This window comes from Pseudomethylobacillus aquaticus (assembly GCF_003730115.1).
GTDB lineage: Bacteria > Pseudomonadota > Gammaproteobacteria > Burkholderiales > Methylophilaceae > Pseudomethylobacillus > Pseudomethylobacillus aquaticus.
In genome coordinates this window covers 1-57,671 of sequence record NZ_RJVP01000006.1, presented here as the reverse complement: position 1 = coordinate 57,671, position 57,671 = coordinate 1, and the positions used below count along the sequence as shown (strand labels likewise).

The following is a 57,671-nucleotide window of genomic DNA, read 5'->3' as shown; positions in this document are numbered from 1 at the left end:
TGTGAGTATCAAACAACAATAAGAAAGCCCCGAATGGGGCTTTCCTAGTTTGTTCGCTGGTAATTTTGTTCGTTGGTAACGCCCTGGCGACAGCTGGATGTGAGGTCCTATTTCTTCACTTCTTTGACGATCTTTTCAGGTTTGGCAGCCACGGCTTTGCTGGCGCCCACGGTCAGTTCCTTTCTGACCTTTTCCATGGTGACGCTGCCGAAGCCCGGCACCTTGTCCAGATCGTCCACTGATTTGAACGCGCCATTCTTGCTGCGGTAATCCACGATGGCAGCAGCTTTGCTGGGGCCGATGCCGTTGACGCTTTCCAGCTCGCTGCTGCTGGCGCTATTGAGATCGACGGCCGCATGGGCCATCAGGCTGAACAAGAAAGTGAACAGCACAAGCACGGTACGCTGATACATGATAAACCTCCGTAATCTGGATGAATAGGTGTGCGGGTAAGGGCACAGCGCCATCATAAGCAGAGCGCTTGTGCTTAAATATCAGCCACCTGGATGGTTTTGGAGGGCCTGCATCAGTGCTGACAACTCGGCTGCATTGTTGCCATCCCCATGGTGGGGCAGTGTCATCTCATGCATGCGCGGTATGCAAACTCCATTAGAATGTGGCTATTCATACCAAGCGGCTAGCTAGAAAGAGTAGCCACTGGTATCGCAGTCAGGTAGATCGAATAACTTATGGAGGAGATGAACATGGTACCCGAGCAAACCTTGAGTCTGGCAGGCAAAGCGGCATTGATCACCGGAGGTGCAGTCGGCATAGGCCGTGCAACTGCCTTGTCCATGGGGCGTGCCGGTGCTTTCATCGGCATTCACTACTATTCCAGTCAGGCGGCTGCACAAGCGTTGCAGGCAGAATTGCAGGCGCTGGACATTCAATGCGTGCTGTTGCCGGGTGACCTGACCGATGAAGCGCAGGCGAAGCGCGTGGTGACCGACATGGTGGCAGCGGCGGGGCGCCTGGATATCCTGGTCAATAACAGCGGCGGACTGGTTAAGCGCGAGAAGATCGAGGACTGTTCGGTGGAAACCTGGCGCAAGTCGCTGGACCTCAACTCCACCAGTGCGTTTCTGGTGACCAAACATGCCATCCCGCACCTGCGCGCGACAGGCAGCGGGCGTATCGTCAATCTGCTGTCGCTGTCGGTACAGACCGGTGGCGCCAACGGTGCAGGTGCCTATGCGGCTGGCAAGGGGGCACTGATGGTGTTCACGCATACCCTGGCCAAGGAGCTGGCGCCGTTGGTACGTACCAACTCGGTGATGCCGGGCACGGTGGAAACACAGCACCACGAGATCCATTCCACGCCGGAGATGCTGGAAGCCTACCGCAAGCAAACACCGCTGGGCCGTAACACCTTTGCGGAAGAAGTGGCGAGTTCCGTGCATTTCCTGGCCAGCGACATGGCCTCGCACATCAATGGCGCGCTGATCGACATCAGCGGTGGCCGATTCCTGCGCTGATGCATTGTCCTTAAGACGTTTGCCTGCCTTTATCCCATAAAAAACGGGGTGCCAACTGGCACCCCGTTTTAGATCGCACTTCACTAATTCCAGATTGCGTTTTAGATAGAGCTTCGCTAACCAGTGACACCAGCACGTATGACCATTCAGGCCGCGCTCATTGAAGTGCACGCCTGCAGTCAGAAGCGGGTGTTAAGTTCCTCACGCAGTAGCGCCATGGTTTCGTCACTGAGCCGCTGGCCGTTTTTTCCGGTGATCAGGAAGGTGTCTTCCGCCCGATTGCCCAGCGTATTCACTTTGGCGGTCAGCAAGTGCACATCGTGTTGCAGGAACAGGTGGGCGATCTGCGACAGCAGGCCTGGCCGGTCGCCCACCACGATATCCAGCGTATGGTTGGCGCTGCTGTCATCGCCACGGATGTCGATGCTGGAGTTGATCGGCATGTGTTTGACCTGCCGGCTCAGACGTCCCTGTAGTGGGCCCTCCACCGGCGTGGTGGCCTGCAGGCGCTGTGTCAGCTCGTATTCGATGTAGTTGAGCAGGTCGCGGTAACGTACGTTCTTGTCGTTCGGGTTCAAGACCAGGAAGCTGTCCAGTGCATAGCCGTGACGCGTGGTGTGTACCTTGGCTTCCAGGATGCTGTAACCGATGCGTTCGAAGAAGCCGCAGATGCGTGCGAACAGGTCGTCGCGGTCCAGCGTGTAGATCATGGTCTGGATGCCATCACCACCCGGACTGAGCCGCGCACGCACGATAGGCTCGCTGCTCTTCAGGTGTGCCAGCAGCAAACGGCTGTGCCAGGCGATCTCAGTGCTGTCATGACGCAGAAAATAGCTTTTGCCCAGTTGTTCCCATAGTGGCTGATAGGCGACAGGCATGACCCCGTAATGACTGAGGATGGACTGCGCTTTTTGCTGACGGGCCGTGACTTCGGCGTCCAGGGACTGCTGGCTGCCACGCAGCAGACGCTGCGCTGCGACGAACAATTGTTCCAGTAACTTGGCTTTCCAGGCGTTCCAGACCTTGGGGCTGGTGCCGCGTATGTCGGCCACGGTGAGCAGGTAGAGCGCGACCAGACGGCGCTCGCTGCCCATGCGACGGGCAAAGCCTTCCACGACCGCCGGGTCGGACAAATCCGACTTCTGTGCCACGCTGGACATCACCAGATGCATGTCGACCAGCCAGGCCACCAGTTCGCTATCATCGCGCGACAGTCCGTGCAGACGGCAGAAACGGCGTGCATCGACGGCACCCAGGGTGGAGTGATCGCCACCGCGTCCCTTGGCGATGTCATGGAACAGGGCGCCCAGGTAAAGCAGATGTGGCGCATCGAACTGGCTGAACAGCTGGCTGCACAAGGGGAATTCGTGCGCGAATTCGGGCATCACGTAGCGGCGCAGGTTGCACAGCACATTGAGGATGTGTTCATCCACGGTGTAGACATGGAACAGGTCGTGCTGCATCTGACCGATGATGCGCCCGAAAGCCGGGATATAGCGCCCGAGGATGCCGTAGCGGTTCATCAATGTCAGCGCATGGGTCACACCGCTGCGTTGCTGCAGGATCTTCAGGAACAGGGCTTTATGCTCGGCCTGCTGACGGAACTCGCGGTTCACCAGGTTCTTCACGCGGTGCAGCGTGCGCAGCAGGCTGGCACTGAAGCCAGTCACGCCGGGATGTTGCAGCAATAAAAAGCATTCCAGGATGGCAGCGGGGCGGCGCTGCAACAGGCTATCCGAACGCAATTCCAGCAGGCCGTTGTGCGACTGGAACTGGTCGTTGATGACCAGCATTTCATGCTGTTTTGGATTGAGACGCTCATGCAGCAGCTGCAGCAGGATCTCGTTGATGAGGATCACGAACTTGGCACTGCGGTAGAACTGATACATCAGTTGTTCGCTGGCACGTCGCCGTTTGCTGGTGACATGACCCAGCGCGCGCGCCATGTCATTCTGGAAGTCGAACACCAATCTGTCTTCGCGGCGATGGGCCAGATAATGCAGGCGTATGCGCAGCATTTGCAGATAGCGTTCATGGCGGCGGATCAGACTGCCTTCCTGTTTGCTGATCAGGCCATGCTCTACCAGCGCGCCCCAGCTTGCGCCCAGGTGCTGGCTGCGCGCGATCCACAGGATGGTTTGCAGGTCGCGCAAACCGCCCGGACTTTCTTTGATGTTAGGCTCAAGGTTGTAAGCGGTGTCGTTGAAGCGGGCATGGCGCTGTTGCTGTTCCAGCATCTTGGCAGCGAAGAACGGTTGCGGGTCTGCTTGAGTGGCAGCACAGAATTGCCGATAGCGGCCAGCTTTGCCACATAGCAGGCGCGCCTCCAGCATATTGGTCTGCACGGTGGGGTCTTTGCGCGCTTCTTCCACGCATTCGCTAAGGCTGCGTACGCTGTGCCCCACCGCCAGGCCCACGTCCCACAACAGCCCGATGAGGTTTTCCAGCGCCAGATTGACGCGCTCATCGGCATCATCCGGTAGCAGGATCAGCAGGTCGACATCGGAATACGGGAACAGCTCGCCGCGGCCATAACCGCCCACGGCGATCAGACACAAGTCGGCTTGCATGCCGGATCGCTGCCAGATGTCGCGCAGCAGTTGATCGACCAGCTTGCAGTGCTGGCGTAGCAAACTGGTCGTGCTGCCCGATTGCTCGAACGCAGCGCGCAAGGCCGCCTGGCCAGCTTGCAGGCGCGCGCGCCAGGCCTTGGCTGTCAGCATCTGCGTATCGCGTGCTTGCTCGCACTGCGCGGACATGCGGGTGCCAGACATACGGAGACTTAGCTTGCCTGGATGATGGACGGGATGGCAGGTGAGCCAGCGGATACGGTCAACACTTCGTAGCCGTCTTCTGTGACCAGCACCGTGTGCTCCCATTGCGCAGACAGGCTGTGATCCTTGGTGACGATGGTCCAGCCGTCGTTGAGCTGTTTGATGTCACGACGTCCGGCGTTGATCATGGGCTCGATAGTGAAGATCATGCCGGCCTGTAGCTTGAGCCCGGTGCCGGGGCGGCCGTAATGCAGCACTTGCGGATCTTCATGGAATTTCTTGCCTATGCCATGACCGCAGAACTCGCGCACGACGCTGAAGCCGCTCTTCTCGGCATACACCTGGATGGCATGGCCGATGTCGCCCAGTGTGGCGCCTGGCTTGACCTTGGCGATACCCAGCCACATGCATTCATAGGTGATCTCGCACAAGCGCTTGGCCTGGATGGACGGTTCGCCGACGAAGAACATACGGCTGGTGTCGCCGTGGTAGCCATCCTTGATCACGGTGATGTCGAGATTGACGATGTCACCCTGCTTCAACACCTTTTCGCCGGGCACGCCATGGCAGATCTGATGGTTCACCGAAGCGCAGATGGACTTGGGGTAGGGCGTATGGCCTGGCGGTGCGTAATTGAGCGGTGCCGGGATGGTCTTCTGCACATTGACGATATAGTCATGGCAGAGCTGGTCAAGTTTCTCGGTGGTCACGCCCGGTTGCACATAGGGCGTGATGTAATCCAGTACTTCAGAGGCGAGTCGGCCGGCGACGCGCATTTTTTCGATATCGGTTTGATTTTTGATGGAGATTGCCATAGTGATCAGCAGCATGGCCGGACAGGAAGCGGCGCCGAAACGGGTATGCCGATGACCTGCCGCGACCGAGGTTTTCCTTGAGTCCAGACAGGCGCTTATGGTAGCATACGCCGCCGCTCAAAAAGGGCGGTAATTCGCACGCATCCCCGCTCAAGGGTGTCTGGTTCGCCAGATGTTGTTGGGGATGCGGAAGTCATAACCCGAGACTGGAGATTAATATGTCCGTAACCATGCGTCAAATGCTGGAAGCCGGTGTGCATTTCGGCCACCAAACCCGTTACTGGAACCCGAAAATGGCCCCCTACATTTTCGGCGACCGCAACAAGATTCATATCGTCAACCTGGAAAAGACCCTGCCACTGTTTGAGGATGCCCTTAAGTATGTGCGCCAGTTGGCCTCCAACAAGGGCCGTATCCTGTTCGTTGGCACCAAGCGCCAAGCCCGTGACATCGTCAAGGAAGAAGCCAGCCGTGCCGGTTGTGCTTACGTTAACCATCGTTGGCTCGGCGGCATGCTGACCAACTTCAAGACGGTCAAGCAATCCATCAAGCGTCTGAATGACTACGAAGTCATGATGCAAGACGGCACCCTGGAAAAGTTCGGCAAAAAAGAAGCCCTGGGCTACAAGCGCGAAGTTGAGAAGCTGCAGCGCTCCATCGGCGGCATCAAGGAAATGGGCGGCCTGCCTGACGCCATCTTCATCATTGACGTGGGCCACGAAAGCGGCGCAGTGAATGAAGCTGCCAAGCTGGGTATCCCGGTCATCGGCGTTGTCGATACCAATAACTCCCCGGACGGCATCACCTACGTCGTTCCTGGCAACGATGACTCCAGCCGTGCCATCCGTCTGTATGCCCGTGGTATCGCTGATGCGGTACTGGAAGGCCGTAGCAGCGTGCTGGCTGACATCATCAAATCTTCTACCGAAGAAGAGTTCGTTGAAGTCGAAGAGCTTGCAGCAGAGTAAGCATCTGCCTGAAAAAGGGGCGTGAGCCCCTTTTTTATTGCCCGTTTTATTACATGTGTTACCGGTCGCGGTGAGCAAATTGCGGTGACCGGCATTCAACAGATCAGATTAAGGAGTGAAAAATGGCTGAAATTACCGCATCCATGGTGAAAGAGTTGCGTGAGCGTACCGATGCACCCATGATGGACTGCAAGAAGGCGCTGACCGAAGCTGAAGGCGACATGACGCGTGCAGAAGAGATCCTGCGTGTGCGTTTCGGCAACAAGGCCAGCAAGGCTGCAGGCCGTGTCGCTGCTGAAGGCAGCGTAGGCATCAGCATCAGCGCAGACGGCAAGACCGGTGCCATGGTGGAAGTCAACTCTGAAACCGACTTCTGTGCCAAGAACGAAGAGTTCCTGGCATTCGCACGCGATCTGGCCACCGTGATCGCAGAAAAGCAACCTGCGGATATCGCCGCCGCCGCTGCGCTGCCACTGCGTGACAGCACCGTTGAAGACGTGCGTGCACAACTGGTAGGCAAGATCGGCGAGAATATCACGCCACGCCGTTTCGTTGCGCTGCAAGCGCAAGGCAAGCTGGCCAGCTATGTACACGGCGGCAAGATCGGTGTGCTGGTTGACTTGGTGGGTGGCGATGACGCGCTGGCCAAGGACGTCGCGATGCACATCGCGGCCGCCAAGCCCAAGTCGCTGGATGCCAGCGGTGTCGATCAGGCCCTGATCGAAGCCGAGCGCCGCGTCGCCATCGAGAAGGCCAAGGAAGCCGGCAAGCCGGAAGCGATGCTGGAAAAGATCGCCGACGGCACCGTGCAGAAGTTCCTGAAGGAAGTGACCCTGCTGAGCCAGCCTTTCGTCAAGGACGACAAGGTCACCATCGAGCAGCTGCTGAAGTCCAATGGCGCCAGCGTGGCTTCGTTCACCATGTACGTGGTGGGTGAGGGCATCGAAAAAGTGGTGACCGACTTTGCTGCCGAAGTGGCTGCTGCTGCCAAGGTGTAAGCTGGTTTCAATACCCGCCATGCAATAACAGCGGCTTTATCTTTGAAAGTAAAACGCCTGAATCGGGCTTTGTTGCCTCGATTTTCCGGCTTGGACTTTTCAGGCTGAAGCCCGCTGCAACAAAGTGATGAAAAACGTGGATTGCCGTTTATAATGGCATCCACGTTTTTTTACGACGAATCGCACAGGAATTTCATGACCGTGACTGCATCAATACCGGCCTACAAACGTATCCTGCTCAAGCTCTCCGGCGAAGCCCTGATGGGGGATGACAGTTACGGCATCAACCGTGCCACCATCACCCGTATCGTGGCTGAAATCAAGGAAGTCGTCGATCTGGGCGTGCAGGTCGGTGTAGTCATCGGCGGCGGCAATATCTTCCGCGGTGTCGCGCCCGCAGCAGAAGGCATGGACAGGGCCACGGCCGATTACATGGGCATGCTGGCCACGGTGATGAACGCGCTGGCACTGCAGGATGCCATGCGTCATATCGGGCTCAAGGCGCGAGTGCAGTCCGCACTCAATATCGAGCAGGTGGCCGAACCTTACATCCGTGGCAAGGCGATCCGCTATCTGGAAGAAGGCCGTGTGGTGATCTTCGGTGCTGGTACCGGCAACCCGTTCTTCACCACGGATACGGCGGCAGCTTTGCGTGGCATGGAGATCAACGCCGAGATCGTGCTCAAGGCCACCAAAGTGGACGGCGTGTACACCGATGACCCGAAGACCAATCCCGAGGCGATGCGCTACGCCACGTTGACTTTCGACGAAGCCATCATCAAGAACCTCAAAGTGATGGATGCCACTGCGCTCACGTTGTGCCGTGACCAGAAGCTGCCCATTTCCGTATTCAGTATTTTCAAGCAAGGTGCGCTGCGGCGTGTGGTGATGGGTGAGGATGAAGGCACCCGCGTCACCCCCTGAGTCACCTGCCAAGCAAGGAGAAATCAATGATCAATGACATCAAGAAGAACGCCGAACTGCGCATGCAGAAATCGCTGGAAGCGCTCAAGAACGATCTGGCCAAGATCCGTACCGGCCGCGCCCATGCCGGCCTGCTGGACCACGTGATGGTGGAATATTACGGGTCCATGGTGGCCGTCAACCAGGTGGCCAATGTCAATCTGGGCGATGCGCGTACCATCAATGTGCAGCCGTATGAAAAGAACATGATGGGCAAGGTCGAGAAAGCCATCCGCGATAGCGATCTGGGCCTGAACCCGGCCACCAATGGTGACATCATCCGCGTGCCCATGCCCATGCTGACCGAAGAGCGCCGCCGTGAATTGACCAAAGTGGTCAAGACCGAAGGCGAAGCCGCCAAAGTGGCCATCCGCAATCAGCGTCGTGATGCCAACGATGCCTTGAAGAAACTGGTCAAGGATAAAGAGGCCAGCGAAGACGACGAGCGCCGTGCACAGGATGACGTGCAGAAGCTGACCGATCGTTACGTGGCTGAGGTTGACAAGATGTTGCAAGTCAAAGAAACGGAACTGATGGCGGTATAAGCCGCCTTCCAGCATTCGTCTCTCCTTTTCCGGAGCCCTGATTGGCGATATTTTCCAGCTCCACCCAGACAGTCCCCACTACTGCCACCACGCCCAGACACATTGCCATCATCATGGATGGCAATGGCCGCTGGGCCAAAAAGCGTTTGCTGCCACGCATCGCCGGGCACAAGCGCGGCATGGACGCGGTGCGCGATATCGTCAAGCATGCTGCCACGCGCGGTGTTGGTTACCTGACCTTGTTCGCCTTCAGTAGCGAGAACTGGCGACGGCCTGCCGATGAGGTGAGCTTTCTGCTCGGTTTGTTCGTGGAGGCACTTAAATACGAAGTCAGCAAGCTGCATGACAATGGCATACGCCTGATCATGATCGGTGACCGTTCCCGTTTCGATGCGGCGCTGCGCGAGCAGATCATGGCGGCCGAAGCGTTGACGGCAGCCAACACCGGCCTGACGCTGACCATCGCCGTCAACTACGGTGGTCGCTGGGATGTGGTGCAGGCCATGCAGCGCTTGCTGGCCGAACAGGGCACCCAGCCCGCTGATCTGGATGAGCAGACACTGGCCTCCTATCTTTCCATGGCCTACGCGCCGGAACCGGATCTTTTCATCCGTACTGGCGGCGAACAACGCATCAGCAACTTCCTGTTGTGGCAGCTGGCTTATACTGAGCTTTATTTTACTGATACGCTCTGGCCCGATTTCAATGCCGCAGCGCTGGATCTGGCGATCACCTCCTACCAGCAGCGCGAACGCCGCTTTGGTCGAACCAGCGATCAACTTACCTCTGAGGTTCCTTCCTAGATTATGTTCAAAGCACGTGTATTAACCTCACTCCTGTTAGTGCCGGTGTTTGTTTTGACCTTGTTCATGCTGCCTTATCAATACTGGGCTGCGCTGATGCTGGGCATCGCCAGCATCGCGGCCTATGAATGGGGTGGCATGACCGGCATGGGTAAGCTGGCTCGCCATGTGTACTGGTTGCTGACGCTGGTGACTGGTCTGTTGTTGGTGTTTGCGGCTGACTGGCATCTGGTGGATGTGAACTGGCTGGTGCAGATGCAGCAGTGGATGACGTTCTGGGGGATTTTGGTGGGCAGTCTGTTCTGGTTGCTGATCGCCCCGGCCTGGCTGGCGACCCGTCACCATTTCCGTCATCCTTTGTTCATGGCCCTGATCGGCTGGCTGGTGCTGCTGCCGATGTGGCTTGCCATGTTGAGTCTGCATACGGTCAGCCCCTGGCTGGTGTTCGGTCTGCTGTTGACCGTATGGATCGCTGACAGCGCGGCCTATTTTGTGGGCAAACGTTTCGGCAAACGCAAACTGGCACCCAGGATCAGTCCGGGAAAAACCTGGGAAGGCGTGCTTGGCGCATGGCTTGCAGTGACGATCTATGCTTCCCTGCTGTGTTATCTGGTGCCGTTCGACTGGTGGCTGGTGCCCATGCTGTGGGGCGTGACCGTATTGAGTATCATCGGCGACCTGTTGGAATCCCTGATCAAACGTCAGGCGGAACTCAAGGACAGTGGTGGTTTGTTGCCCGGACATGGCGGGGTGCTGGACCGTATCGATGGCCTGACCTCCAGCCTGCCGCTGGCGGCGTTGTTCATCTATTTCCCGCTGTACATGTCCGTGCTGGATACCTATGTCTGATCATCTGTCTGGCGCTGTGTCGAAGGCTACGCCACGCGTGCAGCAGGTCACCATTTTGGGCGCGACCGGAACCATAGGCCAGCAGACACTGGACGTGATCGCACGCCACCCAGACCGGTTCAGCGTCTATGCGCTGAGTGCCCATGCGCGTGTAGATGCCTTGTTTGAACAATGTGTGCGTTTTCAGCCACGTTATGCGGTGATGCTGGATGCAGATGCCGCCGAGCGCTTGCAGCAGAAGTTGCAGGTCGCCGGACAAGCGACGCAGGTGCTGCAGGGCATGGCCGCCATGGAGCAGATCGCCTCGGACCCGCAAGTAGATGCCGTGATGGCCGCCATCGTCGGGGCCGCGGGTCTGCGCCCTGCGCTTGCTGCCGCCCGCAGCGGCAAGCGCATCCTGCTGGCCAATAAAGAAACACTGGTGATGGCAGGCCATCTGTTCATGCAGGCAGTGGAGCAGGGCGGTGCGACCTTGCTGCCTATCGACAGCGAGCACAATGCGGTGTTCCAGGTCATGCCAGCCTCACACCGTGGCGATCTTGCCGCTGCAGGCATACGCCGCATCCTGCTGACGGCTTCAGGTGGGCCGTTCCGCAAGCTGGATCGGCATGCCTTGCAAACCGTGACAACGGCGCAAGCCTTGCACCATCCCAACTGGGTGATGGGCCCCAAGATCACCATCGATTCAGCCACGCTCATGAATAAAGGTCTGGAAGTGATCGAGGCGCACTGGCTGTTCGCAGCGACCCCGGACCAGATCGACGTGGTGGTGCATCCGCAGAGCGTGATCCATTCCATGGTGGAATACATAGACGGTTCGGTGCTGGCGCAACTGGGTAATCCGGACATGCGAACGCCGATCGCCTATGCGCTGGGGTATCCGCAGCGGCTGGAGAGCGGTGTCGCGGCGCTGGACCTGTTCAAGATCGGTCATTTTGATTTTGAAGCGCCCGATTTGCAGCGCTTCCCTTGTCTGCGGCTGGCCTATGAAGCACTGCGTGCTGGCGGTAGCGCTTCGACGGTGCTGAACGCGGCCAATGAGGTGGCCGTGGCCGCCTACCTGGCCCACGACATCGGCTTCATGGATATTCCGCGTCTCATCGAGCAGGTGCTTGCGCAAACGGCACTGATACAGGCGGACACTCTGGCTGACCTGGAAGCGGTGGATGCCCAGGCGCGTCACGATGCCCATGCCTGGATGGCGCGTCAGAACTTGAAAAGGTGCGTCTCATGATCACCTTGCTGGCTTTCGTGGTGACGCTGGGCATACTCATCACCGTGCATGAGTATGGGCACTTTCAGGTGGCGCGCTGGTGTGGCGTCAAGGTGCTGCGTTTCTCCATCGGTTTTGGTAAGCCCTTGTGGCGTCGCCGATTCGGTCCGGACCAGACCGAATTCGTGTTGGCCGCGATCCCGCTGGGCGGGTATGTGAAGATGCTGGGGGAGCGCGAGACCGAGGACGATCCTGCCATGACCGCAGCAGAGGAAGCGCGTGCCTTCCACCGCCAGTCGGTGTGGAAGCGCATCGCCATCGTGTCGGCAGGCCCGGCAGCCAATCTGCTGCTGGCGGTCCTGATCTACTGGTTGCTGTTCATGCATGGCGTGACGGGTGTCAAGCCTCTGATCGAACAGCCCTTGCCGGATACGCCCGCCGCACTGGCGGGGATCAAGCAGGGGGAGCTGGTCCTGGCTGTGGATGCCGAGCCGGTACAAACCTGGCAGGACGTGCGCTGGATGCTGTTGCAGAAAGCGCTCAAGCATACGCAAGTGACCCTTGAAACCCGTGATGACAGCGGGCAGCGCTATCAGCGTCATGTGACCTTGTCCGGTATTTCCGAGCAGGATATTGAAGGCGATCTGCTGCACTCACTGGGTTTGCAGCCTTTACGGCCCATCGTGCCTGCGCGTGTGGGCATGGTGGTCGATGGTGGTGCCGCGCAGCAGGCGGATTTGCGTCCTGGTGATCTCATCACGCAAGTGAATAAGGTCAATATCTATAGCTGGCAGGAACTGGTCGAGCGCGTGCAGAGCAGTCCGGGACGTGCCCTGAGCCTGGATCTGCTGCGTGATGGCCGCAGTATGCAAGTGCAGGTCTTGCCGGAGGTAGTGCAGCAGCAGGGCCGTGCTACCGGCCGCATCGGTGCGGCGAATGCAGCCGATGGCAGCGAGCAGCAGTACCTGGTTGAAACCCGCTACGCCCCATTCCCTGCGTTGATGAGTGCGCTGGTTAAAACCTGGGAAACGGCGCTGTTCAGTTTGAAAATGCTGGGCAGCATGCTGACCGGGGATGTGTCCTGGAAGGGCATCAGCGGACCGATCACCATTGCCGATTATGCCGGTCAAAGCGCGCAGATCGGTTGGAAGTCGTTCATCGGTTTCCTGGCCCTGGTCAGTATCAGCCTGGGTGTGCTCAACCTGCTGCCCGTGCCTGTACTGGATGGTGGGCATTTGTTGTATTATACCGTTGAGATTGTGAAGGGTAGTCCTGTGTCCGAAGCAGTGATGGCGACCGGACAGCGTTTGGGCATATTGCTGCTGGGCTCGCTTATGGTGCTTGCCTTCTACAATGACATTAATAGATTGGTAACAGGCTAAACTGAATATGAATCTGGCTAAGATGCTGCGGCAACTGATGTGGGTGCTGGTAGCGGTATATGCAGGGAATGCAGTAGCGATCGAGCCTTTTGTAGTGAAAGACATCCGTGTCGAGGGGCTGCAACGTACTGAAGCGGGTACCGTATTCAGTGCGCTACCGGTGCGTGTCGGTGACAGCATGAACGAAGATAAGGCTGCTCAGGCCATCAAGTCCCTGTATGCCACTGGCTTTTTCAAGGATGTGCGTCTCGAAGTTGATCAGAACGTTCTGGTCGTTACCGTGCAAGAGCGTGCTGCCATTGCCCAGATCACCTTTTCCGGGAATAAATCCTTCCCCAGCGACAAGATGAAAGAAGGCCTCAAGCAGACGGGTCTGTCTGAAGGGCTGATCTTCGATCGCGCCTTGCTGGACAAGGCCGAGCAGGAGATCAAACGTCAATACCTGTCGCAGGGTAAATACGCCGCGACCGTGAAGACGGTCATCAGCCCACTGGAACGTAACCGTGTTGGCGTGCGCTTCGATATCGAGGAAGGTGCGGTTTCCAAGATCCGCTCCATCAACATCGTCGGTAGTCGCGCGTTCAAGAACGAAGTCTTGCTGGAACAGTTCAAGCTCACCACACCGGACTGGATGAGCTGGTGGAGCAAGAACGATCAATATTCCAAACAGAAGCTCACCGCCGATCTTGAATCGTTGCGTTCTTTCTATATGAATCAGGGGTATCTTGAGTTCAACGTGGATTCGACGCAGGTCTCGATCACACCAGATAAGCGTGATATCTATATCACGGTGAACATCACTGAAGGTGAAAAGTACAAAGTCACCGATGTGAAACTGGCTGGTGAGATGTTGTTGCCAGAAGAAGATCTGCGCAAGTTGATCTCGGTCAAGCCGGGTGAGCTGTTCAATCGCCAGAAGATCACCGAATCGAGCAAAGCGATTAGCGATCGCCTCGGCAATGAAGGTTATGCGTTCTCCAATGTGAATGCTGTGCCGGACGTGAACAAGCAAGAGCACACGGCGGCGTTCACCTTCTTTGTGGACCCAGGTCGCCGTGTCTATGTGCGTCGTATCAATCTGACGGGTAACACGCGTACCCGCGATGAGGTGTTGCGCCGTGAAGTGCGTCAATTCGAATCTGGTTGGTATGCGGCAGACAAGATCGAACGCTCCAAGCAACGCCTGGACCGCCTGCAGTTCTTCAGTGAAGTCAATGTCGAGACCCCCGCTGTGGCAGGTACCACGGATCAGGTCGATCTGAATATCAGCGTCAAGGAGAGGTCCACGGGTAGCGTGCTGTTCGGTGCTGGTCTGTCCAGCGCTGAAGGTGTGGTGCTGGGGGTGACCGTCAACCAGACCAACTTCCTGGGAACAGGTAACCGGGTGACCGCGCAGTTGAATACCGGCCGCATCAACACCGTGTATTCCTTGTCCTACACCGATCCTTACTTCACTCCGGATGGCATCAGTCGCGGCTTTGATATCTACCGCCGTGATGTGGATACTTCAACGCTTAATACCGGTAACTACAAGACCTCCTCATATGGTGGTGGCGTGCGTTTCGGTGTACCTTTGAATGAGCGCGATTCCATCACCATGGGCTTGGCGATCGATTACACGCAGGTTGAGTTGAATGCAGACAGTCTGGGGCGTTACGTTGATTTCTGCGGCGGCAATAGCGCGGCAGGGATCGGCAGTTCGGGTTGCGATAATATCTCTTTACCAGCCACCCTGACCTTGACGCGTGACACGCGCGACAACATCCTGTTCCCTAACAAGGGTACTTTGCAACGCCTGACTGGTGAAGTGACGGTGCCGGGTCTGGATCTGGAATACTACAAGCTTGAATACAAGCATTCCTGGTACAAGGATATAAGCCGGAACGTGACCCTGCTGCTTAACGGTGAAGCAGGTTATGCTGATTCGTATGGCGATGGCCCTTATCCGTTCTTCAAGAACTTCTACGTCGGCGGTGTGAATACTGTACGTGGCTATGACACCAGTGCCATTGGCCCGCGCATTACGGAAACCAGCACTAGCGGCCGACAATCCAGTTTTGCTCTGGGTGGTACCACCAAACTGGTCGGTAACGTTGAACTGTTCTTCCCGATCCCGGGTGTCAAGGATGCCAAGCAGCTGCGTATGAGTACTTTTGTGGATGCGGGTACCGTCTATGGTCAGGGTGATCCTGTCTCCTTGGGCGAGTTGCGCTATTCTGCTGGTATCGGCGTGGCCTGGTTCTCGCCTTTCGGACCGATCAAGCTGGTCGCTGCCAAGGCACTGAACGCGCGTGAAGATGACAGAACCCAGATCTTGCAATTCCAGTTTGGTACACAGTTCTGATACTGCCCATTCCATATGAACCAAACCCTATCGCAATTAGGAGAAATCAATTGAATACGTTGTTGAAATGCTTGTTGGCAGTCGCGCTGGTCGCTTCGACGGTCCCCGCAACCGCGAACGAAATCAAAGTCGGCTATGTGCAGGTCGACAAGATCTTGCAGGACGCGCCACAGACCGCAGAAAGCGGCAAGAAGCTGGAGAAGGAGTTCGCGCCACGTACCCAGGAACTGGATCGCATGCAAAAGCAGATCCGCGATTCCGAAGCTGCGCTCACCAAGGATAGTCTGACCATTTCTGATACAGATCGCCGTAACAAGGAACGCGATATTTCCAATCTCAAGATCGAGTTCCAGCGTAAACAACGCGAACTGCGTGAAGACGTCAATCTGCGCAAGAACGAAGAGCTGGGCTCTCTGCAAGACAAGATCAACAAGGCGGTGACGGCTGTTTCCGAAGCTGAGGGCTATGATCTGGTGATCTATAGTGGCGTGGCGTTTGCCAGCAAAAAAGTGGATATCACCGACAAGGTGCTCAAGTCACTGGGTAAAAAGTAAGGCTTGGGTATCCGTAACAGGCAGCAGGCCGTGCACTACACGCTGCGTGATATCGTTGATGAGCTTGGCGGCCAGTTGCTTGGTGACGAGACTATCGTTATCACACGCGTGGCCTCCTTATCACAGGCTGTCGCTGGACAGATCGGCTTTCTGACGGATCGCAAATACCTCACCCAGCTACGTGAGACCGCAGCCAGTGCGGTGATCCTGTCACCGGTGAACCAAGAATTGACTGATCTGCCACGGATTGTCACAGACAATCCGTATGCTTATTTCGCAAAACTCTCTGCGCTCCTCAATCCGGTGTTCATCCCTGCGCCTGGCGTGGCGACGACTGCTAGCGTGGATAGCAGTGCGGTTGTGCCAGACAGCTGCAGTCTCGCCCCCGGCTGTGTGATCGAAGCAGGTGTGGTGCTTGGTGAGCGCGTTTCTATCGGCCCTAACAGTGTGGTCGGGCGTAATACACGCATCGGTAACGACAGCACCTTAGCGGCGAACGTGACGGTCTATCATGACTGCACGATAGGTGAACATTGCAATCTGTTCTCTGGCGCGGTGGTCGGTGCCGATGGGTTTGGCTACGCGCCAGAGCATGGTCAATGGACCAAGATCCCGCAGGTGGGGCGTGTGCTGATCGCCGACCATGTAGATATCGGGGCGAATACCACCATCGATCGTGGTGCGCTGGATGACACCATCATCGAGCAGGGCGTCAAGATCGATAATCTGGTACAGATCGGTCACAACTGCCGCATAGGGGCTCATACGGTCATTGCCGGTTGTGTCGGGATCGCAGGCAGCGCGGTGATCGGCCAACACTGCCGTATCGGTGGTGCCGCCATGGTGCTCGGCCATTTGCAAGTGGCTGACCATGTGACCATCTCGCCTGGCACCATGATCACGCGCTCATTGCTGCAGGCGGATACCTATACGGCGTTGATGCCGTTCCAGGCACATCGCCAGTGGCTGAAAACGGCAGCGAATATCCGGCATCTGGGTGACCTGGATGCCGAAGTCAGACAATTAAAACATGAGCTTGCGGCGCTGAAACTGGCGCTCGGGCCAACAACTGATCAGCATTAAGGAACTGTCATGAGCGAGCAAGCCGTCACCAGTATGGATATCCACGAGATCCTCGATCATCTGCCGCACCGCTACCCGTTCATGCTGGTAGACCGTGTGGTGTCGCTCGAAGTCGGTAAAGAGATCGTTGCGATCAAGAATGTCAGCATGAATGAGCCATTCTTTCCTGGCCATTTCCCTTACCATCCGGTGATGCCTGGGGTGTTGATCGTGGAAGCGATGGCGCAGGCCGCTGCCATCCTGTCGTTCAAGACCATGAATACCAAGCCCAGTGATGATTCTGTCTATTATTTCGCTGGTATCGACAGTGCACGCTTCAAGAAGCCGGTTTCGCCTGGTGATCAACTGGTGCTTAAGGTCAAGATCGACCGCATCCTGCGCGGCATCTGGAAATACTCCGGCCAGGCCCTGGTCGACGATGTCGTCGTGGCCGAAGCTGAAATGATGTGTATCCTCAAGGCAATCGAATAGTCTGGTCATATGAGCAAGTTACACCCTACTGCCATCATCGATCCTCGCGCAGAGCTGGACAGCAGCGTTGAAGTCGGTCCTTACAGCATCATAGGCGCTGATGTGCAGATCGATGCAGGCACGCGTGTCGGCAGTCACGTCAATATCAGCGGCCCGACCCGTATCGGCAAGAATAACCAGATCTTCCAGTTTTCATCGCTGGGTGCTGCACCGCAGGACAAAAAATTCCGCGATGAGCCCACGCGCCTCGAGATTGGTGACAACAACACCATACGCGAGTTTTGTACCTTCAACCGCGGTACGGTGCAGGATAAAGGCGTGACCAGCATAGGCAGCGATAACTGGATCATGGCTTACGTACATATCGCGCATGATTGCCAGGTCGGCAATCACACCATCCTGGCCAATAACTCCTCGCTGGCCGGTCATGTGGATATACACGACCATGCCATCCTGGGTGGTTTCACACTGATCCATCAGTTCTGCAAGGTTGGTTCCCATGTCATCACCGCGGTTGGCTCGGTGGTGTTCAAGGACATCCCGCCCTATGTGACAGCGGCTGGCTATGATGCCAAGCCGCATGGCATCAACAGTGAAGGTCTGAAGCGTCGTGGTTTTACGCCCGACGCAATCATGGAGATCAAGCGCGCCTACAAGACCCTGTACCGCAAGGGGTTGACGCTGGATGAAGCCAGGCAGCAACTAGGCTTGCAGCAGCAAACCGTTGCCGAGATCGGGCTGCTGCTCGATTTTCTCGCCATTTCCAGCCGTGGCATTGTCCGCTAATGCCCACGATAGGGATTGTGGCCGGAGAAGCTTCCGGTGATCTGCTAGGCAGCCACCTGATCCGTGCGCTCAAGGCGCAGCGGCCAGACCTCAGATTCGTCGGTATTGCCGGCCCCAAGATGCAAAGCGAGGGCGCGCAATCGCTGTTCCCCATGGAGCGTTTGGCAGTACGCGGTCTGTTCGAAGTATTGCGGCATTTGCCTGGGCTGTTACGACTGCGCAAACAACTGCTGCGGCACTTTCTGGATAACCCACCCGATCTGTTCATCGGCATCGATGCGCCGGATTTCAATTTCACGCTGGAGCGTAAACTCAAGCGCAAAGGCATACGCACCATCCATTACGTGAGCCCTTCGATCTGGGCCTGGCGCAAAGGTCGTCTGGGCAAGATCAAGCGTGCTGTCTCACACATGCTGGCACTGTTTCCGTTCGAGCCTGCGCTGTATGAAAAGGTCGGCATCCCGGTGAGTTATGTTGGCCATCCGCTGGCCGATATCATTCCTCTCGCGTCACAGTATCAAACTTCACGTGAGCAATTGCGCATCCGTGATGGCCTCGCGGTGATCGCCATGCTGCCAGGCAGTCGCCAGAGCGAGGTGGAGCAGCTTGGTGACCTGTACGTGAAAACTGCCAAGAAGATCCTGCAGGATCAGCCCAATGTGCAATTCCTGGTGCCGCTGATCACACGCGAGACACGCGACATCTTCCAGCAGGTCATCTACGCCAACCAGGCCGAGCATCTGCCTATCAAGGTGATGTTCGGACATGCGCATCTGGCCATGGCGGCAGCAGATGCCGTGATCGTGGCGGCTGGCACTGCCACGCTGGAAGCAGCACTCCTCAAGCGGCCCATGGTGATCACCTACCGCATGCCGCGTCTGAGCTGGATCTTCCTCAAGCGCATGAACTATCTGCCTTATGTGGGCCTGCCCAATATCCTGGCAGGCAAGTTCGTGGTGCCCGAGCTGCTGCAATATGAAGCGACACCCGAGCGCATCGCCGAGACCGCGCTCAAGCTCATCAGTGACCGCGAGCTGGTCAAGGACATCGAGCAGCAATTCACCGTGTTGCATCAGCAATTGCGTCAGGATACTGCGAGCAAAGCGGCGGCTGCCGTGCTGCAATATCTATGATGCTGTGCGGTGTGGATGAGGCCGGTCGCGGCCCACTGGCTGGCGCGGTGTTCGCTGCCGCAGTCGTGCTGGACCCGGCACGTCCCATCGCCGGCCTGGCCGATTCCAAGACACTTTCCGCTAGTCAACGCGAGTTTCTTGCCAGCGAAATCAAACAGCACGCGCTGGCTTGGTCCATTGCCAGCGCCAGCGTGGAAGAAATCGACCAGCTGAATATCCTGTGGGCCAGCATGCTGGCCATGCAACGTGCCGTCGAAACACTCAAGGACAGAGCCGGATCGATGTGCATCCCCGAGTTGGTACAAGTGGATGGTAATCGTTGTCCTAAACTGAGCTTGCCATGCGAGGCTATCGTCAAGGGGGACAGCAAGGTGATGGCGATTGCGGCGGCATCCATCCTCGCCAAAACCGCGCGCGATGCCGATATGCTGAGCATGCATGCGCAATATCCGCAATACAACTTTGCCCGCCACAAGGGTTATCCCACCCCCGAGCATCTGGCTAATCTGGCTAAGCACGGGGTTTCAGCGGTGCATAGACGCAGCTACGCGCCAGTCAAACAATACCTGCTGTAAGCACTCTCGTACTCATTGCCCGCACTCATCGCCGTTCGTTAACCGCTTGTTGATCGGCCGATCTTACTGCTTATGCTCGCCACAGCTCAGTGTCATTCAAGCCAGCAATAGAAATACGGTAGGCTGTTTGTGCAGCTCAGGCAACGGGCTGTTTTTCCAAGCGCTGATGGACCGGCTGAGGATGATTTGTTCAGGCAGGGTCAGATTGCAGGCAATACAAAGTGAGGTTGACGCCTGACAATGGGCGACCAGGTCTTCGAGCAGATGCTGGTTACGGTAAGGCGTTTCGATGAAGATCTGTGTTTCGCGTTGTTGTCGGGAGGTTTTCTCGATCTCCTGAATACGCTTGATGCGTTGTGTCTTGTCGATGGGCAGATAGCCCAGGAAAGTGAAGCGCTGACCATTGAAACCTGAGCCCATCAAGGCCAGCAGAATGGAAGAGGGGCCTACCAGCGGCAGCACCTGGATCTGGCGTTGATGGGCTAATGCCACCAGTCGCGCGCCCGGGTCGGCAATACCAGGGCAGCCAGCCTCGGACATGATGGCCACATTTTTGCCAGCCAGCAGGGGTGCCAGCAAGCCTGGCAGCTCCTGATCGGTGGTGTGCTCGTTCAATAACAGCATGCTCAATTCGCGCACTGGCTTTTCCGTTTTAATGGCAGACAGAAAACGCCGTGCGGTCTTCTCGTTCTCGACCACAAACGTATCCAGTGTTTGCGCAAGGCGGATCACCTCGGCTGATAATACCGCCTCCGGTCTGTCATCACCCAGCGTGACTGGTAACAGATAAAGGCGACCAGGCGTCACCTTTGCATTTGCTGGAAAAATCGCAGGTTTGTTCAATAGCTGACCTGCACGCGGTAATTCAGTGTAGTGCTGCCTTCCGCTGGAATGTCGATCTTCCACTGCAGCAGCTGGCTGTCGATCTTTTGTGAAGCATGACTTTGCTGGAGGATCTTCCAGGTGCCAGGGATAGGCTCTTGTACCGTCACGCTGACTTTTTCCTTCTTGGCATTACGCAGTACGATCTCGTAGCTGGATTCGGAAGCGCTCACGCCTTTGGCGGGATTAGGCAGCTTTTTGTAATCGGTCTGCTTTTTGTCGGCCGTGATATCGAACGCTTCACCCAGTTTCAAACGGATCACTTCATTCTTCGCGGTATGCTCGATCTGGTCTTCACCGACAAACTGCGCGTGACCGGTGCTGTCCTTTTTGTAGACGCGCAATATGCCTTGAGGTAGCGGCATGCCCAGGCCCGCATTCTCCTTGTTGGCAAATTCCACATAAATGGCAGGTTTCAGCTTTTCACCCAACACGCCCTGGCTGGACTGGTAGTAATAGTCCGCACCACGTAACACCAGTTCCTTGCTGGCCGGGATGCCGGTGCCTGACAGCAGCGCGACCTGCTTGCTCTGGTTATTGGCGATGGTGGTGCGGCGCTCCAGTGTATACAAGTGGTAGTCCAGCAAGGATTCTTCCACCATGGGCGCTGATGCGGCCATGTCCATCATCTCCCCGCGCATGGCTTTGACCATCACCGGCCGTGTCGGCTGCACCCGATTCAGATTGCCAGCCACCAGTTGCAGTTTTGCATGCTGATACGCGGTGCCACTGGTGTTGCTCAGCGTGACCCAGCCTGACAGATCCAGCTTGTCTTCAGCGGCATTGAGTTCGGCCACATAGTCGGCTTTCCAGTCCAGGCCGCTAGTCAGATAGCTCAGCTCCAGAGGCAGTTCCCCAGCACGTTTGCTATCCAGTTGTACGGTCAGCGTAGGACGGTCGCGCAGATTGGCTGGCACGTCGTCGTAGACGATGCGGCCCGGAATGCCGGTCTCGATGCGGTTGGCGATCTTCAGTACCACGCCCTGATTCGCAGACAGTACTTCCGCGCGTTCTATGGTTTCAGCGCCAGTCGTTGGGTGCGTCTTGATGATGCCTACACTGCGACCTACGTATTTCTCCAACAGTTTTTCCGGGGTCAGCAGGTCGAAGTCGAAGTTCTGCTCCAGCACGGCCAGACTGCCAGCTGCGCTCAGGTTGCGCAGCAATGCGGTTTCCGGGCGGATCTGGGCGCTCACATCGCGCAGGTCCAGCTGGTTGCGGCCATTGGCCAGGGTGATGCGGCGCTGATCCTTGATCAGGGCCAGGTTGCCGTTGTAGATGGTGACGGCGATATCCTGCTGGTCTTGCAGTGTGCTGCGTATGGCTTGTGGCTCTGCCTGTGCAGGCCGCGTGGAGAGTGTCAGGCTGGAAATCACCAGCGCTGACAGCAGGGTGGGAACAGAGACGTGGAAAAGGGTTTTTTGCATGTAAGCTCCTGAGCCTGTGGATCGCTAAAGTCAGACAACGGCTGCTTCTAGATTACGTTGACGCCTTCATGTTGCAGCATGTCGATCAGCCGTATCAGCGGCAGACCGATCAGGGCATTGGGGTCTTCGCCCTGCATGGACGCGATCAGCGCGATGCCCAGGCCTTCCGATTTGGCACTGCCTGCACACTGGTAGGGTTGCTCCTTGAGCAGATACTGTTCGATCTGCGCGTCGCTAAGCATACGGAAGTGTACATAGTAAGGGACCACCGCAGTCTGCATCTGACCGGTTGCCGCATTGTACAAGCACATGGCGCTATGGAACACGACCTCGCGCCCGCGCATGCAGCGCAACTGCTTGACCGCATTGTCGTGCGTGTAGGGCTTGCCTAGCTGCTGATGGTCCAGCATCGCCACCTGATCGCAGCCTATGACCAGGGCGTCGTGATGGATTTCAGCGATCTTGCGTGCCTTGGCTTGCGCCAGGCGCAATGCGGTATGTTCCGGGCGCTCGTGGGGGAGCGGGGTTTCGTCGATCTCTGGCGCGATGGCCTCGAACGGAAGCTGCAGACGTTCCAGCAGTTCGCGTCTATAGATGGAGGAGGAAGCAAGGATCAAACGCATGATGGGAGTATAACCGCCATTAAAAAGCCGACAGCGTATGCTGTCGGCTATTGTGTGCCAGGCCTGGATCAGCCAGGCTGGATTTCCAGCAACGATTCGTCTGGTGTGACGGTGTCGCCTTTTTTCACATGGACTGCGACCACGATGCCGGATTTTGGCGCCTGGATCTCGTTTTCCATCTTCATGGCCTCGATCACCAGCACTGCATCGCCTGCGGTGACCTTGTCACCTGCTTTGACTTTGACTTCGACGATGGTGCCAGGCATGGCGGTGGTCACGCAGCCTTCATGGCTGGGACGGGGGCGGCCGCTGCTGGTGTTGGCACTGGACGACTTCTTCTTGTCGCCACCTTTGCCACCACCAGACACTTCGATCTCACTCAAGGTCTCGACGATGACTTCTTCGGCTACACCATCGACAGAGACATAAAATGGACGCTGTTCTTCGCCACGATGACCGCTGCCGGTCAGCTTGATGTGGAAAGTCTCACCATGCAATGTGACCTTGAATTCGTTTGGAGCATAGCGAGGTGCGCTGCTGGCGGTAGTCTTTTCCTTGGGTAGCAGCGCTTCTGGCTTCAAGCTGCCTGCATTGCGTTCCAGCAGGAAGGTCTTGGCCAGGTCCGGGAACATGGCATAAGTCAGCACATCTTCTTCCGTTTTTGCGAGCTTTTCAGACTCGGCGCGCAACTTATCCATCTCATGATCGATGAGGTCAGCCGGACGGCAGTTGATGGTTTCAGCGTTGCCGACAGCCAGGCTCTTCACGTCCGTGTTGATGGTGCCAGGTGCCTTGCCATATTGGCCCAGCAGATAGTTCTTGACTTCATTGGTGACCGACTTGTAGCGTGCGCCCGTCATCACGTTGAGTACGGCCTGGGTGCCCACGATCTGTGAAGTCGGGGTGACCAGCGGAGGGAAGCCGAGGTCTTCGCGCACACGCGGAATCTCCGCCAGCACTTCGTCCATGCGGTCCAGCGCGCCTTGCTCCTTGAGCTGGTTGGACAGGTTGGAGATCATGCCGCCCGGTACCTGGTTGACCAGCACGCGGGTGTCCACGCCAGTGAAATCACTCTCGAACTGCCAGTATTTCTTGCGCACTTCGCGGAAGTAGGCGGTGATCTCCTGCAGCGCCGACAAGCTCAGACCGGTATCGTATTCGGTGCCAGCCAGCGCAGCCACGATACTCTCGGTCGAGGCATGGCTGGCGCCTTCACCGAACGAGGAGTTACTGGTGTCGATGATGGATGCACCAGCTTCCACGCCCTTGAGCAGACACATGGCGGCCAGACCGGAAGTGGCATGACTGTGCAGATGGATAGGCAGTTTGATGGCAGCGCTCAAGGCACTCACCAGTTCACCAGTGGTGTAAGGGGTCAGCAGGCCAGCCATGTCCTTGATGGCCAGGGTGTCGCAGCCCATCGCTTCCAGTTCTTTGGCCAGGCTGACGAAATGCGGGATGTCATGTACCGGACTAGTGGTGTAGCTGATGGTGCCTTCGGCATGCTTGCCAGATTTTTTGACGGCTTCGATGGATACACGCAGATTGCGCAGATCGTTCATGGCATCAAAGATGCGAAACACATCGACGCCGTTGTCGGCGGATTTTTGTACAAAAGCGCTTACCACGTCATCTGCATAATGGCGGTAGCCCAGCAGGTTCTGGCCGCGCAGCAGCATCTGGATGCGGGTGTTGGGCAAGGCCTTGCGCAGTTTCTTCAGGCGCTCCCACGGATCTTCCTTGAGATAGCGCACGCAGGCGTCAAAGGTGGCACCGCCCCAGGCTTCCAGCGACCAGAAACCGATCGCATCGAGTTGTGCACAGATAGGCAGCATGTCCTCGGTACGCAGGCGCGTAGCAATCAGGGACTGATGTCCGTCTCTTAGAACCAATTCAGTTACATGTACTTTAGCCATATTTTTAACTTACCGCGTTGATTATAGTTAAGCTTAGATGCCTTCGTGTGCCGCGATGGCGGCCGAGATGGCAGCTGCAAAGATCTCCGGGGGGGTCTCCACAGCGTAATTGACCAATTCCGGATGGGCCTCAACGAAGCTGGTGTTGAAGTTGGCAGCCCGGAAGTCCGGATGCTTGAGGATCTCCTGATAATAGGGGATCGTGGTCTTCACACCGTAGACCACCATGTCGCTCAGGGAGCGGCGGCCACGTTCGATCACACCTTCCCAGTTAAGCGCCCAGACCGTGAGCTTGGCGCACATGGAGTCGTAGTAGGGCGGAATCACATAGCCGCTGTACATGGCGGCATCCATGCGCACACCCGGACCACCGGGCGCGTAGTAGCGGGTGATCTTGCCGAAGCTGGGCAGGAAGTCGTTCTTGGGGTCTTCCGCGTTGATGCGGAACTCCATGGCGAAGCCGCGGAAATGCACGTCCGCTTGCTTGTATTGCAACTTTTCACCGTTGGCGATGCGGATCTGCTCCTGCACGATGTCGATACCGGTGATGGTTTCTGTCACGGTATGTTCCACCTGCAGGCGAGTGTTCATTTCCATGAAGTAGAAATTGTTGTCCTTGTCGAGCAGGAACTCGACCGTGCCGGCATTCTCGTAGTTGACGGCCTTGCCGGCTTTCACGGCGAGCTTGCCTATGTATTCGCGCTGCGCCTGACTGAGTTGCGGCGAGGGCGCGATCTCGATCAGCTTCTGATTACGGCGCTGGATGGAACAGTCGCGCTCGAACAGATGGATCACGTTGCCGTGGCTGTCTGCCATGACCTGGACTTCGATATGGCGCGGGTTGACCACGCATTTTTCCAGGAACACTTCCGGCTTGCCGAATGCCTTGCTGGCTTCGGAGATCACACGGTCATAGTTGCTGAGCAGTTCTTTCTCGTCATTGCAACGCCGTATGCCGCGACCACCACCACCATTGGTGGCTTTCAGCATGACGGGGTAGCCGATCTTCTTGGCTAGCGCGCGTGCTTCCTCCAGATTGGCGAGGTTGCCATCACTGCCGGGTACGCAGGGGATGCCAGCCTTGATCATGGCGTTACGTGCCTGGATCTTGTCGCCCATCTGGCGGATCACACTGGCTTTGGGGCCGATGAACTTGATGCCGCGGCGTGCGCAGATCTCGGCCAGCTCCGGATTCTCCGAAAGAAAGCCATAGCCTGGATGCAGGGCGTCGCAGCCCGACGCAACGGCGAGGTTGACGATGTTATGCGCATTAAGATAGCCAATAACGGGATCAGAGCCTACGTTGTAAGCCTCGTCAGCTTTCTTGACATGCAAGGCATGCCGATCAGCATCGGAATAGATAGCAACTGACTTGATGCCCATCTCTGAGCAGGCGCGAACAATACGAACGGCGATTTCGCCGCGATTGGCAATAAGGATTTTTTTGATCACAAACTTACCTGAAATTTTGACACCAGTACCCCCAGATAATATCATGCGCGCCTTATGACTGCATCAGCCAATATAACTGCCACAATTAACAGCCTTGAATTTGCACGAAAAAGGCTGGAAATTCATGATACAATCGCGGTCTTTCGTTTGACGCGGTTGGGCGATCTGCTGGCCTCTCAAGAAGGCGAGCTGAGCTATACGCTGAGCGGTTTCCTTGATGAGCAAAGCAAGCCCGGTCTGCGCCTGGCAGTCTCTGGCGAGCTTGTGCTGAGTTGCCAGCGTTGCCTGGGTCCGTATGCTTGCGCGGTGGATGCTGTTTCACAGTTCGAGCTTGTGGCAAGGGAAGAAGATATCCCTCTGCCGGAAGACGAGGACGATGAGCGCGATTTCATGGTGGCTTCTGCCAATATGAGCGTGCAAGATTTGATAGAAGATGAGCTGTTGCTGGCTCTGCCACTGGCCCCCAGGCACGACGACGGGCAATGTGGCGAAGATGGCAGCGCTATCGAGAAGATTCTCAGGGAGTCGAATTCCCCCAGTCCTTTTGCGCTACTGGAACAATTAAAGCGTAGGGGCTAATGCAGCAAGCTGTATTAGCGTATTTTTAAGGAGTTAATGATGGCCGTTCAACAAAACAAGAAGTCACCTTCCAAGCGTGGCATGCACCGTTCGCACGATTTTCTGACCAACCCGCCGCTGGCTGTCGAGCCAACCACGGGCGAGACCCACTTGCGTCACCACGTCAGCCCAAGCGGCTACTACCGTGGCCGCAAAGTGATGCCAGCCAAGGGCGAATAAGTTTTTCGTATTAGCAAAGCGCCGGTCCGTCTCGGGTCGGCGCTTTCGTTTATTCTGTCGTTTATCCAGTCAACTGTGAGGCTGTTCCAGCTATGAGCATGGATATCACCGTCGCCATCGATGCCATGGGCGGCGACCACGGTCCCCACGTTACCGTGCCCGCTGCGCTGGATGCGCTCAAGCGCGATGACAATATCAACATCGTACTGGTTGGTCTCACGGAGGCGATCGAAGCCGAGTTGAAGGCTCACAAGGCCAAGGTCGGCCCGCGTCTGCGCATCCATCATGCCAGCGAAGTGGTGACCATGGATGAGTCGCCGCAGAGCGCCATGAAGAACAAAAAAGATTCTTCCATGCGCGTGGCGATCAACCTGGTCAAGAGCGGCGAAGCCAATGCCTGTGTCAGTGCCGGTAATACCGGTGCGCTGATGGCCACGGCGCGTTTTGTGCTCAAGACCTTGCCTGGCATTGACAGGCCTGCCATCGCGGCTACCTTGCCTACCCAGCATGGCGTGGTTTACATGCTGGATCTCGGTGCTAACGCAGACTGTACTCCCGAACACTTGCTGCAGTTCGCCATCATGGGCGCCATGCTGGTGTCCTGTGTCGAACACAAGGAGCGTCCTAGCGTCGGCCTGCTCAATATCGGCTCCGAAGACATCAAAGGCAATGAAGTGGTGAAGCAGGCTGGCGAGTTGCTGCGCGCCAGTCATCTCAATTTCTACGGCAATGTCGAGGGTAACGACATCTACAAAGGCACCACCGACCTCATCGTTTGTGATGGCTTTGTCGGCAACGTGGCGCTCAAAACCTCGGAAGGCCTGGCCCAGATGATGAGCCGCTTCCTGACCCAGGAATTCAAACGTAACTGGTTCACCAAGCTGATGGCGCTGTGCGCGATGCCGGTACTCAAGGCGTTCAAGCGCCGTGTAGACCCGCGCCGTTACAATGGCGCCAGCTTCCTGGGCTTGCGTGGTATCGTGGTCAAGAGCCATGGCGGCGCCGACCGTATCGCTTTTGACAATGCCATTCAGTCCGCCGTGGCCGAATCACGCAGCGGCGTATTGCGTCGTATCACCGAGCAACTCGAAATCGAACATATCAAGCCACCGTCCGCCAGCTTCGATCTGGATGGCACGACGGTGACTCAGGAAGCCCCTGCATGACCTATTCCCGTATCGCTGGCACTGGCAGTTATCTGCCAGAGAAGATCCTGACCAATGCCGATCTGGAGCGCATGGTCGATACCACCGACGAGTGGATCGTAGCGCGCACCGGCATCCGCCAGCGTCATATCATCGCCGAAGGCGAATTGACCAGTGACATGGCCTTGCAGGCTGCTCGCCGTGCTTTGCAGGCTGCGGGCATGGAGGCGCAGCAGATCGACCTGATCATCGTCGCGACCACCACCCCGGACCGCATCTTCCCAAGCACCGCCTGCAGTGTGCAAGACAAATTGGGTATCTCCAGTTGCCCCGCCTTTGACATCCAGGCGGTGTGCAGCGGCTTTGTTTATGCGGTTGCCACTGCAGACAAATTCATCAAGACCGGTGCGGCCAAATGCGCGCTGGTGATTGGTGCTGACTGCATGTCGCGCCTGACCGACTGGACCGACCGCAGTAACTGCATCTTGTGGGGGGATGGTGCCGGGGCTGTGATCCTGACCCCCAGTGAAGAGCCGGGCATCCTTTCCACCCATCTGCATGCGGACGGCAGCTATGCCAACCTGCTGCATGTGCCAGCAGGTCTCGCACAACCAGACGCCATCTCCACCATCGAGATGCAAGGCAATTCGGTGTTCAAGATCGCGGTGAACACGCTGGATGCCATTGTGGATGAGACGCTGGCCGCCAATGGCCTGGAGAAATCCGATATCGACTGGCTGGTGCCACATCAGGCCAATATCCGCATCCTGCAATCCACAGCCAAAAAGCTGGGTATGAGCATGGACCGGGTGATCGTCACCGTGGATCGCCATGGCAATACCTCGGCAGCTTCCATCCCGCTGGCGCTGGATGCCGGCGTGCGTGATGGTCGCATCCAGCGTGGCGAGATGCTGCTGATGGAAGCCTTCGGCGGCGGCTTCACCTGGGGTTCGGTGCTAGCTAAATATTGATCCGCAAGAGCCCGCAAGGCATTGATTTGCAAGCAAGGTTGAGGCTCCAGCTAGTGTTCTGGGGTGGTCGTTGTTCGATGAGTGGCTAGTCTGCTCAGCATAGCGAGTAAGGAATACGTGATGAGTTTTGCTTTCTTTTTCCCCGGTCAGGGTTCCCAGTCAGTCGGCATGATGCAAGGGTTCGATGGACAGTCGCTGGTGCGTGATACCTTCACCGAGGCGTCCGACCTGCTGGGCCAGGATTTCTGGCACATGGTCACCGCCCCCAACGAGGCGCTGAATCAAACGACCAATACGCAACCGCTGATGCTGACAGCTGCTGTCGCTATCTGGCGCGTCTGGCAAGCCGAGGGCGGTGCTTTGCCCGCTTTGATGGCAGGCCATAGCCTGGGCGAGTACAGTGCACTGGTGGCCTCGGGTGCGCTCAGCTTCGCGGCGGCCTTGCCGCTGGTGCGTTTCCGCGCCGACGTGATGCAAGGTGCTGTGGCAGAAGGCGTGGGCGCCATGGCGGCCATCCTGGGGTTGGAGGACGAGGTGGTGCGCGCCGTCTGTGCCGAAGCGGCGCAAGGGCAGGTGCTGGAAGCTGTCAACCTCAATTCTCCCGGGCAGGTGGTCATTGCCGGCCACAAAGCAGCCGTTGAACGTGGCATGGAGCTGGCCAAGGCCAAGGGTGCCAAACGTGCCTTGCCGCTGCCGGTCAGCGTGCCATCGCATTGTGCGCTGATGCAGCCAGCGGCCGATGAGCTGCGTGCTTACCTCAAGGATGTGCCGTTGCAAGCCGGCGCGGTGCCTGTGCTGCATAACGCGGATGTGCAGGCTTACAGTGACGCAGACGCGATCAAGGATGCCCTGGTGCGCCAGTTGCACAGCCCGGTGCGCTGGGTGGAGACGGTGCAAGCGGTGCATGCCGCTGGCATCCCTTTGAGTGCGGAATGCGGTCCTGGCAAAGTGCTGGCGGGGCTCACCAAGCGTATCGTCGCTGACTTGCCCTGCCATGCGCTGATCAGCCAGCAAGCGCTGGCCGAAGCAATCAGCCAACTCAAATAGCGTAGTCTGGAATAAAAATCGAGGGAGTGAGCATGTTGCAAAATCAAGTTGCGCTGATTACTGGTGCGAGTCGTGGCATAGGTGCCGCGATTGCTCAGGCGCTGGGCAAGCAGGGGGCGATCGTGATCGGTACCGCTACAACCACAACGGGTGCCGAACACATCACCGCTGCACTGCAGCAGGCGGGGATACAGGGCGCTGGCATGGCGCTGGACGTGAACGACGCTGCCCAGGTTGAAGCCTTGCTGAAGAGCATCGCCACGCAATATGGTGATGTCAGCATTCTGGTCAACAACGCCGGTATCACGCGTGACACCTTGCTGATGCGCATGAAGGACGATGACTGGGATGCGGTGCTGTCCACCAACCTGAAGTCAGTGTTCCGTATGTCGCAAGCCGTGCTGCGGCCGATGATGAAGGCGCGCACTGGCCGCATCATCAATATCTCTTCCGTGGTTGGCCATATGGGCAACGCCGGGCAAACCAATTATGCTGCCGCCAAGGCAGGCATGGCCGGGTTCACCAAGTCGCTGGCGGCCGAAGTCGGTAGCCGTGGCATCACCGTGAATTGCGTCGCGCCCGGTTTCATCGACACCGACATGACGCGTGATCTGCCAGAAGAACACCGCGCCGCTTTGCTGCAGCGTATCCCGCTGGGCAAACTGGGTCAGGTTGACGATATTGCAGCGGCCGTGACTTTCCTGGCTTCGCCACAGGCTGGATACATCAGCGGCGAAACCTTGCATGTCAACGGCGGCATGTACATGGCATAAGGCCAGCCGCTCAGGCTCAACCGTTACGCCAAGCTGGGCGCACAAACTATCGTGCGCTGGTTTTTTGAATTCCTCAGGACTTTTGCTAGAATGCCTGAGTTTAGTAGTAACAACCATTGAAAGGGGTAGAGATGTCCGACATCGAACAACGTGTTAAGAAAATCGTCGCTGAACAACTGGGCGCGAACGAAGCAGACGTAAAGAATTCATCTTCTTTCGTTGATGACCTGGGTGCCGATTCGCTGGACACCGTTGAGCTGGTCATGGCACTCGAAGAAGAATTCGATTGCGAGATTCCTGATGAAGAAGCAGAGAAGATCACCAACGTACAACAGGCTATCGACTACGTCAGTGGCCACCTGAAGTAATTTCCTTCCTCCCGTTATCAGTCCAACGCTGGCGCTAGCCAGCGTTTAGTTTGGAGCTGCCCTGTCATGTCTAATCAGGCCAGGCCACACTCGGCCCGTCGCCGGGTCGTCGTCACAGGTCTGGGCGTTGTCTCACCGGTCGGTATCGGTGTGGACAGCGCTTGGGCTAATCTGATCGCCGGCAATTCCGGTATCAGTCGCATTACCAAGTTCGATCCCAGTCACTTCGCTTCGCAGATCGCAGGTGAAGTTAAAGGGTTTGATGTCACCCAATTCCTGCCTGCCAAGGATGCACGCCGTATGGATACCTTCATCCAGTACGGTATGGTGGCGGCGATCGAAGCTGTCAAGGATTCCGGCATCGTGGCCACCGAAGAGAATGCCGAACGTATCGGTGTTGCCATCGGTTCCGGCATCGGTGGTCTGGGCATGATCGAAGACACCCAAAAGACCTATGATGAAGGCGGCCCGCGCAAGATCTCGCCGTTCTTTATTCCAGGCACCATCATCAACATGATCTCCGGCAATCTGTCCATCATGTTCGGTTTCAAGGGCCCGAATGTGGCCATTGTCACCGCGTGTACCACCGGTACGCATTGCATCGGTGACGCCGCACGCATGATCGAATACGGCGATGCCGACGTCATGGTGGCGGGTGGTGCCGAAGCGGCGATCACCCAGCTCAGTGTGGGCGGCTTTGCCTCCGCACGCGCACTGTCTGGTCGCAATGATGATCCGGCCACCGCCAGTCGTCCATGGGACAAGGACAGAGACGGCTTTGTCATCGGTGAAGGTGCTGGTGTCATGGTGCTGGAAGAATACGAATCAGCCAAAAAGCGCGGCGCCAAGATCTATGCCGAGCTGACCGGTTACGGCATGAGTGCGGATGCCTACCACATGACCGCGCCCAATATGGATGGTCCGCGCCGCTCCATGCGCAATGCCTTGCAGAACGCAGGCGTGAATGCGGATCAGGTGCAGTTCATCAATGCCCACGGTACGTCCACGCCATTGGGTGATGCCAATGAAACCAATGCCATCAAGGCGGCCTTCGGTGAGCATGCCTACAAGCTGGTGATCAATTCGACCAAGTCCATGACCGGCCATTTACTCGGCGGTGCAGGCGGCCTGGAATCGGTGTTCACCGTGCTGTCCATCCATCATCAGCTTTCACCACCGACCATCAACCTCTTCAATCAGGATCCGGAATGTGATCTGGATTTCTGTGCCAATACCGCACGGGATATGAAGATCGATGTGGCGCTGAAGAACAACTTCGGCTTTGGCGGCACCAACGGCAGTCTGGTTTTCCAGAAAATTTAGTAAACGATATCAGTCACTTATGCGCTAGCGGCGGGCTTGTTTTGCACAGCTCGCCGTTACATGACAGTAATACGTACGGATTAGTGCTTGAATCTGCATGCTTATTTGTAAGTGATTGATATCGCTGCTGTTAATCATTGGTTAAAATTTAATCAGCTGATTAGATAGCCCGTATTGGCGGGTGTTTGCTGGCGATTCCCGCCGTTCATCCACAAAATTATCCACAGCTTTTGTGGAATCTTCCTGCATGACTTAACGTAGGACTTGCTTTAGCATTTCAGCTCATGAATCAGCTAGATATGCCTACCATCCAGATTCCGTCATTTCTCGTCAACGGTAACGCCGAGGCGCTGGGCATCTCCGCGCTTGACCGTGGCCTGGCCTATGGCGATGGCGTGTTCCGTACCTTTCCGGTGCGCCATTCGCAGCCAGTCAACTGGGACCTGCACTATGCCAGGCTGGCCGCCGACAGCGCCGTGCTGGGCATCGCCTGTCCGCCTGCGGCACAATTACTCAACGATATTCAGCAGCTATTCGATAACGCGGCTTCCGCTGTGTGCAAGATCATTCTCACGCGAGGTGTAGGCCTGCGTGGTTACCGTCCACCGGACGATGTGCTGGTGACACGTATCGTCATCCGTTCTGTCATGCCCGACTATCCTCCTGAGAACGTGCAGCACGGGGTACGTTTGCATCTGTGTCAGCTGCGCTTGTCCGAGCAGCCTGCACTGGCCGGGATCAAGCATCTGAACCGCCTGGAGAACGTGCTGGCGCGTATGGAATGGCAGGATGCGGCGCTGGCCGAAGGCTTGCTGCTGGATGCGCATGACACTGCGATAGAATGTACCTCCAGCAATCTGTTCGCCCGTTTTGGTGATGTGGTGTGCACCCCGGACCTGAGCCGCTGTGGCGTAGCGGGCGTGACCCGGTCGCGTATCCTGTCGCGCTTGCCTGAACTTGGCTATCAGGCGGAAGTCGCACCCTTGCCGCTGCAACGCTTGCTGCAAGCCGACGAGGTCATCATCTGCAACAGCCTGTACCTAGCCTGGCAGGTGGTCGAGGTTGCTGGAACACACTGGCAAGCACAGCCACTGGCCGCACAATTGCGCCTATCACTGCAGGAGTAGCATGCGTTTCATTCGATATCTGATCAGTATCTGCCTGTTGATGCCACTGCTGCTGGCAGGCTGGATGCTGTACTTCACCATGACCCCTCTGCAACTGCCTGCTGCGCAGACCGAGGTCGATCTCAAGGCAGGCAGCAGTCTGCGCGCTGTTTCCCGGCAACTGGTGCAACAAGGTGTGTTGTCCGAACCCTGGAGTTTCATCGCGCTGGTGCGTCTCAGCGGCAAGGCCGGTGACATCAAGGCTGGCAATTATGTGATCGCGGATGGCACCACGCCTTATGCCTTGTTCGAGATGCTCACCAATGGCGATACCACCATGGCCAGCGTCACCTTCATCGAAGGCTGGACGTTCGATCAGATGCGCACCGCGATGACACGCAACGAGGCCATCAAACATGTCAGCATGGGCTATACCGAAGCGCAGATCCTCACCGAGATCGGCGGAACAGGGCAGGAGGCAGAAGGCTTGTTCTTTCCCGATACCTATTATTTCAGCCGGGGCATGACCGATATCGATATCCTCAAGCGTGCTTACCATGCCATGCAGACCCGACTGGCCCAGGCCTGGGAAAAGCGCGCACCCGGTCTTCCTTACGCTACACCTTACGAAGCGCTGATCATGGCGTCCATCGTCGAAAAAGAGACCGGACGCGGTGACGAACGCCCCATGATCGCCGGTGTATTCGTGAACCGCCTGCGCATCGGCATGCGCTTGCAGACCGACCCGACGGTGATCTATGGCATGGGCGAGCGCTTTGACGGCAATCTGCGCCGTCAGGACCTGCTCACCGATACGCCATACAACACCTATACGCGTGCCAATCTGCCGCCCACGCCCATCGCCATGCCAGGCCTGGCATCGATTGAAGCTGCCTTGCATCCGGCACAGACCAAAGCCCTCTATTTCGTCGGCAAGGGGGATGGCAGCCATGCCTTCTCGTCCAGCCTGGCCGAGCATAACCGTGCCGTGGCACGCTATCAGTTGCGGAAGCGTCCCTGATGCGCGGCAGATTCATCACGCTGGAAGGCATGGACGGGGCAGGCAAGAGCACCCACATTCCCGCTATCGAAGCCTGGTTGAAAACACAAGGACACCGCGTGCTGCTGACGCGTGAGCCCGGTGGTACAGCGTTGGGTGAACGTCTGCGCGAACTGCTGTTACACGACAGCATGACCGCCGAGACCGAGGCCTTGCTGATGTTCGCTGCGCGCAGCGAACATCTGGCGCAACGCATCCTGCCGGCCCTGCAAGCCGGTGACTATGTGGTGTCAGACCGCTTCACCGATGCCAGTTTTGCCTATCAGAGTGGCGGGCGCGGTCTGGCCAGCGACAGGCTGCGGCAGCTGGAGCGGTGGGTGCAGGGCGATCTGCAACCTGATCTGACCTTGCTGTTCGATGTGCCGGTCGAGGTCAGTGTGCAGCGCCTGGCCAGTGCGCGCAGCCCGGACAAGTTCGAGCGTGAAAGTGCGGCGTTCTTCAGCCGCATCCGTAACGCTTACCTGCTGCGCGCTGCCGCTTTCCCGCAGCGTTTTAGTGTCATCGATGCCAATCGACCCTTGCCCGAAGTCTGGAATTCAGTCGAGCAGGCCCTGTTGACGCTGGAAGATGCCGCATGAGTGTAGCCAGCCTGTTGCCCTGGCATCACGCACTATGGCAACGCCTGCAATCCGGTCAGGCACGCCAGGCGCATGCCTGGCTGTTGCGTGGCCGCAGTGGCATAGGCAAGGTGGATTTTGCGCTGCACTGGAGCCGCGCCTGGCTATGCGAAACGCCCACAACGGATAGCATGGCATGTGGCCGATGCAGCAGCTGCAACTGGTTCGAACAAGGCAATCATCCGGATTTTCGACTACTCACGCTCACTCAGGAAGACGAGGCTGAAGGCAGCACTACCCGTAAAAAAGCCACGCAGATCAGCATCGCGCAGGTGCGTGCACTGGGCAGTTTTTTCGAGCTTTCCAGCCACCGTGCCCAGCGTAACCGTCTGGTCGTGATCCATCCGGCCGAAGCGCTCAACAACAGTGCGGCCAATGCCTTGCTCAAGATGCTGGAAGAGCCGCCAGCCGACATGCGCTTCATTCTGGTCAGCCACCAGTCGCATCTGTTGCTACCCACCGTGATCAGCCGCTGCCGTATCGTGGACATGCCCATGCCCACGCGCGAGCAAGCCACACACTGGCTGCAGTCGCGCGGTATGCAGGATGCAGAACAGCTGCTGGACCTGGCTGGTGGCGCACCTCTGCAACTGACTGCAGGGCAGATGCCGGAAGCCAAGCAGACGGCGCAGATCACGCAGATGCTGGCGCAGGGCGAGCGCTTGAACCCGTACACACTGGCCACCAGCTGCGTGGCGCTGGGTATGGAAACCGCCATCGACATGCTGCAGAAGTGGGTGCATGACCTGCTTAGCGTCCGGCTGGCCGGAGAAGTGCGCTACTACCGCCATGAACAGCTGGCCGCATTGGCGGCGCGTGCCGATCTGGCCGCCTTGCTGGGCCTGGAACAGCGCCTGCGTCAGGCACGCCGTCTGGCCAGCCATCCCTTGAACGCCACGCTGCAGTTCGAGGCCTTGTTGTTGCACTACATGCAGTTGTTCACACTCAAGACGGCCTGATACCCAGACGGCCGATACTAGGAATGCGCTATGCTGGTTGATTCACATTGCCACCTTGATTTTCCCGAGCTCGCTGCCAAATTGCCGGAGCTGCGGCAAGCCATGCGCGACAATCAGGTCGGGCATGCCTTGTGCATCTCGGTCACGCTGGAGAAATTCCCCAATGTGCTGGCAGTGGCTGCTGCGCATGACAATTTCTTTGCCACCGTGGGTGTGCACCCGGATTACGAGGACGAGCCTGCGTTCGGTGTGGACGACCTGTTGCGCCTTGGCGACCATCCCAAAGTGGTGGGCATAGGCGAGACCGGCCTGGATTATTTCCGGCTGACCGGCGATCTGGAATGGCAACGCGAGCGCTTCCGCACCCATATCCGTGCTGCGGTGGCCTGTGGCAAGCCGCTCATCATCCATACCCGTAACGCGGCTGAGGACACCCTGCGCATCATGCGCGAGGAGGGCGCTGAACGCGTGGGCGGTGTGATGCACTGCTTCACTGAAAGCCTGGAGGTGGCCGAACAGGCCATCGCACTGGGTTTTTATATCTCCTTCTCCGGCATCGTCACCTTCAAGAATGCGCAATCGCTGAAAGAAGTGGCCGCGGCCGTGCCGCTGGAACGTATTCTGGTGGAGACCGATTCGCCTTACCTCGCGCCCATCCCGTTCCGTGGCAAGACCAACCAGCCTGCCTATGTGCGGCACGTGGCCGAAGAAGTGGCGCGTTTGCGCGGAATCCCGTTCGAGACGCTGGCGGCCGCCAGCACGGATAATTTCTTCCGTCTATTCAAGCAGGCGGTACGATGCAACTGACCATGCTGGGGGTAGGTTCCAGTGCCGGAACGCCGGTGGTAGGCTGCGACTGTGCGACCTGCTGTTCCACCGACCCGCGTAATAAGCGCACGCGCAGCTCGGCCTGCATCACGCTGGACAGTGGCCATGTGCTGCTCATCGACACCGGCCCGGACATGCGCCAGCAGGCCCTGCGCGAGCAGTTGCGCCGCGTGGATGCCGTGCTGTACACGCACACGCATGCTGATCATCTGCATGGCATCGACGACCTGCGCGCTTTTTGTCAGCTGCAACGTCAACAGATCCCGCTGTACGGCCGTTATGACGCCATGGAGCATATCGCCAGCCGCTTTGGTTATACGCTACGCGAGCCGCGTGATTTCTGGGATCTGCCCATTCTGAGCATTAACCCGGTCAGCGCGCCATTCAGCCTGTTCGGTTGTGAGGTGACGCCTATCCCGGTCAAGCATGGCTATATCGACATCCATGGCTACCGCATCGGTAATCTGGCTTATCTCACCGATGTGTCGGAGATCCCGGACGAGTCCATGGCCTTGCTGGAAGGTGTGGACGTGTTGCTGCTGGATTGTTTGCGCCACAAACCGCATCCCACCCACATCAACGTGGAACAAAGCCTGGCCTATGCCAGTCTCATCAACGCTCGTGTAACCTATTTGTTTCACATGACGCATGAGCTGGAGTTCGAAGCCTTGAGCGCTATGTTACCGCCGGGAGTGCATGTGGCGTATGACGGTTTACAGCTGCAGTTTGAATGAGCGCGGGTGATGCACGGGTTTATGCAATCACCGGATTAGTGCGATAATCCCCAATTGATCACGCAATCTTTATCAGGAATGTTGTCATGCAAATGAATCATCGTATCCATTTCAGCCTCGCTTTGTTGATGGCTTTTGTATTGAGCGCACCAGTCGCAATGGCAGAAACAGCGGTCAAGGCAGACGTCAAAGCGGCTACCAGCAGCAAAACCAGCGCAGCCGCCAAGGCCAAGACCTATACGGAAGATGAGTTCCTCAATGCCTTCAGCGGCAAGTCCCGCAAGTTCATCACCGACAAGTTGGGGGCACCTGCCAAGAAAGACCTGGCCGTGAAGCCAGCTAATGCCGACCGCATGGTGATGGGCATGGGCAAGACCGATGACAAAACCAAGCGTGTCAACATCGAGATGTGGTACTACAACAATGTGGTTCGCTATGATGCCAAGCGTACCTATAAATTTGCAGAGCTGACTTTTGTGAACGACCGCTGCATGAACATCGGGTTCTTCAACAATAACTGATCGCTGAATATAGTGACTTGAGTACTGTGTGATTTGCTGGTGCTGACTTGGGCCAGCCTATCCTCCCCATAAAAAACGCCGGCATTGCCGGCGTTTTTTATGGGTGCATTTTCTGTGTTCCATTGGTTACATGCAAAAGTGGCTATTCTTCTGCTTCCAGTTCGTGCTGGCCACGACGCACGCGCACTGCTTGTGCCAGCGTTTCCAGCAACACCAGGCTATGCTCCCATCCCAGGCAGGCATCGGTGATGGACAAGCCGTATGCCAGGGCCTGACCGGCCACCTGATCCTGACGCCCGGCATTGAGGTGCGATTCCACCATCACACCGATGATGCGGTCATCACCCGCCACCAGTTGAGCTGCGATGCTTTTGGCGACTTCCAGCTGCATCTCATGCTGACGCGAGCTGTTGGAGTGTGAACAATCGATCATCACCTTGGGGGCCACGCCGGATTGCGCCAGCACATCGCAGGCCTGCTGCACGCTGGCCGCATCGTAGTTGGGCTTTTTGCCGCCACGCAGGATCACATGGCAGTCTTCATTGCCGGTGGTGGAGACGATCGCCGAATGGCCTTCCTTGGTCACCGACAGGAAATGATGCGGGCTGGCCGCGGCCTTTATCGCATCCACGGCGATCTTCACATTACCGTCCGTGCCGTTCTTGAAGCCGACCGGGCAGGACAAGCCGGACGCCAGCTCACGATGCACTTGCGATTCTGTGGTGCGTGCGCCTATGGCACCCCAGCTCACCAGGTCCGCCGTGTATTGCGGCGTGATGGTGTCCAGGAACTCGCCTGCCGCCGGCATGCCGAGCTGGTTCACCTCGCGCAGGAAGCGGCGCGCCAGTTCCAGGCCTTCGTTGATGCGGAAGCTGCCATCCAGATACGGGTCATTGATCAGGCCTTTCCAGCCCACTGTGGTGCGCGGCTTCTCGAAGTAGACGCGCATCACGATCAGCAGCTCCTGGCTGTATTTTTCACGCTGCGCCAGCAGGCGATGTGCATACTCGATGCCGGCGGCATAGTCATGGATGGAGCAGGGGCCGATGATGACCAGCAGGCGGTCGTCCATGCTGTGCAGGATGCGATGGATGGCATGGCGTGTGGCCACGATGTTGTCCGTGGTGGCGCTGTCCACCGGCAACAACTCCAGCAGTTCGCAAGGCGAGCGTAGTTCCTTGATCTGCTTAATGCGGACATCATCGGTGGCGGTTTTGTGTATGGCGTTCATGTGCTTGCGCTTCATGTCCGGCGCGCGTGGCGCACCGAAACTTTGCATAAAACCAACATTATAAAAGCTAAACTGGCATAAAGCCCCTGTGCCGGGCAAAAAAGACCTGTCCCGCCATGTGCTTGTGACCCTTGCTCAAGGCCATGCAGCGTCTGTAGGGCGCTGGAAATGCCGTGTTAAAATCAGCGCCTGCTTATGACCACCACCACCACGCCACGTCAGCTGCTCTCCCAGCTTGAAGCCCAATTGCCGCACTGCATGCTGGCAGACCGCTTTCCTTTGCGCCGCCGTTTGCAGCAGGCGCGTGCCCAGCTGGAGCAGGGCAAACCGCTCGATAAAGTGCTGGCTGACATCGCCAGCAAGGTGCGCGCTTCCAGCACCCGCCTTGCCACGCGCCTGCAACAGCTGCCGGTACCCGACTACCCGCCCGAACTGCCGGTCAGTGCTAAAAAAGACGACATCGCCGCCGCCATCCAGAAACACCAGGTGGTCATCGTGTGTGGCGAGACCGGGTCGGGCAAGACCACGCAGCTGCCCAAGATCTGCCTGGCGCTGGGGCGCGGCGTCAGCGGCCTGATCGGCCATACCCAGCCACGGCGTATCGCCGCACGTTCCGTTGCTGCGCGTATCGCGCAGGAGCTGCGTTCGCCATTGGGTGAAGCGGTGGGCTACAAGGTGCGTTTCAATGACAAGCTGTCGGAATCCAGCTACGTCAAGTTGATGACAGACGGCATCCTGCTCGCCGAAACGCAGGGCGACCGCTTCCTGAATGCCTACGACACCATCATCATCGACGAGGCGCATGAACGCAGCCTCAACATCGATTTTCTGCTCGGTTACCTGAAACAGCTGCTGCCCAGGCGGCCTGACCTGAAAGTCATCGTCACCTCCGCCACCATCGACGCGGACCGCTTCTCGCGGCATTTCGATGGCGCACCTGTGATCGAAGTGTCGGGGCGTACCTACCCGGTGGAGATCCGCTACCGCCCACTCGGCAAACCCGGCTTCATCGCCAAGGAAGTGGAGCCGGACGACAGCGACGAGGATCTGGAATTCCTGGGCCAGGACCTGATGGGTATCAAGCGCAAGCCGCGCATCGAGTCGCGCTGGCTGCAGGAGGACGAGGAAGAAGAGGCCATCGAGGAAGCCATCCTTGATGCCGCCGACGACCTGCTGCGGCTAGGCGATGGCGATATTCTGGTGTTCCTGCCGGGCGAGCGCGAGATCCGCGACACCGCCGATCATCTGCGCAAATACCAGGGCCGCTCCGCCAAGCTGCGCCATATCGAAGTGCTGCCGCTGTTCGCACGCCTGTCCATCGAGGACCAGCAGAAGATCTTCCGGCCTTCCGGCACCACGCGCATCGTGCTGGCCACCAATGTGGCGGAAACCTCGCTCACCGTGCCCGGCATCAAATACGTCATCGATGCCGGTCTGGCGCGCGTCAACCGTTACAGCACGCGTGCCAAGGTGGAGCAGCTGCAGATCGAGAAGATCTCGCAAGCCGCCGCACGCCAGCGTGCTGGCCGTTGTGGCCGTGTTTCCAACGGCATCTGCGTGCGGCTGTATTCCGAGGAGGATTTCAACGCCCGTCCGGCCTTCACCGACCCCGAGATCCTGCGTTCTTCGCTGGCTTCGGTCATCCTGCGCATGGCCGCGCTCAAGCTGGGCGATGTCAGCGAATTCCCGTTCCTGGAAGCGCCCAGTTCGCGCCTGATCAACGCCGGTTACCAGTTGTTGCAGGAGCTGGGCGCCGTTGATGCACAGCGCCAGTTGACCGAGGTGGGCAGCCAGATGGCACGCTTGCCGCTTGATCCGCGCGTGGCGCGCATGATGATGGCCGCCAAAAAAGAGAACTGTCTGCAGGAGATACTCATCATCGCGGCTGCACTGGCGATCCAGGACCCGCGTGAACGCCCCATGGACAAGCGCGAGGCGGCCGATCAGGCGCATGCCAGGTTCGCGCATGAAACGTCGGATTTCATGAGCTTCCTCAAGTTGTGGGCCTTTTATGACGAGGCGCTCAAGACCAAAAAATCCAACAAGGAACTGCTGGGCAAGTGCCATCAGAACTTCCTGTCCTTCCTGCGCATGAAGGAATGGCGCGAACTGTATTTCCAGTTGCTGGAGATCGCTGAGGAGCTGGAGATCAAGCCGAATGCACAGGAGGCTGCGTATGAACAGATCCACCGTGCCTTGCTGTCCGGCCTGTTAGGCAATATCGGTTTCAAGGACGGCGACGCCGATAGCTATCAGGGCGCGCGCGGCATACGCTTCAGCATCGCCCCCGGTTCCGCGCTCAGAAAAGCCAGGCCCAAGTGGGTGATGGCGGCCGAGCTGATGGAAACCAGCAAGCTGTACGCACGCTGCGTGGCCAAGATCGAACCGGACTGGATAGAGCCACTCGCACGTGGTCTCACCGACAGCCATTACAGCGACCCGCGCTGGGAGCGCAAGCCTGCGCAAGTGGTCGCCTGGGAGCGCGTCAGCCTGTACGGCCTGACCATCGTGCCCAAGCGCCGCGTGCATTACGGCAGTATCGATGCGGTGGAATCGCGCGAGATCTTCATCCGCGAAGCGCTGGCCAACCGGGAGTTCGATACGCGTGCCGCCTTCTTTGCTGCCAATCAGCGTTTGATCACCGAGATCGAAGAGCTGGAACACAAGGCGCGGCGTCAGGATGTGCTGGTGGACGAGCATGTGCTGTACTCGTTCTACGACAGCCGCGTGCCTGCCGGCATTGTCAACGGCGCTGGTTTTGAGAAATGGCGTGACGAGGCCGAGAAAGCCAACCCCAGGCTGCTGTATCTGACGCGTGATGACCTGATGCGCCACGGCGCGGCGGGCGTCACCGAAGCGCAATTCCCGGATACCTTCCTGCTGGACGGCGTCAGTGTGCCGCTCAAATACCGTTTCGAGCCCGGCCATGTGCTGGATGGCGTCACCGCCACCATCCCGCTGGCCTTGCTGAACCAGTTGGATGCCACCGCCGCCGAATGGCTGGTGCCCGGCATGCTGCGCGAGAAAGTCACCCACCTCATCAAGGCGCTGCCCAAGACCCTGCGCCGCGTGTGCGTGCCGGTGCCAGAGTTCGTGACCGGTTTTCTGGCGGAAATCGACAAAAATGCTTCTTCGTCATTCCGGCGTAGGCCGGAATCCAGGCCTGTCAGCCAGGAAGAGACTGAACTGGATTCCGGCCTACGCCGGAATGACGGGCAGGACGTCAAGCCCTTATTGCCTGCATTGGCAGCCTACATCCAGCAGCGCACCAGCCTGAAACTGTCGGTGGACGAATGGAAAGACGCCATCCCCGACCATCTGCGCATGAACTTCCGCATCGTCGATGAAAAAGGCCGCGAGCTGGGCATGGGCCGCGACTGGAGCCTGCTCACCCAGCAACTCGGCCAGGCCGCGCAGCTCACCTTCCGCAGTGCGTCACCCGGCATCGAGAAGACCGGCCTCAAACAATGGGATTTCGGTGACCTGCCCAAGACCCTGAGTTTTACGCGCAACGGCCGCCAGCTCACCGGCTACCCTGCCATCGAAGACAACACCGACAGTGTGGCCATCAAGCTGTTCGAGACCGAAGCCGCCGCTACGCAGGCTCACCGCGCCGGCGTGCGCCGCCTGATGCGCTTTGAACTCAAAGAACAGATGAAGCAGCTGGAAAAAGGCCTGCCAGGCTTCAACCAGTATGCCTTGCTGCTGCGCAACCTGCTCAGCCCGGACGCGCTGCGTGACGACATGCTCACCGCCATCGCCGACCGCGCCTTCATCGGTGAGGACGACCTGCCGCGCAGCAACGCTGAATTCATGGCACTGAAGGCCAGAGCCCGCACCCGCCTGCCTGCGGTGGTGGAAGGGGCGGGGCGGCTGGTGATCGCCATCGCAGCGGAATACCAGCCGCTGACACAAAAACTCAATACCCTGCCGCCCGCCATGGCACGCATCAAACGCGAAGCAGACGAACAGTTCCAGCGTCTGCTGCCCAAGACCTTCTTCCGCGACACGCCCTGGGAGCGCCTGCAACACCTGCCGCGTTACCTCAAGGCACTGCGTCTACGGCTGGAGAAATACCCAAGTGCGGTGGAACGCGATACGCGCAGCGGCCAGAGTGTGCAGCTGATCTGGCAGCGCTGGCAGGACAAAGTCAGTGCCTTGCGTAAAGCCGGTTCGGAGGTGAGCGCGGCGCTGGAAGATTACCGCTGGCAGATCGAGGAACTGCGCGTCTCCCTGTTCGCTCAGGAGCTTAAGACCCCGTTCCCGGTTTCCATCAAGCGTTTGGACAAGCTCTGGCAAGACCTGAATTAAGTGATGGCTCCCGCATGCAACCCAAACTAAGTATTAGCGAAGATGAAAGTTACACTGAGTAGCGACTTCTATTGAATGATGCTTGCATCCATGCGCAATCATCGTGAGGCACCGAAAGGAGAGTGCCTGGGAAGTTGTCAGCAAACAAGAAGAAGGGCAATGTCCATGCTTGACCGTTTGCTAGACCATAGAATATGGTGTTTCGGGATTTAGGTCTTAAGCGTAGTAAGCAAATGCACCAAGCGGTACATATCGGTATAGGGTTCGACCTCGTCATGGGCATTGGTCAGACGCGACAGGTGCTCGGCCCGCTGAGAGGCATCAGCCAAGTTTTGGCACGTTTGTGCATAGTGCCCTGCCTGCCCTTTGTCGTAGTTCGTCAGATACTGGCGCAAGCGTTGATACACTTCGGTGCGATGCAATGGGGCTTGCACATCCTCAAAATGGAGCAATAGCCATAGCTCGAAACATGGAACGGATGCGACGGCTTCAAATTTCACTGCCTGCTTCAAATCATTGCGCAACCTACCGTTCAGCGCAGCAGCTTTAGACAAGGCGTTATGGTAGGTCTGATGATCGTCACGGTCGAATACGACATACACTTGCTCAAAGGCGCGGGGCTGGATGTTCTTTTCTTCATCGCCGTTCACAAACAGGTGTTCGGCAAATTCCACGATTCTGATCGGGGAGGTGCCATATTGGCTATGTTGCACCTGCACATTGGCGGTTTGCAGCCGATATTGGGAGCGTATTTCTCCCAGATATAACGGCTCGGTCTTGCTGCCTTCGGTGACAATAAGAATCCGGTCGTAGCTTGCACGTCGACCTGCCTTACGGGCAAGTTGCGCGGCCTGACGAGCTTTGGGCTGGTTATCTTTCCCCATACATCCTGCCCATCAGCCTGCCGCCTGAGTGGGCGGCACGGGTTCATCGAAGAATGGCACAGCGCCGTAACGTCCTATCAAATACCCCTTTTCCCAAGCCTCGGTTTCACGCGGGCTGAAATCAGAGAGCGGAAAGAGGCGCGTGGCTTGATCCCGGTCTTTTTCGGTGAACCAGATTTGGTCGCGCCGGAACAGGGTGCGATCAAGCAACGAGGTGTCATGCGTGCTGAAAAGCAATTGCGCGCCCAGCGGATTAAGTTCTGGCATGTGGAACATGCGCACCAACCGGCGAACCAGCAATGGGTGCAAGCTACGATCCAGTTCATCCACAATCAGTAAACGGCCATTCTTGAGCACATCCAGCACAGGTGCTATCAACGCGTACAAGCGCTGCGTCCCTTCTGACTCTTCGTGCAATTCAAAGGTGGCGGAGCCGTGTTCGGTATGATGGACAAACTGTGGCATGAGAATTTCACGCTCTTCGCGAGAGAAATTTGCCCCATCCGGGCCGAACAAGATTTGCTGCTGGAAGCCAGGTCGTGACACGCTCACTACATCGCTGATGCTGATATCCGCCGATGCGAGAAATTCGCGCACAGCCTTCTTGCCCAGTTCTGTCTGAAGCAACTGGGTGGTTAAATCGGGCAGCGGCGATAAACCGGCGCCGAAATAATCAGGCTGTTCTACCAACCAGCGGAAAATCGGCCCAAGCAGTTCGCTGTTGAGCTGCGCTGCGGTGGAAAGAAACAAGGCATTGGGGCGCGTTGCTTCCTGCCAAAGCTTGCGGGGGCCAGTCAGGTGGGTAATGCTGAATTCATAATCCGAGCTTTGCGTTTCCTCATTAAAGCTGCGCCGAAACCACTGTTGCGGCTTGGGGGCACGGTACACCAGCAGCCATTCATCTACAATCCTTTCAGGTGTGAGAGTAAAACCGTATTGGTGCCTCACCCCGTCCAGCAGGAAAGTAATTTCAAATTCGGATGGTTGCTTGGCGTATTCCATGTCCAGCCGAAACGGTTGAACATTGAACGTTTGCCCAGGCTGCATAATAGTTGCAGATTCAGCCACAACGGCACGCATATAAAACAGCGCCTGAAGCAACGTTGATTTGCCGCTGGCATTGGGGCCATAGACCACGGCACTACGCAATACGTTGGGCAGACTCGATATGCCGGTTGTAGCCAGATGAGTTTCAGCCAGCTTTTTGTCTTTGGAGGCAACGAAGCTAAGGACGACCTCATCCCGAATGGAGCGGTAGTTTCGAACCCTGAATTCGAGCAGCATGATGGCCTCGTGTATTAAAATATACGTTTATTATGATTATTATTTACATAAAGTAAACTTATTTTTATGCATTGATGCAGCATCTAACCTTCAATAGAATGCATCAGTTGACGGATAGCGGAGCCATAGTAGTTGGCTGAATAATGAGGTGGTGGAACTTACCGCGAGGGGCTGCTACGCTAATCGCGCCTTATCTCTATACACAGCGACCCATCACGCTTCGCTTTTATACAAGCAAGCAAACCAATAGGCGGTCCATGCCTTGCGCGGCATCGAATTGGGGTAGCATGCCATTTAGTGGGCCAACGCAAAGAACACGTATGACCATCACCAAGTACACCGCACTCACGATCACGCTATTGCTGTCATTGGGTTTGACAGCACAGCCATCTGCCCAGACACGCCCGGATTACGGTCCGGACATCAACGTCGAACTGGCCAGAAAGATCGCCACGGCTGCTGTGGCTGCCTGCAAGGCCAACAACTGGAAGGTAGCGGTTGCCATCGTCAACACGCACGGGTCGTTGGTGTACTACGAGCGTATGGATAACACGCAATCGGCCAGTGCGCGCGTGGCGGTGGATAAAGCCAGCGCGGCGGCGATGTACTGTCGTAGTACCCGTGAATTCGCCGAGGCGGTGGCCGGTGGCAACCCAGCCATGATGTCCTTGCCCGGTGTGATCGCCTTGCCTGGGGGCTTGCCGGTGTTGAGCGGTGGCAAGATCATCGGTGGCATAGGCGTGAGTGGTGTCACAGCCGATCAGGATGAGCAATGCGCCCGGGCTGGCCTGGCTGCGATGTGAGTTTGCTGCAAGCGGCTTGCCAACACTGATCTGCTTCGAGCTTTGTTATTTGTTATTTTTGCGTGCGCTCCCGTTTTCCTCTCGTTTTCTCTCTCGTTTCTTATTTAGTTTCTTATTGATCTTGAGCCCGGTCTTCCGGGTTTTTTATCGTTTGTAGTCGCGCGATTTACGCTTCCTTTCCTGGTAACAACCTCAGCTTGTCATAAAAAAGTGTTGCGGTATGTTCGATAATGTGCGATTGTGTTCGTAAATCAATCAAACGAACATCGTTGCCCGATGTTGAATCAGGCAAACAGTGCGGCAAAACGCTTCAGAAACGCAGTGCTTGAAAAAAGTACAGCTTCAGAAAGCAGAGTAGAGCGCAGCAGCATAAGGAGAAGGTGATGGCAGACCATTTGGCAGACCACAGGCTGGAACTGATCATGAGCGTGCTGAAAGCACGCGGTGAGTGCAGAACCACGCAGTTGGCCCAGCAGTTCGATCTTTCCGAGATGACCTTGCGGCGTGACCTGCACACGCTGGAAAAACGCGGCCTGCTCAAGCGCGTGCATGGCGGCGCGGTGTTGCTGAACAGTGATGTCAATTACTCCCTGCGCCTGCAGCAGGACCAGATCAAGAAGCAGGCCATCGGCCTCGCGGCCACGCGTTTTCTTAAGAGCGGCCAGACCATCTACATAGACGCGGGCACCACCACGCTGGAACTGGCCCGTGCCATCCGTCAGGGCCTGCCCCAGGTCACCGATCTGCAGATCATCACCCACGGCATCACCATCGCGACCGAACTGGCTGGCCAGACGCCTTACCACCTGCAGCTGATCGGTGGCGATGTCTACCAGAACGCGTTGAGCACAGTGGGCCCGCTGGCACTGGCGCAGATCGCCGAACTGAATATCGATCATTTCTTCATGGCCGCCGTCGGGGTCGATCAGGCCATGGGCTGGAGCAATTCCAACCATGTGGAAGCCGTGATCAAGCGCGCCGTCATCGAGCGCAGTAAATCGTCCTGCGCGCTTGCCGACAGCTCCAAGTGGAATCAACCCTCCTATGCGCCCATCGTGCCGTTCGATGCCATGTCCACCTGGGTGGTCAATCCCGGTTTACCAGACGACGCCCTGGCAGCGGCTCAGGCCGCACAGATCGAACTGGTGATCGCCTGACACAGGGGCGCTGAAACACCTGAACAACACAGCATGAAGCGGGCGCAGACCTGCAGACAACGGTGCTGAAGATGCACCGCAACAGCAAGATGAGGAGAGCATCATGATTCAGTTGGGCAAGCAGAGCATCAAACTGGCAGCCGGCACCGCAGACAAAGCCGCCGCCATCCGCACCGTGGGGCAGTTGCTGGTGGACAACGGCAACATGCAGGCCGCTTATATCGACAGCATGCAGCAGCGCGAACAGGTGGCTAACACCTACCTGGGTAACGGCATCGCCATTCCGCACGGCTTGCCCAAGGACCGCGACTTGATCGCCAGAACCGGTATCGCCGTCGCGCAATTCCCGCAAGGCGTGCAGTGGAACCAGGGCGAGACGGTGTATCTGCTGGTAGGCATCGCCGCCAAATCTGACGAACATATCGAGCTGCTGACCAACCTCACCCATGTGCTGGACGATGCCGCTGCCATTCAGCGGCTGGCGCAAACCCGGGATGCCCAGGACATCATCGACTGCCTGACACGCGGGCGCGACGCGGTGCCTGCGGCGTGTAGCGCGCCACATGAAGATGATTTTGCCTGTTATGAAGAGGTCATCCTGCCCGGCAAGGCTGGCATGCATGCCAGACCGGCGACAGCGTTCGTGGACATCGCCAAACAGTTCCATGCCGAGGTACGCGTGCGCTGCGGCGATAAACTTGCCAATGGCAAGAGCACGCTGGCTTTGCTGAAGCTGGGCGCGACCCACCAGGCCGTGCTGCGCATCATGGCGCAAGGTGACGATGCCGCGCTGGCTGTGAAGAAACTGGCGCAAGCGGTGCGTGATGGTCTGGAACAGGAAGAAGAGCACGAACAAGCGCCCGCGCACTGCCTGCCCAGCCTCCATCTTGCAGGCAACGCCATCGTGGGCATTGCTGGCGCGGCAGGCCTCGCCATCGCGCCTTTGCATCATTTCCGTCATGAAAAGCTGGTGGTCGCCGTGACCGCCAATGATGCTGAACACGAAACCACCAGCCTGCAGCAGGCCATCGCCCACGCCCGCGTGCAACTGCAGCAACTGCATGACGATGTGCTGGCACGCAGCGGTGCCGCGCGGGCGGCGATCTTTCTGGCGCATCAGGAATTCCTGTCCGACCCGGACCTGCTGCAAGGCGCACAGGCCAGCATCAGCGCGGGCCACAGTGCTGGCTGGGCCTGGCGTCACAGTGTGGAGCAGCGTGTGGCGGAGATCGCCAGCCTGGACGATGCACGCCTCAAGGAACGGGCGGCCGACCTGCAGGACGTGGGGAATCGCGTGTTGCGTCTGCTGGCCGGCGTGCTGGAACAGGAGCTGCAACAGCCAGCACATCCCGTGATCTTGGTGGCGGAAGACCTGTCACCTTCGGACACAGCCAAGCTGGACCCGAGCCGGGTGCTGGGCATCTGCACCGCTGCTGGTGGCCCCACCTCACACACTGCCATCATTGCACGTTCGCTGGATATTCCGGCCGTGGTCAGTGTCGGCCCGGCAGTGCTGGGCCTGGCAGAAGGCACCTTGTGCATCCTGGATGGTGATGGTGGCAAACTCTACGTCAACCCGGATGAGGCAGATCTTGCCATGGCCAGACTGGCGCAGCAGGACCACGCCGCACGGCGTTCTGCCGAAGCGCTGGCGTGTTACCAGCCTGCCATCCTGCGTGATGGTCATCGTGTGGAAGTGGTGGCCAATATCGGCAACGCGGTTGAAGCGGCGCAGGCGGTGGACGCTGGTGCCGAAGGCATCGGTCTGCTGCGCACCGAATTCCTGTTCCTGCAGCGCGCCACGCCACCTGACGAAGACGAGCAGTTCGACGCCTATCACACCATGACGCGTGCGCTGAACGGCTTGCCGCTCATCATCCGCACCCTGGATATCGGTGGCGACAAAGAGGTGCCTTATCTGTCGCTGCCTGCGGAGCAGAACCCGTTTCTCGGTATGCGCGGTATCCGCCTCTGTCTGGAACGGCCCGACCTGTTCCGCCCGCAACTGCGTGCCATCTACCGCGCCGCTGCCACCGGCCCGGTGCGCATCATGTTCCCCATGATCGCCACGCTGGATGAGTTGCTGGTGGCCAAGGCCATGGCCGAGGAGGTGCGTCAGGAGCTGAATGCGCCCAAGGTGGAGATCGGCATCATGATCGAAGTGCCCTCGGCGGTGCTGATGGCACCCGAACTGGCGCGGCATGTGGATTTCTTCTCCATCGGCACCAACGACCTCACCCAGTATGTGCTGGCCATGGACCGCCTGCACCCCAGCCTGGCGCGGCAGGCCGACGCGCTACACCCGGCGGTGCTGCGCATGATAGACCTCACCGTGAAGGCCGCCCGTGCCAACGGCATCTGGGTGGGTGTGTGCGGTGGTATTGCGGGTGACCCCAAAGGCGCAGCCATCCTCACCGGTATCGGCGTGGCCGAGCTCAGTGTGAGTATCCCCAGTGTGGCGGCCATCAAGGCCAAGCTGCGTCTGCACACGCTGGCGGAATGCCGGGCACTGGCCGGTGCCGCCCTGCAAGCCGCGACCACGGCTGAAGTGCGTGCGCTGAGCATGCCGGCCTCCCTGGCGGTGGCTAGAACCGGGCCGCGCGTTGATCGCGCTATTTGATCACGGCGCCTGATCACGGCATCACCTTGAACAAGGACCTCACCATGAATACCAGCATTAACCCCAGCATTAACCATAGCAGCCAGATCGTCACCCTGACCCTCAACCCGGCCATCGACCAGAGCCTGATGGTGCCCGGCTTCCGGGTCGGTGAAGTCAACCGCGTGGCACGCGAACAGTCGGACCCGGGCGGCAAAGGCGTCAATGTGTCCTGTTTTCTGGCCGACCTTGGCTACACCAGTGCGGCCAGCGGTTTCATCGGCATAGACAACAGCCAGATCTTCGAGCAGTTGTTCGCAGAAAAAGCCATCGCGGATGATTTTGTGCGCCTGCCCGGCAAGACGCGCGTGAACATCAAGATCATCGACGCCGAGCGTCATCGCATCACCGACGTGAATTTCCCCGGCCCCATCGCCACCTCGCGTGACCTGCAGCTGTTGAACCACAAACTTAAATCGCTGCTGTTCGATCACGACTGGTTCGTGTTGTCCGGCAGCTTGCCCGAGGGCGTGCCCGGTGATTACTACGCCGACCTGATCCAGTGCCTGAAGCAGGCGGGCAAGAAGGTGATGCTGGACACCAGCGGCACGGCGCTGCGTGAAGGCCTGGCTGCCAAACCGGATGTGATCAAACCCAACATCAACGAGCTGGAACAACTGCTGGGCACCACGCTGCAAACGCCAGAGATGGTGCTGGCGGCAGCCCATGCGCTGATCCAGGACGGCATCGAAGAGGTGGTGGTGTCCATGGGCAAGCAGGGCGCCATCTTCGCCAACCGTGATGGCCACGTCTGGGCAGTGCCGCCAGCCGTGGCGGTGAAGAGCACGGTAGGCGCTGGCGATGCCATGGTGGCGGGCTATATCGCAGCGCGTATCCAGCAGCTGGATCTGGAACAGCGTGCCAGGCTGGCCACCGCCACCGCCATGGGCGCGCTCACCGCGCTGGGCCCACGCCTGCCCGCAGCGGATGTCATCCAAACCTACACACAACAAGTCAGCATCAAGACCGTAGATTAAGCGGCAAGCTGAAACGAGGAGAACAACATGGCAACAATCATCGCAGTGACGGCATGCCCCACCGGCGTTGCCCACACTTACATGGCCGCCGAGGCCCTGAAAAAAACCGCTACCATGCTGGGGCATAGCATCAGTATTGAAACGCAGGGTGCTATTGGAGCTGCTGGCGGCGGCGCTCACCCGGCGCTGACTGCGGACAGCATCGCCGCAGCTCAGCTCATCATCGTGGCATCCGACATCCATCTGGACATGAGCCGCTTCGCAGGCAAGATGATCTATGCCACCAGCACCAGCGAGGCCATCCGTCACCCTGCGCAGGTCATCGAAGCAGCGCTGGCCTTGATCGGCATCACCTCGTCCCCAGGCAGCAGCGCAGCAGCTCCGGCAACTGCGCAAGCAGCGGTTACTGCCAAGCCACAACGCCAGCGCATCGTGGCCATCACCGCTTGCCCCACCGGCATCGCACATACCTTCATGGCTGCCGAGGCCTTGAAGAAGTGGGCCGCGGCGCATGACTGTGACATTCGCGTGGAAACGCAAGGCTCGGTAGGCGCCAAGCACCTGCTCACCGAGGCTGAGATCGCTGCCGCCGATGTGGTGGTGATCGGGGCCGATACCCATGTGGATACGAGCCGATTTGCCGGCAAGCGTGTCTACAAGACCTCGGTAGGGCGTGCCCTCAAAGAGACGGACCAGGTCATGCAAGCGGCATTCGCCCTGCCTGTCGCCAGTGCCCAGCCCGACCTGACCAATGCTGCCATGCAGAAGACACCCAATCAGAAAAGCACGGCGGGGGGCGCCTATCAACACCTGCTGACCGGTGTGTCCTACATGTTGCCGCTGGTGGTGGCAGGTGGCCTGATCATTGCACTGTCCTTTGTGTTCGGTATCGAAGCGTTCAAGCAACCCGACACATTGGCCGCGGCCTTGATGAGCATAGGCGGTGGTGCCGCTTTCGCCTTGATGATTCCGGTACTGGCAGGCTTTATCGCCTTCTCCATCGCAGATCGGCCTGGTCTGGCACCCGGCCTCATCGGCGGCATGCTGGCCAGTCAGCTGCAGGCCGGTTTTCTGGGTGGCCTCATCGCAGGTTTTCTGGCCGGTTATGTGGCGCTGGGCTTGCGTCAGTATGTGCGGCTACCAGCCAATTTCGAAGGCCTGAAACCCGTGCTGGTGATCCCGCTGCTGGCGACACTGATCGTAGGTTTGATCATGGTGTATGTGGTCGGCACGCCGGCCAAGGCCATCATGGATGCGCTGACGCAGTTCCTGCAAAGCATGGGTAGCACCAATGCGCTGCTGTTGGGCCTGTTGCTGGGCGGCATGATGGCCATCGACATGGGCGGCCCCATCAACAAAGCGGCCTACACCTTTGGCGTTGGGCTGCTGGCCAGCCACGCCTACCTGCCCATGGCAGCGGTGATGGCCGCCGGCATGATCCCGCCGCTAGGTCTGGGAGTGGCCACCATGATCAGCAAACGCCGTTTCACAGCGGATGAACGGGTGGCTGGCAAGGCCGCCGCCGTGCTGGGACTGTGTTTCATCACCGAAGGCGCGATCCCGTTCGCAGCCAAAGACCCATTACGGGTGATCCCGCCCTGCGTGGCCGGTGCCGCTGTGACCGGAGCCTTGTCCATGTACTTCGGCTGCGAGTTGCGAGCGCCGCACGGGGGCCTGTTCGTGCTGGCTATCCCCAATGCGGTCAACTTCTTGCTGCCCTACCTGGGGGCGATCGTCGCTGGCACTGTGGTCACCACCAGCCTGTTGATGTTCACCAAACAACCGCTGCATAGCGCCTAGCCGAGGTCATCATGAAACATATTGTTCAGTGGCTGCTGGCAGCCACGCTGGGAGCGGCTTGCCAAAATCTGGCCGCAGTGGAGCTGTACGGTTATATCCGCGCACTGGGTGGTACGACGGATTCCCGCTCGGCAGCCTGCTATAAACTGGCGGGTGCGGCCACCAAATACCGCATGGGTAACGAGTGTGAGGTCTATGGTGAATTTCGTGTCGGCCAGCAGCTCAACGCGTTCGACGACGGTTCGGAGCTGAAGGCCTATGTCATGGTGAGCAACTTCAAGCCCATGACCGACGATGCTTTGCTGCAGGATGGACGCAGTGATTCGCGCTTTGCGCAGGCTTACGTCACCTGGGACAAGCTGCCCGCACTGAACGGTGGCAGTCTGTGGGCCGGTCGCCGCTATTACAAACGTGAAGATATCCATGTCACCGACTTTTTTTACTGGAACCCGCAAGGCCTGGGCGCTGGCGTGGAAGATGTGGTGATCGACGGGCCGGGAGGTGCGCCTCTCAAGTTCAGCTACGCGCTGTTCCGTGACGACAACAAGAATCAGGACGACAAGGCCACCCGGCACGATATCCAGTTACGCGGCTTCAAGGTCAACCCGAACGGCCAGCTGGAACTGGGCTTGAGCCTGATCCCGTCCAACCACAATCCGGCAGGTGGCGACTCCGGCTGGGGCGTGACGGTGCAACACAGACAACAGAACATCGCCGGTGATGGCTGGAACAAACTGGCTGTGCAATATGGCGTGGGGCCGGGCATAGGCCTGGGGAATACCGGCCCGCTGGAGAGCGGCACCGATGTGCAGCGTTTGCGCATCGTGGAAGGTATCTATGCGCAAATGACCCCCCGGCTGGGTGGTATGCTGACCGCAGTGTATCAGCGTGACACGGCCGATGCTGGCGACCAGACCTGGACTTCGCTGGGTGGTCGCGTCACTTACGGCATCACGCGCCAGTTCAAATTGCAGGCCGAACTGGGGCAGGACTGGGTCAACCCGTCCACGGGCGAGACGCGCAGCCTGACCAAGCTGACCGTGGCGCCCACCTGGGCCATGGCCAGCAATTTCTGGGCACGTCCGGAGCTGCGCTTCTTTTGTACCTATGCCAAATGGAACCAGGCGGCCGCCGATGCGGCAGTGGGTTCTGGCGATGCAGCTGTGGCATCGCTGGCCAGCAACGGGGTGTTTGGTAACGACAAGCATGGCGTGACCATAGGCTTGCAATTCGAGGGCTGGTGGTGAACACCGGCACACACCCATATCACCAGGCGGCAACTGTCATTCCGGGAAAGGGCAACACCATGAACAAGACCACACTCGCTGAATTTCTCACCCATGCTGAGCTGGCCGAACCAGCACTGCGCGGCATGATCACCGACATCGCGCAGGCTTGCAAAGCCATCGCCGTACAGGTCAACAAGGGGTCCTTGCTGGGCACCATGGGCAGTCTGGAGGCGCAGAATGTACAAGGCGAAACACAAAAGCAGCTGGATGTGATCAGCAACGACCTGTTCCTGCAGATGAACCAGCAGGGCGGCCACTATGCCGGCATGGCCTCGGAAGAGATGGATGAGCCGTATCTGATCCCTGAGCGTTACCGTCAGCATGGACGTTACCTGCTGCTGTTCGACCCGCTGGATGGTTCCTCCAACGTCAACCTCAACCTGTCGGTGGGCACCATCTTTTCCATCTTGCGTTGCCCGCATGGCATCAGCGAGCCGCTGGTGATGGATTTTCTGCAGCCGGGCAGTGCCCAGGTGTGCGCGGGGTATGCCTTGTATGGCAGCTCCACCATGCTGGTGCTGACCATTGGGCAGGGCGTGCACGGCTTTACGCTGGATCAGGACAGCGGTGATTTCGTGCTTACGCATGCCACTATGCAGATCGCTGCCAGCAGTAATGAATTCGCCATCAACATGGCCCGCCAGCGCTGGTGGGATGCCCCGGTGCAGCGCTACATCGCAGACTGCCAGGCTGGCAGCGAAGGCCCGCTAGGCAAGGATTACAACATGCGCTGGGTGGCCTCCATGGTGGCCGAGGTGCATCGTATCCTGATCCGTGGCGGGGTGTTCATGTACCCGGTGGATGCAAGGACGCGCGAGGCAGGTGGGCGTTTGCGGCTGATGTATGAAGCCAACCCCATGGCCTGGCTGGTAGAGCAGGCGGGTGGCCTGGCGAGCGATGGCCAGCAGCGCATCCTCGATATCACCCCGCAGGGTTTGCATCAGCGTGTTGCGGTCTACCTGGGCTCGCGTGAGGAAATACAGCGCATGGCGACCTATTTCAAGGCCTGAGACGGGTGTTGAGGAGGCCTGCAACTGAACCTGGTTCTGGCTGTAGCACTCGACTTGCAGCGGCCCGCCATGCAAATGCTGCATGCCTTGCATAGCCGGTACGCAAAGCATAATCGGCAAAAAAGCATAGCCGACCCGCAAAATAAAACCGGGGCCTGTACAGGCCCCGGTATTTATCTACAGCTACCCGAAGTCAACCGGGCTTGCTTGCTAATTACTGAGCAGCGGCAGGAGCGTCAGGAACATAGCGCTCTTCTGGGGTTGGCTCATAACCACCAGGGCCAGCAGGTGCTGCTTCTGGCGCTGGTGCTGGTTCAGCGGCTGGTGCTTCAGCCGGTGCTTCCGCAGCCGGTGCTTCCTCAGCAGCTGGCGCAGCTTCTTCGGTTTTGGAGCAAGCTACCAGGGCTGCCAGAGCAGCAATGGCTAACAAGGTCTTGATAGAAGAATTCATAAGTTATGTCCTGTTTGAGTTAAGAGATTAGGTTGCGTGCGAAGCAACCATAACATCCGATTATAAGCATGTATGTGACAATTTTCAAAAAATCCCACACAAACACAGGAATATTTCATATTTGCATCAATTGTTTGCGTATCAATGCTTCGTCAAGACCCCTGCCGATCAGCACGATGCGCGTCATCGGCTCGACTTCGCTCCAACCCTCCAGCAGGGTGGGCTGATACAACGTGGCATGCACCGCATGCACGGCGAGCGGCGCAGAGGCATCTTCCACATGCAATATCCCTTTCAGGCGCAGCAACTGCTCGCCGAACTGATCACACAAGCGTTGCAGCACGGGCTGCAATGTTTCCCAGCGCAGGTGGGTAGGCAGTGTCACGGTAAAGCTGCGGATATCGTCGTCATGCAAGGCGGTTGGCAGCATGCCGCGTGGCTTGGCTGGCGCACGTAACCAGCGTTGCGGCTTGGCCTGCCGTGTCTCCGGGTCGAACAAGCCTACGTTGATCAGCGCTTGCGGGTCGATGTGCCCATGCGTGATGCGGTGTTGTGTGGCGCCCGGGTTGAGTGCGGTGAGGGCCTCGCTGAGCGCCAGCAGCTGTTGCGGCGTGGCCAGATCCACCTTGCTGATCAACAGCACATCCGCCACTGCTGCCTGCTTGCGTGCTTCGGCATGCTGTTCCAGATGCTGCAAGCCATACACACTGTCCACCGTGACCACCACCGCATCCAGCCGGTAAGTGTTGCCAATGACGGGCTCGTTGAGCAGGTTGGCCATGATGGGGCCGGGGTCAGCCAGGCCGGTGGTCTCGATCACCAGACGCTGAAACTGCGGAATGGCCTGCAAAGCGCGCTTGAAGAACAGGTCGCGCAGCGTATCCGCCATCTCGTTGCTCAGCGTGCAGCACAAACAGCCGGATTCCAGTAGCACCATGTTGTCGGCGATATGCTGGTTTTCCACCGTGCGCGCAAGGATGTGGTCCAGGCCTGCTTCGCCCAGTTCGTTGATCACCACCGCGGTGTCATGCATGTCCGGATGCTGTAGCAATTTGTTGAGCAGCGTGGTTTTTCCACTGCCAAGAAAGCCGGTGAGCAGCGTGACGGGAATACGTTTATCCATAAGCAATATCAATCAGTATGAGTTTTTAAGTTTAATCGACTTGATTCTTTTGAATTCGATTTGCTTCCGTAATTTCAACTTTGAGCACCATTCTATTTGACCTTATCACCCACAATAATCCAGATGTATTCATCAAGTAACACGTTTGTACTACTAAACTGGTCTTCAAATATCACGATCTCTTAAGTTATATACGCCGTTGGCTGCAGTAAAACTAGACGAACGCCATGGCACTGAGCGGATGTGAAGGAGTGGTTATGGTAGCGATCGTCACGGGGAGTGGTTTGGGGTTGGCGGGGAGTTCAGCGAATGTGCTGGGCAGTGGCGGCCAGTTAGGTCTTCCGGTGGTGACGGCGCATGGGGATGCGGCGTATGTGAATGCGCAGACTGGCAATCTTGTTGTGCAGCGTC

52 protein-coding genes are annotated in these 57,671 nt (G+C 58.0%); 40 read left to right on the top strand and 12 right to left on the bottom strand.

Features of this window, described 5'->3' with window-relative positions; genetic code table 11:
• Nucleotides 1-107 precede the first annotated feature (107 nt).
• Nucleotides 108-413, bottom strand: coding sequence for a ComEA family DNA-binding protein (locus tag ED236_RS10600; protein ID WP_123237951.1), 306 nt, complete (start codon nucleotides 411-413; stop codon nucleotides 108-110).
• A gap of 291 nt (nucleotides 414-704) precedes the next feature.
• Between ED236_RS10600 and ED236_RS10595 the strand changes: the two genes are divergently transcribed.
• The gene (locus tag ED236_RS10595) at nucleotides 705-1,475 is read left to right on the top strand and encodes an SDR family NAD(P)-dependent oxidoreductase (RefSeq protein WP_123238031.1); all 771 of its coding nucleotides are present in this window, start codon (nucleotides 705-707) and stop codon (nucleotides 1,473-1,475) included.
• Between the two features lie 179 nt (nucleotides 1,476-1,654).
• On the opposite strand, the gene ED236_RS10590 is transcribed toward ED236_RS10595, so the two are convergent.
• Both ED236_RS10590 and map read right to left on the bottom strand, forming a co-directional pair.
• Complete coding sequence (locus tag ED236_RS10590) at nucleotides 1,655-4,198, bottom strand: [protein-PII] uridylyltransferase (protein ID WP_123238030.1); 2,544 nt, start codon at nucleotides 4,196-4,198, stop codon at nucleotides 1,655-1,657.
• A gap of 59 nt (nucleotides 4,199-4,257) precedes the next feature.
• A complete protein-coding gene (gene map / locus ED236_RS10585) occupies nucleotides 4,258-5,064 on the bottom strand; it encodes a type I methionyl aminopeptidase (protein WP_123238029.1) in 807 nt (268 codons plus the stop codon).
• A 218-nt stretch (nucleotides 5,065-5,282) separates the two neighbouring features.
• Between map and rpsB the strand changes: the two genes are divergently transcribed.
• The 15 genes from rpsB (at nucleotide 5,283) to rnhB (ending at nucleotide 19,731) form a co-directional block, all read left to right on the top strand.
• Complete coding sequence (gene rpsB / locus ED236_RS10580; RefSeq protein ID WP_123237950.1) at nucleotides 5,283-6,032, top strand: 30S ribosomal protein S2; 750 nt, start codon at nucleotides 5,283-5,285, stop codon at nucleotides 6,030-6,032.
• Between the two features lie 122 nt (nucleotides 6,033-6,154).
• On the top strand, nucleotides 6,155-7,030 hold the full coding sequence (gene tsf, locus ED236_RS10575; RefSeq protein WP_123237949.1) for a translation elongation factor Ts: 876 nt from the start codon (nucleotides 6,155-6,157) through the stop codon (nucleotides 7,028-7,030).
• Nucleotides 7,031-7,225: 195 nt separating this feature from the next.
• The gene (gene pyrH / locus ED236_RS10570; protein WP_123237948.1) at nucleotides 7,226-7,954 is read left to right on the top strand and encodes a UMP kinase; all 729 of its coding nucleotides are present in this window, start codon (nucleotides 7,226-7,228) and stop codon (nucleotides 7,952-7,954) included.
• Nucleotides 7,955-7,980: 26 nt separating this feature from the next.
• Nucleotides 7,981-8,538, top strand: coding sequence for a ribosome recycling factor (gene frr, locus ED236_RS10565; protein WP_123237947.1), 558 nt, complete (start codon nucleotides 7,981-7,983; stop codon nucleotides 8,536-8,538).
• A gap of 41 nt (nucleotides 8,539-8,579) precedes the next feature.
• Nucleotides 8,580-9,341, top strand: a complete 762-nt coding sequence (locus ED236_RS10560; RefSeq protein WP_123237946.1) for an isoprenyl transferase — start codon at nucleotides 8,580-8,582, stop codon at nucleotides 9,339-9,341.
• Nucleotides 9,342-9,344: 3 nt separating this feature from the next.
• Nucleotides 9,345-10,190 carry a phosphatidate cytidylyltransferase gene (locus ED236_RS10555; protein ID WP_123237945.1) on the top strand — a complete coding sequence of 282 codons (846 nt, stop codon included), beginning with the start codon at nucleotides 9,345-9,347 and terminating at the stop codon, nucleotides 10,188-10,190.
• Nucleotides 10,183-11,424 (top strand): 1-deoxy-D-xylulose-5-phosphate reductoisomerase, encoded by a 1,242-nt coding sequence (ispC, locus tag ED236_RS10550; RefSeq protein ID WP_193726098.1) that lies wholly within the window; start codon nucleotides 10,183-10,185, stop codon nucleotides 11,422-11,424. Before ED236_RS10555 ends, ispC begins: the two co-directional genes overlap by 8 nt.
• Nucleotides 11,421-12,785 (top strand): RIP metalloprotease RseP, encoded by a 1,365-nt coding sequence (gene rseP / locus ED236_RS10545; RefSeq protein WP_123237944.1) that lies wholly within the window; start codon nucleotides 11,421-11,423, stop codon nucleotides 12,783-12,785. The genes ispC and rseP overlap by 4 nt, the downstream gene beginning before the upstream one ends.
• Nucleotides 12,786-12,792: 7 nt before the next feature.
• On the top strand, nucleotides 12,793-15,129 hold the full coding sequence (bamA, locus tag ED236_RS10540) for an outer membrane protein assembly factor BamA (protein ID WP_123237943.1): 2,337 nt from the start codon (nucleotides 12,793-12,795) through the stop codon (nucleotides 15,127-15,129).
• Nucleotides 15,130-15,188: 59 nt separating this feature from the next.
• Complete coding sequence (locus tag ED236_RS10535; RefSeq protein ID WP_420820423.1) at nucleotides 15,189-15,683, top strand: OmpH/Skp family outer membrane protein; 495 nt, start codon at nucleotides 15,189-15,191, stop codon at nucleotides 15,681-15,683.
• Nucleotides 15,684-15,686: 3 nt separating this feature from the next.
• The gene (gene lpxD, locus ED236_RS10530; RefSeq protein ID WP_240032127.1) at nucleotides 15,687-16,766 is read left to right on the top strand and encodes a UDP-3-O-(3-hydroxymyristoyl)glucosamine N-acyltransferase; all 1,080 of its coding nucleotides are present in this window, start codon (nucleotides 15,687-15,689) and stop codon (nucleotides 16,764-16,766) included.
• Nucleotides 16,767-16,775: 9 nt separating this feature from the next.
• Complete coding sequence (fabZ, locus tag ED236_RS10525; RefSeq protein ID WP_123237940.1) at nucleotides 16,776-17,237, top strand: 3-hydroxyacyl-ACP dehydratase FabZ; 462 nt, start codon at nucleotides 16,776-16,778, stop codon at nucleotides 17,235-17,237.
• Between the two features lie 9 nt (nucleotides 17,238-17,246).
• On the top strand, nucleotides 17,247-18,023 hold the full coding sequence (lpxA, locus tag ED236_RS10520; protein ID WP_123237939.1) for an acyl-ACP--UDP-N-acetylglucosamine O-acyltransferase: 777 nt from the start codon (nucleotides 17,247-17,249) through the stop codon (nucleotides 18,021-18,023).
• Nucleotides 18,023-19,156 (top strand): lipid-A-disaccharide synthase, encoded by a 1,134-nt coding sequence (gene lpxB, locus ED236_RS10515; protein WP_123237938.1) that lies wholly within the window; start codon nucleotides 18,023-18,025, stop codon nucleotides 19,154-19,156. Before lpxA ends, lpxB begins: the two co-directional genes overlap by 1 nt.
• Nucleotides 19,153-19,731 (top strand): ribonuclease HII, encoded by a 579-nt coding sequence (rnhB, locus tag ED236_RS10510; protein WP_123237937.1) that lies wholly within the window; start codon nucleotides 19,153-19,155, stop codon nucleotides 19,729-19,731. Before lpxB ends, rnhB begins: the two co-directional genes overlap by 4 nt.
• Before the next feature lie 96 nt (nucleotides 19,732-19,827).
• Here rnhB and ED236_RS10505 read toward each other — a convergent pair whose 3' ends face one another.
• The 5 genes from ED236_RS10505 to ED236_RS10485 form a co-directional block, all read right to left on the bottom strand.
• Nucleotides 19,828-20,538: an SAM-dependent methyltransferase gene (locus tag ED236_RS10505; RefSeq protein WP_123238027.1), complete on the bottom strand. Its 711-nt coding sequence runs from the start codon at nucleotides 20,536-20,538 to the stop codon at nucleotides 19,828-19,830.
• A 32-nt stretch (nucleotides 20,539-20,570) separates the two neighbouring features.
• Nucleotides 20,571-22,040, bottom strand: a complete 1,470-nt coding sequence (locus ED236_RS10500; protein WP_123237936.1) for a DUF4139 domain-containing protein — start codon at nucleotides 22,038-22,040, stop codon at nucleotides 20,571-20,573.
• Between the two features lie 47 nt (nucleotides 22,041-22,087).
• A complete protein-coding gene (locus ED236_RS10495) occupies nucleotides 22,088-22,663 on the bottom strand; it encodes a Maf family nucleotide pyrophosphatase (protein ID WP_123237935.1) in 576 nt (191 codons plus the stop codon).
• Nucleotides 22,664-22,731: 68 nt separating this feature from the next.
• Complete coding sequence (gene oadA, locus ED236_RS10490) at nucleotides 22,732-24,579, bottom strand: sodium-extruding oxaloacetate decarboxylase subunit alpha (RefSeq protein ID WP_123237934.1); 1,848 nt, start codon at nucleotides 24,577-24,579, stop codon at nucleotides 22,732-22,734.
• Nucleotides 24,580-24,612: 33 nt separating this feature from the next.
• On the bottom strand, nucleotides 24,613-26,031 hold the full coding sequence (locus ED236_RS10485; protein ID WP_123238026.1) for an acetyl-CoA carboxylase biotin carboxylase subunit: 1,419 nt from the start codon (nucleotides 26,029-26,031) through the stop codon (nucleotides 24,613-24,615).
• Between the two features lie 54 nt (nucleotides 26,032-26,085).
• Here ED236_RS10485 and ED236_RS10480 point away from each other — a divergent pair, with 54 nt between their 5' ends.
• From ED236_RS10480 to ED236_RS10410, 15 genes are all read left to right on the top strand, one after another.
• Nucleotides 26,086-26,610, top strand: a complete 525-nt coding sequence (locus tag ED236_RS10480) for a YceD family protein (RefSeq protein WP_123237933.1) — start codon at nucleotides 26,086-26,088, stop codon at nucleotides 26,608-26,610.
• Between the two features lie 39 nt (nucleotides 26,611-26,649).
• Nucleotides 26,650-26,829, top strand: coding sequence for a 50S ribosomal protein L32 (rpmF, locus tag ED236_RS10475; protein WP_123237932.1), 180 nt, complete (start codon nucleotides 26,650-26,652; stop codon nucleotides 26,827-26,829).
• A gap of 98 nt (nucleotides 26,830-26,927) precedes the next feature.
• Entirely contained in the window at nucleotides 26,928-27,995 is a 1,068-nt protein-coding gene (gene plsX, locus ED236_RS10470) for a phosphate acyltransferase PlsX (RefSeq protein WP_123238025.1), read from the top strand.
• Complete coding sequence (locus ED236_RS10465) at nucleotides 27,992-28,945, top strand: beta-ketoacyl-ACP synthase III (RefSeq protein WP_123237931.1); 954 nt, start codon at nucleotides 27,992-27,994, stop codon at nucleotides 28,943-28,945. The genes plsX and ED236_RS10465 overlap by 4 nt, the downstream gene beginning before the upstream one ends.
• 120 nt (nucleotides 28,946-29,065) lie before the next feature.
• Nucleotides 29,066-29,992 carry an ACP S-malonyltransferase gene (fabD, locus tag ED236_RS10460; RefSeq protein ID WP_275669251.1) on the top strand — a complete coding sequence of 309 codons (927 nt, stop codon included), beginning with the start codon at nucleotides 29,066-29,068 and terminating at the stop codon, nucleotides 29,990-29,992.
• A 32-nt stretch (nucleotides 29,993-30,024) separates the two neighbouring features.
• Entirely contained in the window at nucleotides 30,025-30,765 is a 741-nt protein-coding gene (gene fabG, locus ED236_RS10455; RefSeq protein ID WP_123237929.1) for a 3-oxoacyl-ACP reductase FabG, read from the top strand.
• 131 nt (nucleotides 30,766-30,896) lie between these two features.
• Entirely contained in the window at nucleotides 30,897-31,133 is a 237-nt protein-coding gene (gene acpP / locus ED236_RS10450; RefSeq protein ID WP_123237928.1) for an acyl carrier protein, read from the top strand.
• 66 nt (nucleotides 31,134-31,199) lie between these two features.
• On the top strand, nucleotides 31,200-32,456 hold the full coding sequence (gene fabF, locus ED236_RS10445) for a beta-ketoacyl-ACP synthase II (protein WP_123237927.1): 1,257 nt from the start codon (nucleotides 31,200-31,202) through the stop codon (nucleotides 32,454-32,456).
• Between the two features lie 284 nt (nucleotides 32,457-32,740).
• Nucleotides 32,741-33,583: an aminodeoxychorismate lyase gene (pabC, locus tag ED236_RS10440; RefSeq protein WP_240032126.1), complete on the top strand. Its 843-nt coding sequence runs from the start codon at nucleotides 32,741-32,743 to the stop codon at nucleotides 33,581-33,583.
• Between the two features lies 1 nt (nucleotide 33,584).
• On the top strand, nucleotides 33,585-34,583 hold the full coding sequence (gene mltG, locus ED236_RS10435; protein WP_123237925.1) for an endolytic transglycosylase MltG: 999 nt from the start codon (nucleotides 33,585-33,587) through the stop codon (nucleotides 34,581-34,583).
• On the top strand, nucleotides 34,583-35,200 hold the full coding sequence (tmk, locus tag ED236_RS10430; RefSeq protein WP_123237924.1) for a dTMP kinase: 618 nt from the start codon (nucleotides 34,583-34,585) through the stop codon (nucleotides 35,198-35,200). The genes mltG and tmk overlap by 1 nt, the downstream gene beginning before the upstream one ends.
• Nucleotides 35,197-36,198 (top strand): DNA polymerase III subunit delta', encoded by a 1,002-nt coding sequence (gene holB, locus ED236_RS10425; RefSeq protein ID WP_123237923.1) that lies wholly within the window; start codon nucleotides 35,197-35,199, stop codon nucleotides 36,196-36,198. Before tmk ends, holB begins: the two co-directional genes overlap by 4 nt.
• Before the next feature lie 30 nt (nucleotides 36,199-36,228).
• A complete protein-coding gene (locus ED236_RS10420; protein ID WP_123237922.1) occupies nucleotides 36,229-37,005 on the top strand; it encodes a TatD family hydrolase in 777 nt (258 codons plus the stop codon).
• Nucleotides 36,996-37,760, top strand: coding sequence for an MBL fold metallo-hydrolase (locus ED236_RS10415; RefSeq protein WP_123237921.1), 765 nt, complete (start codon nucleotides 36,996-36,998; stop codon nucleotides 37,758-37,760). The genes ED236_RS10420 and ED236_RS10415 overlap by 10 nt, the downstream gene beginning before the upstream one ends.
• An 86-nt stretch (nucleotides 37,761-37,846) precedes the next feature.
• Nucleotides 37,847-38,281 (top strand): hypothetical protein, encoded by a 435-nt coding sequence (locus tag ED236_RS10410; protein ID WP_338053171.1) that lies wholly within the window; start codon nucleotides 37,847-37,849, stop codon nucleotides 38,279-38,281.
• Between the two features lie 142 nt (nucleotides 38,282-38,423).
• Here the strand turns inward: ED236_RS10410 and ED236_RS10405 are convergent, their stop codons facing one another.
• Nucleotides 38,424-39,512 carry a 3-deoxy-7-phosphoheptulonate synthase gene (locus tag ED236_RS10405; protein ID WP_123238023.1) on the bottom strand — a complete coding sequence of 363 codons (1,089 nt, stop codon included), beginning with the start codon at nucleotides 39,510-39,512 and terminating at the stop codon, nucleotides 38,424-38,426.
• A 258-nt stretch (nucleotides 39,513-39,770) separates the two neighbouring features.
• Between ED236_RS10405 and hrpA the strand changes: the two genes are divergently transcribed.
• Nucleotides 39,771-43,823, top strand: a complete 4,053-nt coding sequence (gene hrpA / locus ED236_RS10400; protein WP_123238022.1) for an ATP-dependent RNA helicase HrpA — start codon at nucleotides 39,771-39,773, stop codon at nucleotides 43,821-43,823.
• 209 nt (nucleotides 43,824-44,032) lie between these two features.
• Here the strand turns inward: hrpA and ED236_RS10395 are convergent, their stop codons facing one another.
• Nucleotides 44,033-44,707, bottom strand: a complete 675-nt coding sequence (locus tag ED236_RS10395) for an RloB family protein (protein ID WP_123237920.1) — start codon at nucleotides 44,705-44,707, stop codon at nucleotides 44,033-44,035.
• 12 nt (nucleotides 44,708-44,719) lie between these two features.
• Nucleotides 44,720-45,991, bottom strand: coding sequence for an AAA family ATPase (locus ED236_RS10390; RefSeq protein WP_123237919.1), 1,272 nt, complete (start codon nucleotides 45,989-45,991; stop codon nucleotides 44,720-44,722).
• A gap of 320 nt (nucleotides 45,992-46,311) precedes the next feature.
• On the opposite strand from ED236_RS10390, the gene ED236_RS10385 reads away from it, so the two are divergent.
• From ED236_RS10385 to ED236_RS12515, 8 genes are all read left to right on the top strand, one after another.
• Nucleotides 46,312-46,794, top strand: coding sequence for a GlcG/HbpS family heme-binding protein (locus ED236_RS10385; protein ID WP_162299612.1), 483 nt, complete (start codon nucleotides 46,312-46,314; stop codon nucleotides 46,792-46,794).
• A 383-nt stretch (nucleotides 46,795-47,177) separates the two neighbouring features.
• Nucleotides 47,178-47,951 carry a DeoR/GlpR family DNA-binding transcription regulator gene (locus ED236_RS10380; protein WP_123237917.1) on the top strand — a complete coding sequence of 258 codons (774 nt, stop codon included), beginning with the start codon at nucleotides 47,178-47,180 and terminating at the stop codon, nucleotides 47,949-47,951.
• A gap of 103 nt (nucleotides 47,952-48,054) precedes the next feature.
• Entirely contained in the window at nucleotides 48,055-50,571 is a 2,517-nt protein-coding gene (gene ptsP, locus ED236_RS10375; RefSeq protein ID WP_123237916.1) for a phosphoenolpyruvate--protein phosphotransferase, read from the top strand.
• Between the two features lie 44 nt (nucleotides 50,572-50,615).
• Nucleotides 50,616-51,587 (top strand): 1-phosphofructokinase, encoded by a 972-nt coding sequence (gene pfkB, locus ED236_RS10370; protein ID WP_123238021.1) that lies wholly within the window; start codon nucleotides 50,616-50,618, stop codon nucleotides 51,585-51,587.
• Between the two features lie 27 nt (nucleotides 51,588-51,614).
• Entirely contained in the window at nucleotides 51,615-53,387 is a 1,773-nt protein-coding gene (locus ED236_RS10365) for a PTS fructose-like transporter subunit IIB (RefSeq protein ID WP_123237915.1), read from the top strand.
• Nucleotides 53,388-53,398: 11 nt separating this feature from the next.
• The gene (locus ED236_RS10360) at nucleotides 53,399-54,634 is read left to right on the top strand and encodes a maltoporin (RefSeq protein ID WP_123237914.1); all 1,236 of its coding nucleotides are present in this window, start codon (nucleotides 53,399-53,401) and stop codon (nucleotides 54,632-54,634) included.
• Between the two features lie 59 nt (nucleotides 54,635-54,693).
• On the top strand, nucleotides 54,694-55,686 hold the full coding sequence (locus ED236_RS10355; RefSeq protein WP_123237913.1) for a class 1 fructose-bisphosphatase: 993 nt from the start codon (nucleotides 54,694-54,696) through the stop codon (nucleotides 55,684-55,686).
• 69 nt (nucleotides 55,687-55,755) lie between these two features.
• Nucleotides 55,756-56,124, top strand: a complete 369-nt coding sequence (locus ED236_RS12515) for a hypothetical protein (RefSeq protein ID WP_162299611.1) — start codon at nucleotides 55,756-55,758, stop codon at nucleotides 56,122-56,124.
• Nucleotides 56,125-56,252: 128 nt separating this feature from the next.
• Here the strand turns inward: ED236_RS12515 and ED236_RS10345 are convergent, their stop codons facing one another.
• Nucleotides 56,253-57,260, bottom strand: coding sequence for a CobW family GTP-binding protein (locus ED236_RS10345; protein WP_123237911.1), 1,008 nt, complete (start codon nucleotides 57,258-57,260; stop codon nucleotides 56,253-56,255).
• Nucleotides 57,261-57,671 lie beyond the last annotated feature (411 nt).

Bases quoted from the DNA above. Each gene is read 5' to 3' on its own strand.
- ED236_RS10600 (WP_123237951.1), bottom strand. From the start codon at position 413: ATGTATCAGCGTACCGTGCTTGTGCTGTTCACTTTCTTGTTCAGCCTG.
- ED236_RS10595 (WP_123238031.1), top strand. From the start codon at position 705: ATGGTACCCGAGCAAACCTTGAGTCTGGCAGGCAAAGCGGCATTGATC.
- ED236_RS10590 (WP_123238030.1), bottom strand. From the start codon at position 4,198: ATGCTGACAGCCAAGGCCTGGCGCGCGCGCCTGCAAGCTGGCCAGGCG.
- map (WP_123238029.1), bottom strand. From the start codon at position 5,064: ATGGCAATCTCCATCAAAAATCAAACCGATATCGAAAAAATGCGCGTC.
- rpsB (WP_123237950.1), top strand. From the start codon at position 5,283: ATGTCCGTAACCATGCGTCAAATGCTGGAAGCCGGTGTGCATTTCGGC.
- tsf (WP_123237949.1), top strand. From the start codon at position 6,155: ATGGCTGAAATTACCGCATCCATGGTGAAAGAGTTGCGTGAGCGTACC.
- pyrH (WP_123237948.1), top strand. From the start codon at position 7,226: ATGACCGTGACTGCATCAATACCGGCCTACAAACGTATCCTGCTCAAG.
- frr (WP_123237947.1), top strand. From the start codon at position 7,981: ATGATCAATGACATCAAGAAGAACGCCGAACTGCGCATGCAGAAATCG.
- ED236_RS10555 (WP_123237945.1), top strand. From the start codon at position 9,345: ATGTTCAAAGCACGTGTATTAACCTCACTCCTGTTAGTGCCGGTGTTT.
- ispC (WP_193726098.1), top strand. From the start codon at position 10,183: ATGTCTGATCATCTGTCTGGCGCTGTGTCGAAGGCTACGCCACGCGTG.
- rseP (WP_123237944.1), top strand. From the start codon at position 11,421: ATGATCACCTTGCTGGCTTTCGTGGTGACGCTGGGCATACTCATCACC.
- bamA (WP_123237943.1), top strand. From the start codon at position 12,793: ATGAATCTGGCTAAGATGCTGCGGCAACTGATGTGGGTGCTGGTAGCG.
- fabZ (WP_123237940.1), top strand. From the start codon at position 16,776: ATGAGCGAGCAAGCCGTCACCAGTATGGATATCCACGAGATCCTCGAT.
- lpxA (WP_123237939.1), top strand. From the start codon at position 17,247: ATGAGCAAGTTACACCCTACTGCCATCATCGATCCTCGCGCAGAGCTG.
- lpxB (WP_123237938.1), top strand. From the start codon at position 18,023: ATGCCCACGATAGGGATTGTGGCCGGAGAAGCTTCCGGTGATCTGCTA.
- rnhB (WP_123237937.1), top strand. From the start codon at position 19,153: ATGATGCTGTGCGGTGTGGATGAGGCCGGTCGCGGCCCACTGGCTGGC.
- ED236_RS10500 (WP_123237936.1), bottom strand. From the start codon at position 22,040: ATGCAAAAAACCCTTTTCCACGTCTCTGTTCCCACCCTGCTGTCAGCG.
- ED236_RS10495 (WP_123237935.1), bottom strand. From the start codon at position 22,663: ATGCGTTTGATCCTTGCTTCCTCCTCCATCTATAGACGCGAACTGCTG.
- oadA (WP_123237934.1), bottom strand. From the start codon at position 24,579: ATGGCTAAAGTACATGTAACTGAATTGGTTCTAAGAGACGGACATCAG.
- ED236_RS10480 (WP_123237933.1), top strand. From the start codon at position 26,086: ATGACTGCATCAGCCAATATAACTGCCACAATTAACAGCCTTGAATTT.
- rpmF (WP_123237932.1), top strand. From the start codon at position 26,650: ATGGCCGTTCAACAAAACAAGAAGTCACCTTCCAAGCGTGGCATGCAC.
- plsX (WP_123238025.1), top strand. From the start codon at position 26,928: ATGGATATCACCGTCGCCATCGATGCCATGGGCGGCGACCACGGTCCC.
- ED236_RS10465 (WP_123237931.1), top strand. From the start codon at position 27,992: ATGACCTATTCCCGTATCGCTGGCACTGGCAGTTATCTGCCAGAGAAG.
- fabD (WP_275669251.1), top strand. From the start codon at position 29,066: ATGAGTTTTGCTTTCTTTTTCCCCGGTCAGGGTTCCCAGTCAGTCGGC.
- fabG (WP_123237929.1), top strand. From the start codon at position 30,025: ATGTTGCAAAATCAAGTTGCGCTGATTACTGGTGCGAGTCGTGGCATA.
- acpP (WP_123237928.1), top strand. From the start codon at position 30,897: ATGTCCGACATCGAACAACGTGTTAAGAAAATCGTCGCTGAACAACTG.
- fabF (WP_123237927.1), top strand. From the start codon at position 31,200: ATGTCTAATCAGGCCAGGCCACACTCGGCCCGTCGCCGGGTCGTCGTC.
- pabC (WP_240032126.1), top strand. From the start codon at position 32,741: ATGAATCAGCTAGATATGCCTACCATCCAGATTCCGTCATTTCTCGTC.
- mltG (WP_123237925.1), top strand. From the start codon at position 33,585: ATGCGTTTCATTCGATATCTGATCAGTATCTGCCTGTTGATGCCACTG.
- tmk (WP_123237924.1), top strand. From the start codon at position 34,583: ATGCGCGGCAGATTCATCACGCTGGAAGGCATGGACGGGGCAGGCAAG.
- holB (WP_123237923.1), top strand. From the start codon at position 35,197: ATGAGTGTAGCCAGCCTGTTGCCCTGGCATCACGCACTATGGCAACGC.
- ED236_RS10420 (WP_123237922.1), top strand. From the start codon at position 36,229: ATGCTGGTTGATTCACATTGCCACCTTGATTTTCCCGAGCTCGCTGCC.
- ED236_RS10415 (WP_123237921.1), top strand. From the start codon at position 36,996: ATGCAACTGACCATGCTGGGGGTAGGTTCCAGTGCCGGAACGCCGGTG.
- ED236_RS10410 (WP_338053171.1), top strand. From the start codon at position 37,847: ATGCAAATGAATCATCGTATCCATTTCAGCCTCGCTTTGTTGATGGCT.
- ED236_RS10405 (WP_123238023.1), bottom strand. From the start codon at position 39,512: ATGAACGCCATACACAAAACCGCCACCGATGATGTCCGCATTAAGCAG.
- hrpA (WP_123238022.1), top strand. From the start codon at position 39,771: ATGCTGGCAGACCGCTTTCCTTTGCGCCGCCGTTTGCAGCAGGCGCGT.
- ED236_RS10395 (WP_123237920.1), bottom strand. From the start codon at position 44,707: ATGGGGAAAGATAACCAGCCCAAAGCTCGTCAGGCCGCGCAACTTGCC.
- ED236_RS10390 (WP_123237919.1), bottom strand. From the start codon at position 45,991: ATGCTGCTCGAATTCAGGGTTCGAAACTACCGCTCCATTCGGGATGAG.
- ED236_RS10385 (WP_162299612.1), top strand. From the start codon at position 46,312: ATGACCATCACCAAGTACACCGCACTCACGATCACGCTATTGCTGTCA.
- ED236_RS10380 (WP_123237917.1), top strand. From the start codon at position 47,178: ATGGCAGACCATTTGGCAGACCACAGGCTGGAACTGATCATGAGCGTG.
- ptsP (WP_123237916.1), top strand. From the start codon at position 48,055: ATGATTCAGTTGGGCAAGCAGAGCATCAAACTGGCAGCCGGCACCGCA.
- pfkB (WP_123238021.1), top strand. From the start codon at position 50,616: ATGAATACCAGCATTAACCCCAGCATTAACCATAGCAGCCAGATCGTC.
- ED236_RS10365 (WP_123237915.1), top strand. From the start codon at position 51,615: ATGGCAACAATCATCGCAGTGACGGCATGCCCCACCGGCGTTGCCCAC.
- ED236_RS10360 (WP_123237914.1), top strand. From the start codon at position 53,399: ATGAAACATATTGTTCAGTGGCTGCTGGCAGCCACGCTGGGAGCGGCT.
- ED236_RS10355 (WP_123237913.1), top strand. From the start codon at position 54,694: ATGAACAAGACCACACTCGCTGAATTTCTCACCCATGCTGAGCTGGCC.
- ED236_RS12515 (WP_162299611.1), top strand. From the start codon at position 55,756: ATGCAAATGCTGCATGCCTTGCATAGCCGGTACGCAAAGCATAATCGG.
- ED236_RS10345 (WP_123237911.1), bottom strand. From the start codon at position 57,260: ATGGATAAACGTATTCCCGTCACGCTGCTCACCGGCTTTCTTGGCAGT.